The 47,749-nt window shown below is 72.2% G+C and carries 42 protein-coding genes; 13 read left to right on the forward strand and 29 right to left on the reverse strand.

The window, feature by feature from the left end; genetic code table 11:
* Positions 1 to 118: 118 nt before the first annotated feature.
* From ABZ312_RS37695 to ABZ312_RS37715, 5 genes are all read right to left on the reverse strand, one after another.
* Entirely contained in the window at positions 119 to 1,768 is a 1,650-nt protein-coding gene (locus tag ABZ312_RS37695) for a glycoside hydrolase family 13 protein (RefSeq protein ID WP_500321936.1), read from the reverse strand.
* A 98-nt stretch (positions 1,769 to 1,866) separates the two neighbouring features.
* On the reverse strand, positions 1,867 to 2,748 hold the full coding sequence (locus ABZ312_RS37700; protein ID WP_500357442.1) for a carbohydrate ABC transporter permease: 882 nt from the start codon (positions 2,746 to 2,748) through the stop codon (positions 1,867 to 1,869).
* 15 nt (positions 2,749 to 2,763) lie between these two features.
* Positions 2,764 to 3,738 (reverse strand): carbohydrate ABC transporter permease, encoded by a 975-nt coding sequence (locus ABZ312_RS37705; RefSeq protein ID WP_500321938.1) that lies wholly within the window; start codon positions 3,736 to 3,738, stop codon positions 2,764 to 2,766.
* 37 nt (positions 3,739 to 3,775) lie between these two features.
* Complete coding sequence (locus tag ABZ312_RS37710; RefSeq protein ID WP_500439658.1) at positions 3,776 to 5,188, reverse strand: ABC transporter substrate-binding protein; 1,413 nt, start codon at positions 5,186 to 5,188, stop codon at positions 3,776 to 3,778.
* Between the two features lie 249 nt (positions 5,189 to 5,437).
* Positions 5,438 to 6,445: a LacI family DNA-binding transcriptional regulator gene (locus tag ABZ312_RS37715; protein WP_354796787.1), complete on the reverse strand. Its 1,008-nt coding sequence runs from the start codon at positions 6,443 to 6,445 to the stop codon at positions 5,438 to 5,440.
* Between the two features lie 339 nt (positions 6,446 to 6,784).
* Between ABZ312_RS37715 and ABZ312_RS37720 the strand changes: the two genes are divergently transcribed.
* The 3 genes from ABZ312_RS37720 (at position 6,785) to ABZ312_RS37730 (ending at position 8,904) form a co-directional block, all read left to right on the forward strand.
* Positions 6,785 to 7,459: a DUF6082 family protein gene (locus ABZ312_RS37720; RefSeq protein WP_500439659.1), complete on the forward strand. Its 675-nt coding sequence runs from the start codon at positions 6,785 to 6,787 to the stop codon at positions 7,457 to 7,459.
* Between the two features lie 143 nt (positions 7,460 to 7,602).
* Positions 7,603 to 7,839: a hypothetical protein gene (locus ABZ312_RS37725; protein WP_500321942.1), complete on the forward strand. Its 237-nt coding sequence runs from the start codon at positions 7,603 to 7,605 to the stop codon at positions 7,837 to 7,839.
* Positions 7,840 to 7,998: 159 nt separating this feature from the next.
* The gene (locus tag ABZ312_RS37730; RefSeq protein WP_500321943.1) at positions 7,999 to 8,904 is read left to right on the forward strand and encodes a ferredoxin family protein; all 906 of its coding nucleotides are present in this window, start codon (positions 7,999 to 8,001) and stop codon (positions 8,902 to 8,904) included.
* Here the strand turns inward: ABZ312_RS37730 and ABZ312_RS37735 are convergent.
* The 3 genes from ABZ312_RS37735 to ABZ312_RS37745 are packed head-to-tail and all read right to left on the reverse strand — an operon-like array spanning position 8,871 to position 11,640.
* On the reverse strand, positions 8,871 to 9,908 hold the full coding sequence (locus ABZ312_RS37735; protein WP_500321945.1) for an ABC transporter substrate-binding protein: 1,038 nt from the start codon (positions 9,906 to 9,908) through the stop codon (positions 8,871 to 8,873). The two genes, ABZ312_RS37730 and ABZ312_RS37735, sit on opposite strands and share 34 nt — an antisense overlap.
* 48 nt (positions 9,909 to 9,956) lie before the next feature.
* Positions 9,957 to 10,835 carry an ABC transporter permease gene (locus ABZ312_RS37740; RefSeq protein ID WP_500321947.1) on the reverse strand — a complete coding sequence of 293 codons (879 nt, stop codon included), beginning with the start codon at positions 10,833 to 10,835 and terminating at the stop codon, positions 9,957 to 9,959.
* The gene (locus ABZ312_RS37745) at positions 10,825 to 11,640 is read right to left on the reverse strand and encodes an ABC transporter ATP-binding protein (protein WP_499514476.1); all 816 of its coding nucleotides are present in this window, start codon (positions 11,638 to 11,640) and stop codon (positions 10,825 to 10,827) included. The genes ABZ312_RS37740 and ABZ312_RS37745 overlap by 11 nt, the downstream gene beginning before the upstream one ends.
* A gap of 231 nt (positions 11,641 to 11,871) precedes the next feature.
* Between ABZ312_RS37745 and ABZ312_RS37750 the strand changes: the two genes are divergently transcribed.
* Positions 11,872 to 13,500 (forward strand): ATP-binding protein, encoded by a 1,629-nt coding sequence (locus ABZ312_RS37750; RefSeq protein WP_500321948.1) that lies wholly within the window; start codon positions 11,872 to 11,874, stop codon positions 13,498 to 13,500.
* Entirely contained in the window at positions 13,497 to 14,189 is a 693-nt protein-coding gene (locus tag ABZ312_RS37755) for a response regulator (RefSeq protein ID WP_500321949.1), read from the forward strand. The genes ABZ312_RS37750 and ABZ312_RS37755 overlap by 4 nt, the downstream gene beginning before the upstream one ends.
* 6 nt (positions 14,190 to 14,195) lie before the next feature.
* Here ABZ312_RS37755 and ABZ312_RS37760 read toward each other — a convergent pair whose 3' ends face one another.
* The 7 genes from ABZ312_RS37760 to ABZ312_RS37790 form a co-directional block, all read right to left on the reverse strand.
* Complete coding sequence (locus ABZ312_RS37760) at positions 14,196 to 14,945, reverse strand: IclR family transcriptional regulator (protein ID WP_500439660.1); 750 nt, start codon at positions 14,943 to 14,945, stop codon at positions 14,196 to 14,198.
* A 17-nt stretch (positions 14,946 to 14,962) separates the two neighbouring features.
* Positions 14,963 to 16,600 (reverse strand): thiamine pyrophosphate-binding protein, encoded by a 1,638-nt coding sequence (locus ABZ312_RS37765; RefSeq protein ID WP_500439661.1) that lies wholly within the window; start codon positions 16,598 to 16,600, stop codon positions 14,963 to 14,965.
* A 14-nt stretch (positions 16,601 to 16,614) separates the two neighbouring features.
* Positions 16,615 to 16,851 carry an SDR family oxidoreductase gene (locus ABZ312_RS37770; protein WP_500439670.1) on the reverse strand — a complete coding sequence of 79 codons (237 nt, stop codon included), beginning with the start codon at positions 16,849 to 16,851 and terminating at the stop codon, positions 16,615 to 16,617.
* A gap of 118 nt (positions 16,852 to 16,969) precedes the next feature.
* Positions 16,970 to 17,191, reverse strand: coding sequence for a hypothetical protein (locus ABZ312_RS37775; protein WP_500439662.1), 222 nt, complete (start codon positions 17,189 to 17,191; stop codon positions 16,970 to 16,972).
* Positions 17,192 to 17,424: 233 nt separating this feature from the next.
* Positions 17,425 to 19,032, reverse strand: coding sequence for a monocarboxylic acid transporter (locus ABZ312_RS37780; RefSeq protein WP_500439663.1), 1,608 nt, complete (start codon positions 19,030 to 19,032; stop codon positions 17,425 to 17,427).
* The gene (locus tag ABZ312_RS37785) at positions 19,029 to 19,478 is read right to left on the reverse strand and encodes a DUF485 domain-containing protein (protein WP_499514470.1); all 450 of its coding nucleotides are present in this window, start codon (positions 19,476 to 19,478) and stop codon (positions 19,029 to 19,031) included. The genes ABZ312_RS37780 and ABZ312_RS37785 overlap by 4 nt, the downstream gene beginning before the upstream one ends.
* Before the next feature lie 189 nt (positions 19,479 to 19,667).
* Positions 19,668 to 21,797, reverse strand: a complete 2,130-nt coding sequence (locus ABZ312_RS37790) for a DNA gyrase/topoisomerase IV subunit B (protein WP_500321961.1) — start codon at positions 21,795 to 21,797, stop codon at positions 19,668 to 19,670.
* Between the two features lie 423 nt (positions 21,798 to 22,220).
* Between ABZ312_RS37790 and ABZ312_RS37795 the strand changes: the two genes are divergently transcribed.
* On the forward strand, positions 22,221 to 22,451 hold the full coding sequence (locus tag ABZ312_RS37795) for a DUF7455 domain-containing protein (protein ID WP_499514468.1): 231 nt from the start codon (positions 22,221 to 22,223) through the stop codon (positions 22,449 to 22,451).
* Between the two features lie 77 nt (positions 22,452 to 22,528).
* On the opposite strand, the gene ABZ312_RS37800 is transcribed toward ABZ312_RS37795, so the two are convergent.
* From ABZ312_RS37800 to ABZ312_RS37825, 6 genes are all read right to left on the reverse strand, one after another.
* On the reverse strand, positions 22,529 to 23,389 hold the full coding sequence (locus tag ABZ312_RS37800; RefSeq protein WP_500357427.1) for a S1 family serine peptidase: 861 nt from the start codon (positions 23,387 to 23,389) through the stop codon (positions 22,529 to 22,531).
* Between the two features lie 143 nt (positions 23,390 to 23,532).
* Positions 23,533 to 25,098 (reverse strand): RNA polymerase sigma factor, encoded by a 1,566-nt coding sequence (locus ABZ312_RS37805; protein WP_499514466.1) that lies wholly within the window; start codon positions 25,096 to 25,098, stop codon positions 23,533 to 23,535.
* Between the two features lie 322 nt (positions 25,099 to 25,420).
* A complete protein-coding gene (locus tag ABZ312_RS37810) occupies positions 25,421 to 26,329 on the reverse strand; it encodes a FadR/GntR family transcriptional regulator (RefSeq protein ID WP_500439664.1) in 909 nt (302 codons plus the stop codon).
* Positions 26,330 to 26,421: 92 nt separating this feature from the next.
* Complete coding sequence (locus ABZ312_RS37815) at positions 26,422 to 28,056, reverse strand: ATP-binding cassette domain-containing protein (RefSeq protein WP_500439665.1); 1,635 nt, start codon at positions 28,054 to 28,056, stop codon at positions 26,422 to 26,424.
* 29 nt (positions 28,057 to 28,085) lie between these two features.
* Positions 28,086 to 28,802, reverse strand: coding sequence for an NUDIX hydrolase (locus ABZ312_RS37820; protein ID WP_499514463.1), 717 nt, complete (start codon positions 28,800 to 28,802; stop codon positions 28,086 to 28,088).
* A gap of 120 nt (positions 28,803 to 28,922) precedes the next feature.
* On the reverse strand, positions 28,923 to 30,902 hold the full coding sequence (locus tag ABZ312_RS37825; RefSeq protein ID WP_500439666.1) for a glycogen debranching N-terminal domain-containing protein: 1,980 nt from the start codon (positions 30,900 to 30,902) through the stop codon (positions 28,923 to 28,925).
* Positions 30,903 to 31,034: 132 nt separating this feature from the next.
* Here ABZ312_RS37825 and ABZ312_RS37830 point away from each other — a divergent pair, with 132 nt between their 5' ends.
* Complete coding sequence (locus ABZ312_RS37830; protein ID WP_500357422.1) at positions 31,035 to 32,345, forward strand: alpha/beta fold hydrolase; 1,311 nt, start codon at positions 31,035 to 31,037, stop codon at positions 32,343 to 32,345.
* Here the strand turns inward: ABZ312_RS37830 and ABZ312_RS37835 are convergent.
* A complete protein-coding gene (locus tag ABZ312_RS37835) occupies positions 32,257 to 33,498 on the reverse strand; it encodes a DUF4192 domain-containing protein (RefSeq protein WP_500357420.1) in 1,242 nt (413 codons plus the stop codon). The two genes, ABZ312_RS37830 and ABZ312_RS37835, sit on opposite strands and share 89 nt — an antisense overlap.
* A 154-nt stretch (positions 33,499 to 33,652) precedes the next feature.
* Between ABZ312_RS37835 and ABZ312_RS37840 the strand changes: the two genes are divergently transcribed.
* Positions 33,653 to 35,812 carry a RecQ family ATP-dependent DNA helicase gene (locus ABZ312_RS37840; RefSeq protein ID WP_500321970.1) on the forward strand — a complete coding sequence of 720 codons (2,160 nt, stop codon included), beginning with the start codon at positions 33,653 to 33,655 and terminating at the stop codon, positions 35,810 to 35,812.
* A 197-nt stretch (positions 35,813 to 36,009) separates the two neighbouring features.
* Complete coding sequence (locus tag ABZ312_RS37845) at positions 36,010 to 36,606, forward strand: hypothetical protein (protein WP_500321971.1); 597 nt, start codon at positions 36,010 to 36,012, stop codon at positions 36,604 to 36,606.
* Here the strand turns inward: ABZ312_RS37845 and ABZ312_RS37850 are convergent, their stop codons facing one another.
* The 3 genes from ABZ312_RS37850 to ABZ312_RS37860 form a co-directional block, all read right to left on the reverse strand.
* A complete protein-coding gene (locus ABZ312_RS37850) occupies positions 36,607 to 37,245 on the reverse strand; it encodes a hypothetical protein (RefSeq protein ID WP_500439667.1) in 639 nt (212 codons plus the stop codon).
* 59 nt (positions 37,246 to 37,304) lie between these two features.
* Entirely contained in the window at positions 37,305 to 38,000 is a 696-nt protein-coding gene (gene rnhB, locus ABZ312_RS37855; protein WP_499514456.1) for a ribonuclease HII, read from the reverse strand.
* A 94-nt stretch (positions 38,001 to 38,094) separates the two neighbouring features.
* Positions 38,095 to 38,688 carry a TetR/AcrR family transcriptional regulator gene (locus ABZ312_RS37860; protein WP_499514455.1) on the reverse strand — a complete coding sequence of 198 codons (594 nt, stop codon included), beginning with the start codon at positions 38,686 to 38,688 and terminating at the stop codon, positions 38,095 to 38,097.
* 110 nt (positions 38,689 to 38,798) lie between these two features.
* On the opposite strand from ABZ312_RS37860, the gene ABZ312_RS37865 reads away from it, so the two are divergent.
* Entirely contained in the window at positions 38,799 to 40,346 is a 1,548-nt protein-coding gene (locus tag ABZ312_RS37865; protein WP_500321975.1) for an MFS transporter, read from the forward strand.
* Positions 40,347 to 40,405: 59 nt separating this feature from the next.
* On the opposite strand, the gene ABZ312_RS37870 is transcribed toward ABZ312_RS37865, so the two are convergent.
* From ABZ312_RS37870 to ABZ312_RS37880, 3 genes are all read right to left on the reverse strand, one after another.
* Positions 40,406 to 42,043: a DUF4153 domain-containing protein gene (locus ABZ312_RS37870; protein WP_500439668.1), complete on the reverse strand. Its 1,638-nt coding sequence runs from the start codon at positions 42,041 to 42,043 to the stop codon at positions 40,406 to 40,408.
* Between the two features lie 214 nt (positions 42,044 to 42,257).
* Entirely contained in the window at positions 42,258 to 43,160 is a 903-nt protein-coding gene (locus ABZ312_RS37875) for an ADP-ribosylglycohydrolase family protein (protein ID WP_500321977.1), read from the reverse strand.
* Positions 43,161 to 43,215: 55 nt separating this feature from the next.
* On the reverse strand, positions 43,216 to 43,881 hold the full coding sequence (locus ABZ312_RS37880) for a phosphoglycerate mutase family protein (protein WP_499514451.1): 666 nt from the start codon (positions 43,879 to 43,881) through the stop codon (positions 43,216 to 43,218).
* 210 nt (positions 43,882 to 44,091) lie between these two features.
* On the opposite strand from ABZ312_RS37880, the gene ABZ312_RS37885 reads away from it, so the two are divergent.
* Positions 44,092 to 44,883 carry a VOC family protein gene (locus ABZ312_RS37885; RefSeq protein ID WP_500439669.1) on the forward strand — a complete coding sequence of 264 codons (792 nt, stop codon included), beginning with the start codon at positions 44,092 to 44,094 and terminating at the stop codon, positions 44,881 to 44,883.
* Positions 44,884 to 44,922: 39 nt separating this feature from the next.
* On the opposite strand, the gene ABZ312_RS37890 is transcribed toward ABZ312_RS37885, so the two are convergent.
* Positions 44,923 to 45,531 (reverse strand): YdbC family protein, encoded by a 609-nt coding sequence (locus ABZ312_RS37890; RefSeq protein ID WP_500321980.1) that lies wholly within the window; start codon positions 45,529 to 45,531, stop codon positions 44,923 to 44,925.
* An 84-nt stretch (positions 45,532 to 45,615) separates the two neighbouring features.
* On the opposite strand from ABZ312_RS37890, the gene ABZ312_RS37895 reads away from it, so the two are divergent.
* Positions 45,616 to 46,020 (forward strand): VOC family protein, encoded by a 405-nt coding sequence (locus ABZ312_RS37895; RefSeq protein WP_500321981.1) that lies wholly within the window; start codon positions 45,616 to 45,618, stop codon positions 46,018 to 46,020.
* Positions 46,021 to 46,110: 90 nt separating this feature from the next.
* Positions 46,111 to 47,577, forward strand: coding sequence for an MFS transporter (locus ABZ312_RS37900; protein ID WP_500321982.1), 1,467 nt, complete (start codon positions 46,111 to 46,113; stop codon positions 47,575 to 47,577).
* The last annotated feature ends 172 nt before the right edge of the window (positions 47,578 to 47,749 follow it).

Genomic DNA, 47,749 nt, shown 5'->3' on the forward strand with positions numbered 1-47,749 from the left:
CCCCGAGCTGTGGGGCCACTTCACCGCGGCGGTCGACACCACGCGGGTGCGCGCGCTGGTCCTCGGCCCCTGGTGGGACGACGAGTACTCCGAACCGCGCCCCTCGGCGTACGCGGTGTCAGGACGCGTACGCCTGCGCCCCGCCGGGTCCGGCCGGGTCGTCCAGGCGCAGCCACACGCAGGTGTCCCGGGGCAGCCGGCCGTCCTCGGCGAGCGGTCCGCTGGCCAGCAGGAGCTGCCGGTGCGCGGGGAGCGCGGCGGGGTCCGCGGACAGGTTGACCACGCAGGCGAACCCGCCCGCACGGCGGAAGGCGAGCACGTCGCCGGGACCGTCGAGCCAGTCCATCGGGCCCTCGCCGAGGCCGGGTTCCGCGCGGCGGAGCTCCAGCGCCGTCCGGTACAGGCTCAGCAGGGAACCGGGGTCCGTCTCCTGCACCTCGGCGGTGTAGCGCGCCCAGTCCGCCGGCTGCGGCAGCCAGGGGTGCTCGCCCCCGAAGCCGTACGGCGGCGCGTCCCCCGACCAGGGCAGCGGCACCCGGCAGCCGTCACGGCCCGGGTCGGTGCCGCCGGAGCGGAAGTACATCGGGTCCTGCAGCAGTTCGGCCGGGATGTCCTCGACCTCGGGCAGCCCCAGTTCCTCACCCTGGTACAGGTAGACCGAGCCGGGCAGGGCCAGGGTCAGCAGGGCGGCGGCGCGGGCGCGCCGGGTGCCGAGCTCCAGGTCCGTGGGGATGCCGTGGGCCTTGGTCTTGAAGTCGAAGCCCGTGTCGGCGCGGCCGTACCGGGTGACCGTACGCGTCACGTCGTGGTTGGCCAGCACCCAGGTCGCGGGGGCACCGACCGGAGCGTGCGCGGCGAGCGTCGCGTCGACGGAGGCGCGCAGCCGGCCGGCGTCCCACGGGCAGGCGAGGAAGTCGAAGTTGAAGGCGGTGTGCAGCTCGTCGGGACGCAGGTAGCGGGCGAAGCGCTCGGTGTCCGGCAGCCACACCTCGCCGATCAGCACGCCGTCGTAGGGGTCGGCGACGCTGCGCCAGGAACGGTAGATGTCGTGCAACTCGTCGCGGTCGATGTAGGGGTGCGGGTCGGTGCCCTCCACGAAGTCGGGCAGGTCCGGGTCCTTGGCGACCATGGCCGCCGAGTCGATGCGCACCCCGGCCACGCCGCGCTCGAACCAGAAGCGCAGGACGTCCTCGTGCTCCCTTCGCACCGCGGGGTGGGCCCAGTTGAGGTCGGGCTGCTCCGGGGCGAACAGGTGCAGGTACCAGTCGCCGTCCGGGAGCCGGGTCCAGGCTGAGCCGCCGAACTGCGAACGCCAGCCGTTGGGCGGCAGCTCGCCGTCCTCGCCACGGCCGGTGCGGAAGTGGAACAGCTTGCGCTCGGCGCTGCCGGGCCCGGCCTCGAGGGCCGCCTGGAACCAGACGTGCTGGTCGGAGATGTGGTTGGGGACGATGTCGATGATGGTGCGGATGCCCAGGGCGCGTGCCTCGGCGATCAGCTTCTCGGCGTCTGCCAGGGTCCCGAAGGCCGGGTCGATGGCCCGGTAGTCGGCGACGTCGTAGCCGCCGTCGGCCATCGGCGAGGGGTACCAGGGGTTGAACCAGAGCGCGTCCACACCCAGCGCGGCCAGGTACGGCAGTCTGGACCGCACCCCGGCGAGGTCGCCGGTGCCGTCCCCGTCTCCGTCGGCGAAGCTGCGTGCGTACACCTGGTAGATGGCGGCGCCGCGCCACCACGCGTCGGTGGCCTCGGCCGGGTGGGTGTCTGCCACGTGACTGGTCCTTTCGGGCAGCTGGGACCGCGCCGCCCGCCCTGTGGCGGGCGGCGTGGTGCTGGACGGGTGCGGCCGGAGGCCGTCGGGGCCGGGCCTCAGCCCTTGAGGCCGCCGGCGGTGAGGCCGCTCATGATGTTGCGCTGGAAGATCAGGAAGATCAGCAGGGTGGGCACCGAGGCCATCGCGATGGCCGCGACCAGCCAGTTCTCCGGCACCCCGCTGGCGAGCGAGTAGATGCCGACGTTGAGCGTCTGCTTCGTCGGGTCGGGCAGGGTGAGCATCGGCCAGAGGAAGTCCTTCCAGACCCCGACGATCGCGAAGATGGAGACCACTCCGAGGATCGGGCGGGAGATCGGCAGGACGATCGACCACAGGGTGCGCAGCTGGGAGGCCCCGTCGATGGCGGAGGCGTCCAGCAGTTCCTGCGGCACCGAGTCGAAGAACCGCTTCAGCAGGAAGATGTTGAAGGCGTTGGTGACCGACGGCAGCCAGATCACCCAGGGCGAGTTGAGCAGGTTGCGCTGGAAGATCGGCACGTCCAGCACGGTCAGGTACTGCGGTACGACCAGGACGGTGGCCGGGATCATCAGCGTGGCGAGCATCATCCCGAGGATCACGTTGCCCAGCACCGGACGGAGCTTGGACAGCGAGTAGGCGGCCGCCACGTCGAACACGAGCTGGAAGGCGAGTGCCCCGAAGGCGTACCAGAGGGTGTTGAGCAGCAGGTGGGACAGGTCCATCACGTCCCAGGCGCTCTTGTAGTTCTCGGGGTGCAGGGCCTGCGGGAAGGCGGTGGGCGGGATCTGCGCGAACTCCTGGGTGGACTTCAGGCCGTTGGAGGCCATCCAGTACAGCGGGCCGAGGAAGACCAGCGTGAAGGCGACCAGTACCAGGGCGAGGACGGTCCGGTAGACGATCCTGCCGCGGCGGCTGGCCAGCTGCGTCGGTGATATCAGCGTTCGGGTGCTGCTGCTCATCGGTGGTTCCCCGCCCTACTCGTCCGTGGCGCGGCTGAGCCGCACGTACCCGGCGGAGAAGACCGCCAGCAGTACGAGCAGGACCAGGCCGAGCGCCGCGGCGCTGCCGTAGTTGTTGAAACTGAAGGCGTACTGGTAGATCAGGTAGACGACGGTGGTGGTGGAGCCCTCCGGGCCGGCGCCGCCGGTCAGCAGGAACGGCTCGGTGAAGACCTGCATCGTGGCGATGATCTGCATGAGCAGCATCAGCGACAGGATCAGCCGGGTCTGCGGGATCGTCACGTGCCAGATCTTGCGCAGGAGCCCGGCGCCGTCGAGCTCGGCGGCCTCGTAGAGCTCGCCGGGGATGCCCTGGAGCGCGGCCAGGTAGATCAGGGTGGCGCCGCCCATGTTCATCCACGTGGAGGCGATGACCACCGACAGCATCGAGGTGCTGGTGGACTGCAGCCACTGCTGCTGGGGCAGGTGCAGCACCTCGAAGATGCGGTTGAACAGGCCGTACTCGGGGTTGTAGAAGTTCTTGAAGAGCAGCACCGAGGCCACCGGCGGCAGCATCACCGGCAGGTACACCAGCAGTCTCAGGTAGCCCCGCGCGTGCCGTAGTTCGTTGAGCAGCAGGGCGATGACGAACGGCACCGCGAAGCCGAGCAGCAGCGCCAGGGCGGTGAAGAGCAGGGTGTTGCGCCAGGCCTGCCAGAACGCGGGGTCGTGGAAGACGTAGTTCAGGTTCGACCAGCCGGCCCAGGTGGTGGCCCCGTCCTCGGTCTTCTGGAAGGCCAGCAGGACCTCCCTGACCATCGGGTACCAGGAGAAGAACCCGAAGCAGAGCACGGCGCCGATCAGGAAGCCGTGCGCGGTGAGGTTGCGGCGCAGGGCGCGGCCGGCCCGCCCCGGACGGCGGCCGTCCGGGGCGGGGCGGCGCACCGTACGGCGCGACCGGCTCTTCGCGGGAGTGCTGGTGGGCAGGGTGGGGGCGCTGGGGGCCGACATCGTCGCTCCTGGGTGCCGGGTGCCGAGGGGGCCTGGGCTACTGGTTGGCGAGGACCTGGTTGACCTGGGTCTCCGCGGTGGACAGCAGCTTGGCGGGGTCCGCATTCTTGTTGGTGAGGACACCGGACATCACGTTGTCCAGGACCTTGTAGATCTCCTGGGCCTTCGGCGGCTCGGCCTTGCCGGGGATCGGGTTGTCCATGAAGGCGCGGAAGTTCTCCACCGGCATCGTGGCGCTCTCGGTCTTCAGCTGGTCGTCCTTGGTCTTGCTGGCACCGATGAAGAAGGCCGGCTGGGGCAGACCGACGGGCAGGCCGTCCGCCTTGGAGCGCGCGTACTCGAACTGGCCCTTGCCGACGCTGAGCGTCTTGAAGTTCAGCCAAGCGATGGCGGCCTTGATCTTGTCGGGCGAGCTGCCCTTCTTGATCATGTAGTCGTTGCCGCCGAAGAGGGTGGCCTTGCCGCCGGGGATCGGGCCCATGCCGAAGTTGGCGTAGTCGGCGCCGAGCTGCTGGACCATGTACGTGATGTCGTCCGGCGCGGCCAGGAACATGCCGAGCTTGTCGGTGGCCATCTGCTTCTGCAGGTCGCCCCACTTGAGCAGCTGCGTCTGGCCCATGCTGTTGTCGGTCCAGCGCATGTCGTGCAGGTTCTGCACCACCTGCTTGCCGAGGTCGGTGTTGAACCCCGCCTTGGTGCCGTCCGCGGAGACGACGTCGCCGCCCAGGCCGTACATCGTGGCCGTGAAGTGCCAGCCGCCGGTGTTCTGGGCGCTGTAGTCGCCGTACCCGGCGATGCCCTTGCCGAGGCCGGCGATCGCCTTGGCCGCGGTGCGCACGTCCTCCCAGGTGGTGGGCGGCTTGTTGGGGTCGAGGCCGGCCTGCTGGAAGAGCTTGCGGTTGATCAGCAGGCCCATGGTGTAGTTGCTGGTGGGCAGGCCGTAGAGCTTGCCGTCCTTCTTCAGGACGTTCAGCACGTTGGGGTCGATGTCGTTCAGGGCCGGGACGGTCTTGTCGGTGACGTACGCGGAGATGTCCGCGGCGCCGTCGTTGTCGAGCACCTGCTGCAGGTCGGTGAAGTACGTGTAGAACACGTCCGGCTGGGACTTGGCCTTCAGCGCGGCCGTGAAGCGGGCCGGCTCCTCGCACTGGCCGGGCGTCGACTTACCGTCGATCGTCACGTTCGGGTACTTCTTGTTGAAGGCGGCGACGTCCTCCTTCCACTCCTTGAGCTCCGCCTTCTTCGCGGCCGGCGGCATGCAGTCGATGGTCAGCGTGACCTTGGCCTTCGGGTCCAGCGGGGCGGTGGGGTCGGACGAACCGCCGCCCGCGTCGTTGTCGTTGTCCGCACTGCTGCTGGTGCCGCAGGCGGTGAGGACGGCCAGGGCCATCACGGAGACGAGCGTGGCCGCGGAGGCACGGCGAGCGGGGCGGAACCAGGAGCTTCTCATCGGTGGTCCCCTTCGGGCATGAGCGTGGAAGCCCCCGACCACACGCAGCGGGGGCGTCGCACACTCAAGCACCACAAACAGGTGTCCGCAAGATCTCGCGCAGATTTCGCAAAAGATTGACGGCCTTGCGCAGCTCGGCAACGAAGCACGCGAACACCGGGAACGGAGCGGGAACCCCGAGGCCGCAAACGCGGACCGGGCGGTTCCGACGACGTCGGAACCGCCCGGTCCGCGGGGGCGCGCGGCCGCTCAGCCGCGCACGGGCCCCGTCGTCCCGCGGACGACCAGCTCGGGCTCGTACAGCAGCTCGTCGGAGGCCACCTGCTTGCCCGCGATCTTCAGTGCGAGCAGCTCGACGGCGGTGCGGCCCATCGCCTCGATGGGCTGCCGCACCGTGGTCAGCGGCGGGTCGGTGCAGGTCATGAACGCCGAGTCGTCGTAACCGACCACGGAGACGTCGCCGGGCACGGACAGCCCCAGCCGGCGCGCCGCCCGCACCGCGCCCAGCGCCATCGGGTCGTTGGCGCAGATGATCCCGGTGACCCCGCGCTCCCAGAGCTTGGCGGCCGCGGCCTGGCCGCCCTCCAGCGTGAACATCGCCCGCCCGACGTGCTCGTCGGGCAGCGACCCGCCGCCCGCGGCGGCCGCGGCCCGCGCCGCGGTCAGCTTGCGCCGCGACGGCATGTGGTCGGTGGGCCCGAGCAGCAGGCCGATCCGCTCGTGGCCCAGCGAGGACAGGTGCCGCCAGGCCTGCTCCACGGCGACCGCGTCGTCGCACGACACCCGCGGGAAACCGAGGTCCTCTATCGCGGCGTTGATCAGCACCACCGGCAGGTTCCGCTCGGCCAGCAGGCGGTAGTGGTCGTGCGGCGCGTCCGCCTGCGCGTACAGACCGCCGGCGAAGACCACGCCGGAGACGTGCTGCTGCAGCAGGAGCGAGACGTAGTCCGCCTCCGACACCCCGCCCGCGGTCTGCGTGCACAGCACCGGCGTCAGGCCCTGCTGGGCGAGGGCCGCCCCCACGATGTCGGCGAAGGCCGGGAAGATCGGGTTCTGCAGCTCCGGCAGCACCAGCCCGACCAGCCGGGCCCGGTTCCCCCGCAACTGCGTCGGCCGCTCGTACCCCAGCACGTCCAGCGCCGTGAGCACCGCCTGCCGGGTGCCCTCCGACACCCCCGGCTTCCCGTTCAGCACACGGCTGACGGTGGCCTCACTGACCCCGACCTTCTTCGCTACTTCGGCAAGCCGTCGCGTCATGAGCGCAAGCATACGACATGGCGTGCAAGTGGTTTGCGCTCATGCGCAAGACCGTTGGGACGCCCGGCACCCGGGGGTGCCGCCGTGGCAGGAGGGACCGAAGCGTCGCCTCACCCTCAACCTGGGCCAATACAGCGCCCACCTGTCCTGAATAGCGCGCTTCACGACCGTTCCCTGTGGGTAACACTCATTTCGACGGCGGGTGCCGGACCCGTACGTCCCTGCGTGCTTCTCACCTCTCCGAGGCAGTCGATCAGAGCCGCTCGTACCTGCCCGGAGCTTCGCTTCTTCGGGCTGCCGCCGCCATGACGGGCGGGCGTGCGCCGATCGGGGGGTCACATGGCGCGTTCCAGAGAGGTGGGCGGAATCGCCGCCCTGCTGGTCATCGGGGTCACCGCCGTCCTGGTGCTCACGGCCGCCGTCGCCGTGGCCCTGGGCAAGCTCATGGTGACTCTCGCCTCCCCTTCGGGCCCCGGCCAGGACTCCGCCGCCACCTTCATGGCCGCCAACGCCGCGTTCTCCGGACTGGCGCTGGCGGCGGTGCTCGTGACCTTCGGTGTGCAGCAGCGGAAGGCCCACCTCCAGCGACGGGAACTGGCAGCCCAGCGGAAGGAGTTGAGTGGCACGCACAACCAGCTCTACCGCACCGCCGAGGCGGAGCTGCGCACCTTGCACGTCGAACTCCTCAAGATCGGCATTGAGCACCCGGAGTTGGCTTCCGTGTGGCCGGAGTTAGAGACCGTTCCCGCCGATCAGGCCCGAGAACTGTTGTACGCCAACATGATCTTCACCCATCACCTCTTTGTGTTGCGCCTGGGCAGCCTGTCCGCGATCGAGTTCCAACAGGTGCTGCGCGACCTGGTGAAGAGCCGCCGGTTCCGCGAGTACTGGACGTGGTCCCGACCGTTCCGTCAGGCACGCCTAGACCCCACCGGCGACGAAGCGCGGCTCGGGGCGATGGTGGACGCGTTCATCAGAGAACTGGAAGCCAATGGCGGAGGTCGGTACCCCTGATCGGCTGAATTTCTGTCACGGCTACACCAAAACTGCACCCTGGAAGCACTCGATCCACTAGAGAGAAAGGATCTTCGAAGCCTCATGGGAGGGAAGGGGCCATTCACGGAACGGCGCGACCTCCCGGAACGGGATGGATCAGCGTGGAGATCGTGCGCAGAATCGGGGCCTCACCTCGCGAACGCGGAAGCACCGCCGCCGCGACATGCCCCGATATCTTCGAGTTGTCCGATGGCAACTTTGCAGTCATCGGCACCGATGCCACAGCTGACCTGGACGGCAAACTTCCGGGCGACGCGGCCCGGGCGGACTACGAGCGGATCGTAGTGATCACTCGCGACACGCTCCTTCGCGCCAAACAGGACATCCCGGACCTCTAATCCGCCGCTCGCGAACTGTCGGCCTCCCCCGCGAACTGCTCGGAGGGGGAGGCCGCACCATGCCGTGTCGGGCCATCCCGAGCCCCTTCGACGAGCACCCGACGTAATACGGGAGGGGCGGGAGAGCCGGGGGTGGTGCGGAAGGTTAGGCTTACCTTCATGAGCACCTGCACCTCCGCGTCCAGCTCGCTGGCGGAGCCCGTCGCCGCGACGGCGGCCACCGCGCGGACCTGGCTGCTGCTGGAGCAGCCGGGGCCGTGGGGTCCCAAGGCGCTGACCGGGAGCCATCTGGATCCGCGGGTGGGCAGGGCGCTGGAGCGGGCCGCGGCCGGTACCGGGGTACGGGTCGGGCTGATCCGGCGGCCCGGGCGGCACGCGGACCGGCATGACGTGCGGCGGCGCACGGCGTACGTGGCGCACACCGTGCCGGGTGGCTCCTGGGTGCGGGACGCGGTCGTGGAGGACCCGGCCGCACTGCTGGGCCTGGACTTCGAGGCGCTGGGCCGCGGCGACCACCGCGGCTTCGGGATGCCGTACGAGGGCGACCCGCTCGCCCTCGTCTGCACCAACGGCAAGCGCGACCGCTGCTGCGCCCTCAACGGCCGGCCGCTCGCCGCAGAGCTGGCCGCCTCGGGGCTCGGTGAGGTCTGGGAGGTGACCCACCTGGGCGGGCACCGGTTCTCGCCGACGATGCTGGTGCTGCCGTACGGCTACGCCTACGGCCGGGTCGACGCCGCGCTGGCCCGGCAGGTGCTGGCGGCCGCCCGCGAGGGCGGCATGGTGCTGGAGGGCTGCCGCGGACGCTCCGCGTGGGAGCGTCCGGGCCAGGCCGCCGAACTGGCCGTGCGGCGGCTGACCGGCGAGCTGAACGCCGAGGCGCTGACCGTGGACGGCGAACACGGTACCCGCGTGCGGCACCGCGACGGCCGGGCCTGGGACGTCGCGGTGACGCCGGTCGCGGCGGAGCCGCCCCGGCCCGAGAGCTGCGGGGCGGCCCTGGGGGCGCCGCTGCGGATGGAGATCAGCGGCATTCAGCCGGCGCTCTTGACGAACTCCGTGGTGTAGGTCTTGCCCAGGTCCACCTGGGCGTTCTGCAGGTTGGGGTTGAAGGCCTTGAGGACCCGTTCCACCGTCTCGGGTCCGCCTTCGGGCATCACGCCGTCCTTGGTGAACATCGGCAGCGTGCTCTCGATCGCCTTGACGTAGAGCTCCTGCCCGCCGCCCTGCGCGTAGTCGGCGGGCATCTTCGCGGCGATCTCCGCGGCGCTGTGCGTCGACATCCAGCGGAGCGTCTTCACGAAGGCGTTGGCGAGCTTCTGCACCGTCTCCTTGTGGCTGTTGACCCATTCCGTCTGCATGTAGAGGCTGGAGGACGGGTAGAGCCCGCCGAGCGCCTGCCGCGAGCCCTCCGGCGTGCGCATGTCGATGAGCACCTTGCCGAGCCCCTTGTCCAGGATCGTGGCCACGGTCGGGTCCGTGGTCATGCCGCCCTGGATCGATCCCTGCTCCATCGCGGAGATGAAGGTCTGCCCGGCGCCGACCGCGACCGGGGTGAACTCGCTGGTCTTCACGCCGTTGCTGACGGCCAGGTACTTGGTGAGGAAGTCCGTGGACGAGCCGATGCCGGTCACGCCCAGCTTCCTGCCCTTGAAGTCCTCAGGGCCCGTGAGGTCGCCGGCCGCCGCGTTGGAGACGATCTCCACCTCGCCGGGCGCCTGCGAGAACTGCACCACGGACTCCACCTGCTTGCCCTTCACCTGCAGGTCGAGCGTGTGGTCGTAGAAGCCGACGGTGCCCTGCACGTCGCCGGAGACGAGCGCGGTCTCGGCCTGTACGCCGGCCGGCTCGGTGAGCAGTTCGACGTCCAGTCCCTCGGCCTTGAAGTAGCCGAGCCGCTCGGTGAGCATCGCGGGCAGGTAGATGACCTTGTCCAGGCCACCGACCATGATCTTGACCTTGTCGCCCTTGCCGCCGGAAGCGGAGGCGGAGTCGCCGCCGCACGCGGTGAGCGTGGTGAGGGCGACGGCGGAGGCGGCGACGGCGGCCGCGGCCCTGAGGGTTGCGCGCATCTGGTTCACGTCCTTGTGAAGGGGGGTGGGCGGGAGGCGGTGGCGGGGTCAGCGGGCGGAGCCGGCCTCGCCCGGCTTCCAGCGGAAGAGCCGCTTCTCCAGGAAGGTCAGCAGGCCCTCGGCGAGCAGCGCGACGACCGCCAGGATCGCCATCGCGGCGTACACGCCGGCCGAGTTGAAGGTGCCCTGCGAGGCGGCGACCAGCAGGCCCAGGCCCTTGGTGGCGCCGATGTACTCGCCGACGATGGCGCCGATGAGGGCGAAGCCGAAGCTCACGTGGAGGCTGGTGAAGATCCACGAGGTGGCCGAGGGGATGACGACCTGGAAGGTGACCTGACGGTCGCGGGCGCCCAGGATGCGGGAGTTGGCGACCAGGTTGCGGTCGACCTCGCGGGCGCCCTGGAAGGCGTTGAAGAACACCGGGAAGAAGACCAGGACGACGGCGGAGGCCACCTTGGAGGCCGGGCCGAGTCCGAACCAGATCAGGAAGATCGGCGCGAGCACGATCCGCGGCAGCGCGTTGAGCACCTTGATGTACGGGCCGAGGACGTCGGCGAGGAAATGGATCCGCCCGAGGGCGATGCCGAGCACCACGCCCGCGACGACGCCGATGACCCAGCCGAGCAGGGCCTCGTAGAGCGTGTACCAGATCTGCTCCCACAGGGTGCCCTGCGCGGTACCGTCCACGGCCCAGGTGCGGATCTGCTCCCAGATCCTGGAGGGCATCGAGAAGTGGAAGGGGTCGACGGCCCCGGCCCTGGCCAGCCACTCCCACAGCCCGAGGACGGCGACCAGGAGCAGCACGCGGCTGCCGTGGACGAGGTAACTCCGGTTGCGGGCGGCACGGGCGCGCGAGCGCGCGCGGTCGGTGCCCGCGGGGTCCACGGTGGCGGCGGCCGAGGGGGCCGCCACGGTCTCAGGCGACATCGGCCGCACCCCTCTCGCGGGTGATGCGGACCTCTTCGCCGAGCGAGGCCCAGATCTCCCGGTAGATCTCGATGAACCGCGGCTCCAGCCGCACGGACTCGACCTGGCGCGGGCGCGGCAGGTCGATCTCGAAGACCTCCTTGACCGTGGCCGGCCCGGCGGTCATGACGACGACCTTGTCGGCGAGCGCGATGGACTCCTCCAGGTCGTGGGTGACGAAGACGACCGAGGCGCCCGTGCCGGACCACAGCTCCAGCAGCTCGTCGGACATCAGCGCGCGGGTCTGCACATCGAGCGCGGAGAAGGGCTCGTCCATGAGCAGGATCTCGGGGTCGTTGACGAAGGTGGCGGCGAGCGCGACGCGCTTGCGCTGGCCGCCGGACAGCTGGTGCGGGTAGCGGTCCTCGAAGGCGGACAGGCCGACGCGGGCGAGCCACTCACGGGCCCGCTCCCTCGCCTCGGCCTTGGGCACGCCGCGGAAGCGGGGGCCGGCCATGACGTTGGACAGCACGGTCCGCCAGGGGAAGACGGCGTCCTGCTGGAAGACGTAGCCGACCTTGTCGCCGATGCCGCGCACCGGCTCGCCGGCGACCAGCACCTCGCCCTCGGTGGGCTCCTCCAGCCCGCTGACCAGGGTCAGGGTCGTGGACTTGCCGCAGCCGGTCGGGCCCACGACGGCCACGAACTCCCCGCGGCCGATGGTCAGGTCCAGGTCGCGGACGGCGGTGTGGAGGGCCCCGGACGGGGTCCGGAACGCTTTGCTCGCTCCCCGCAGTTCGATGGCGGGGCCGGTCTGTGTGCTCATGCGCCGGGACGGTAGGCGTGGTCCCGGCCACGGCGGCACCCTTGCGGTCACAACTGCGCCTTGTGCCCACAACCCCCTGTTCTGCTCGTTTTGCTCGCGCTACAACAACGAAAGGGCCACGGGGGCTGGGCAGCGGGCCCCGGCCGCGTTTACGTTGCGTTCACAGCCGGGCGAACGGACGGGCGAATTCCGCAAGGGCGCGGAAGACCGGGAAGGACAGGGGTGACGTAGATGCGCATCCGCTGGCCCCGCCGCGTCTTCGCCCAGGTGCTGCTCGTCCAGGTGGTCCTCACCACCGGCGTCATCACCCTGGCCACCGGGCTGTTCCTCGCCCCGCTCAGCTCCCAGCTGGACCAGCAGGCGATGCGGCAGGCGCTGTCGATCGCCCAGACCACCGCCGCGACCCCGGGGCTCGCCCACGACCTGGTCACCACGCGCCCGAGCGTCACCGGTCCGGTGCAGGAGGAGGCCGAGCGGATCCGCCGTGCCACCGGTGCCCTGTACATCGTGGTCATGGACACCCGCGGTGTGCGCTGGTCGCACACGGACGTCGCCCAGATCGGCCGGCACGTCTCCACCGACCCCAGCGTGGCCCTGTCGGGGCGCGAGATCATGCAGATCGACCGGGGCACCCTCGGGCGTTCCGCGCGCGCCAAGGTGCCGCTGCACGGGGCCGGCGGGAGGATCGTGGGCGCCGTGTCGGTGGGCATCGGGTACGACAGCGTGCGGGAGCGGCTGCTGGCCACGGTGCCGGTGCTGCTGCTGTACGCGGGAGCGGCGCTCGCGGTCGGCGTACTCGCGGCGCTGCTGGTGTCGCGGCGGCTGCAGCGCAGGACGCATGGGCTCGCCTTCGCCGACATCTCCGCGCTGCTCGACGAGCGCGAGGCGATGCTGCACGGCATCCGTGAGGGCGTCATCGCCCTGGACGCCCGGGGACGGGTGCGGCTGCTCAACGACGAGGCGCAACGGCTGCTCGGCCTCGGTCCGGACGCAGCCGGCCGCGCCCTGGACGAGGTGCTGCCCGCCGGGCGGACGACCGACGTGCTGGCCGGCCGGGTCGCGGGCACCGACCTGCTCACCGTCAGCGGGGCGCGGGTGCTGGTCGCCAACCGGATGCCGACCGGGGACGGCGGGGCGGTGGCCACCCTGCGGGACCGCACCGAACTGGAGCGGCTGGGGCGGGAGCTGGACAGCACGCACGGCCTGCTGGACGCGCTGCGCGCCCAGGACCACGAGCACGCCAACCGCCTGCACACCCTGCTCGGGCTGCTCGAACTCGGCCTGTACGACGAGGCGGTGGACTTCGTCGGCGAGGTCGCCGACGCCCAGCGGGCCTCCGCGGAGCAGGTCGCGGAACGGGTCAGGGACCCGCTGGTGTCCGCCCTGCTGGTCGGCAAGTCGGCGATCGCCGCGGAGCGGGGCGTGGCCCTGTCGGTCTCCCCCGTCACCCTGCTCCCGGACCGGGTCGTGGACCCGCGGGACCTGGTCACCGTGCTCGGCAACCTCATCGACAACGCCCTGGACGCGGCGGGTTCGCTGGTCGAGGTGGAGCTGCGCGCCGAGGGCACGACGGTCGTGCTGCGGGTGTCCGACGACGGCCCCGGCGTACCGCCCGAGGCCCGTGAGCAGATCTTCGCCGAGGGCTGGACGACGAAGCGGTCCCCGGCCCACCGCGGCCGCGGGCTCGGCCTCGCGCTCGTGCGGCGGCTCGCCGAACGGTACGGCGGCATGGCCCGGGTGACCGCCCGCGCGGGCGGCGGCGCGGTCTTCACCGTCGTCCTGCCGGAGGCGCTGGCCGGCGCGGAACTCACCTCGGCCGCGTCCGCGGCCTCCGGGGCGTCCGCGGGGGAAGCACGATGATCGACGTCATGGTCGTGGACGACGACTTCCGCGTCGCCGAGATCAACGCGGCCTACGTCGCCAGGGTCCCCGGTTTCCGGGTGACTGCCCGCGCCCACACCGCTGCCCAGGCGCTGGCGACGCTGGAGCGCATGCACGTCGACCTCGTCCTGCTCGACCACTACCTGCCGGACGAGACCGGCCTCACCCTGGTGCGGCGCATGCGGCAGCTCGGCCACAGCGCGGACGTGATCATGGTGACGGCCGCCCGTGACGTGGCGACCGTGCAGGCGGCGATGCGCTTCGGCGCGCTGCAGTACCTGGTCAAGCCGTTCAGCTTCGCCGGGCTGCGGGCCAAGCTGGACGCCTACGCGGCGCTGCGCCGCACGCTCGACGGAGTCGGCGGGCGCGGCGAGGCCGGCCAGGAGCAGGTGGACCGCATCTTCGGCGCGCTGCGCACGGCCGGTGCGGCACCGGCGGACCTGCCCAAGGGGCACTCGGCACCCACCGCCGACCTGGTGCGCAAGGTCCTCACCGAGGCCGCGCAGCCGCTGTCCGCCCACGAGGTCGCGGCACGCGCGGGCATCAGCCGCTCCACCGCGCAGCGCTACCTGAAGTTCCTGGAGCGCGAGGGCCGGATCAGCCTCACCCTCAAGTACGGCGACACCGGCCGCCCCGAGCACCGGTACGCGTGGTCGCGCACCGGCTGACCCGGTTCACCGGCGGGCGAGTTCACGGCTCAGCGCCCGCGCCGCCGCGCACACCACGGGCGCGACGCGGTCCGGCCGCAGCCCCCGCGTGGCGCCGGTGACGGAGACGGCGGCGACGGGGAAGGGACGCGGGCCCAGCCGCGGCCCGTGGACGGGGGCGGCGACGGCGGAGACGCCGACCTCGGCCTCCTCCCGGTTCACGGCGCAGCCGCGGGTCCGGGTGCGGACGAGGTCCTGCTGGAGCAGCCGCGGCACGACGATGGTCCGCGGGGTGCGACGGCGCAGCCCGCCGCCGAGCACCGCGGCCAGGCCGGGCGGGGTCCCGTAGCCGAGCAGCGCCTTGCCGGTGGCGGTGCAGTAGGCCGGGTGGCGGCCGCCGACCCGGGAGATGATCCGCAGGGAGCGGCGGCCGGTGAGCTTCTCCAGGAAGACGGCGTCGGCGCCGTCGACGACGGCGAGGAGCACGTTCTCGTGGGTGGCCTCGTAGAGCTCCTCCCTGAACGGCCGCGCCGCCTCGCGCAGCCGCCGGTGCGGCACCCGCTGGCCCAGTTCGAAGAGGGCGAGGCCGAGCCGGTAGCCGTCCGTCCCGCGCTCCACGAGCCCGACGGCGGTCAGTTCGGCGAGGAGTCGGTGCACGGTCGACTTGGGCAGGCCGGTGCGGGCGGCGAGTTCGCCGAGCGCGATCCCGTCCTCCCCCGCGGCGAAGGCGCCGAGCAGCGCGGTCCCGCGGGCCAGCATCGACCGGCTCTCCGTCACGGTCGCACCCTCGGCTCTCATGAGTGCCCCCGCAAGGGCACCTCGACCAGCAGCGGGCCGTCGAGCCCGCCCACCGCCGCGACCGTCCGCGCCAGTTCCTCCGTCCCGTCCGCACGGACCGCGGGGATGCCGAAGAAGCGTGCGGCCAGCCGCCAGTCGAGCTCGCCCAGGTCGAGGCCGGGGTGCGGGACGGAGGGGCTGCCACCACGGGTGTCGAGGGTGTCCTTCAGGGTGCGGTACTCGCCGTTGGCCATCACGACGAACAGGACCGGCACCCGGTGGTGCGCCGCGCTCCACAGCCCCTGCAGCCCGAACATCGCGCAGCCGTCCCCCAGCACGGCCACCACCGGGCGTCCGGGCGCGCCGAGCCGGTGGCCGACGGCCGCGCCGATGCCCCAGCCGAGGCCCCCGCCGACCGTGTGGACGAAGCCGCCCGGCCGGTCCCGGCGCAGCACACCGCGCAGGTGCACCCCGACGGTGATCGATTCCTCGACGAGCACCGCCTCCTCCGGCAGTGCGGTGGCCAGGGCGTGCGCGGCGGCGAGCGGATCGACCGGGGCACGGCGCCCCGCGGACCGGGCCCGCAGGTCGAGCCGGTCCCGCGCCTCGGCGTGGCGGGCGCCCGCCTCCCGTATCCGCTCGCGGGCGGTGTCCTCGGGGACCAGGCGGGCCAGGTGGCCGGCGAGCGCGGCCAGTGAGGAGTCCAGCGGCCCGGTGAGGCCGAGGGCGACGGGGAAGTTGCGGCCCGGTTCGGCGGGGTCGGCGTCGATCTGCACGACCGTCAGGTGCGCGGGGACGGGCGGGCCGGGACTGTAGTGGTGCGGGGTGAAGGCCCGGCAGCCGGCGATGAGCAGCGCGTCGTGGCCCTTCAACCGCTCATGGATGCGGGCGTTGACGGGCGGCAGCGGTCCGGCGTAGAGCGGGTGGGAGCCGGGGAAGTCCAGGTGGTCGTTCATCGGCTGGTGGTAGGTGACCGCGCCGAGCGCCTCGGCGACCCGTACCAGCGCCCCGACCGCCCCGTCCCTGCCGACCCCGTCACCGGCGACGACCGCGGGCCGTCCGGCGGCGGCCAGCAGGGCCGCCGCCCGGTCGAGCCCGCCGGCCGGGCCGGGCGGCGCGAGGGGGGAGCGTGCGGGGACCTCCACGGGTGCGGCGTCCTCGAGGACGTCCATCGGCACAGAGACGAACACCGGGCCCTGAGGCGGCTGCCGGGCCAGCGCGAAGGCGCGGCGCAGCACGAGCGGCAGGTCCTCGGGGCGGTGCACCTCCTCGGCCCGTTTGGCCGCTCCGGAGGCGAGGGCGACCAGGTCCCCGGCGAGCATGGGGTCCTGGAGCAGGTGGCGCCGGTCCTGCTGGCCCGCCATGACGACCAGCGGGGTGCGGGAGCGCCGGGCGTTGAGCATCCCGATCAGGCCGTTGGCGGTGCCGGCGGCGATGTGCAGGCTGGCGAAGGCGGGACGGCGGGTGGCCCGGGCGTAGCCGTCGGCCATGGCGACGACCGAGCCCTCCTGGACGCCGAGGACGTACTCGGGCGAAGGGCCGGGCCCGGACAGCGCCTCGAGGAAGGGGAGTTCGGTGGTGCCCGGGTTGCCGAAGACCCGGTCCACCCCCTCGTCGGCGAGGATCTCCAGCAGGGCCCGCAGGGCGGTCGTCATGGCGGGTACGCCTCTCATACGCTCATGCCGTCGTCGACCGCGACGGTGGCTCCGGTGGTGAAGCTCGCGTCGTCGCCCGCGAGGTGGAGCACGGTGCGGGCGATCTCCTCGGGTGCCGCGTGCCGGCCGCGGGGGATCATCGCGTCGAACGCCCTGGCCGCGTGCTCGGAAGGCTGCCCGGTGGCGGCGGTCTCGATGCGCCGCGTGAACGGGGTGTCGGTGGGGCCCGGGTGGATGGTGTTGACGCGGATGCCGCGGGCGGCGCACTCACTGCCGCGACGCGCATCAGCCCGGCCTGGGCGTGCTTGGCCGCCGCGTAGCCGCTGATGCCGGGGTCGGTGGTGAGTCCGGCGACGCTGGAGTTGATCATCACGGAGGCGAGGGTGACGATGAACGTCGGCAGCCCCGCCCCACGTACGTCGCCACGAGGGCGTTGCCCGCCCCGGGCAGCGCCGACAGCACCAGCACCGCTGCGGCCGCCGCCCAGGGGGACCAGCCGTCGCGGATGTGGACCGCGCCGACGGTCACGCCGAGCGCGTACACCCCTCCGGCCGGCAGGTCGACCTCGCGCAGGGCGATGGTGAAGACCATCCCGCCGCCATCAGCCCCACGTAGCAGGCGTTGTGGGCGGTCCCGGCCAGGTTGGACCGCGTCAGGAACTCGGGCTCGGCGATGCCCACGACGAGCACCAGCAGGACCAGTACCGCTGCCACGCCGGTCTCGTCGCGCAGCAGCCGACGCACACGGCTCGATGGCATGGCCGCACAGCGTGGAGGCGCCGCGGGCCTGCGGCAATCAGAGCGTTCCGCCAGGCGGAAGGGGTGTCAGACCGCTCCGGCCCCGGTGAGCGAACGGACCTCGACCTCGGCGAACTTGTCCTCGTCGGCGCGCTCGCGGGACAGGACCGTGCCCAGCCAGCCCGCCGCGAAGCCCAGCGGGATGGACACCAGGCCCGGGTTCTCCAGCGGGAAGTACTGGAAGTCCACGCCGGGGAAGAGCGACTGCGGGCTGCCCGACACCACCGGGGACAGCACCACCAGCATGACCGCCGGGAGGAGACCCCCGTAGATCGCCCACACCGTGCCGCGGGTCGTGAACCTCCGCCAGAACAGCGTGTACATCAGCGCGGGCAGGTTGGCGGACGCGGCCACCGCGAACGCGAGCCCCACCAGGAAGGCCACGTTCTGGCCCTGCGCGAACAGGCTCAGCGCGATGGCCACCCCGCCGATGCAGACGGCGGCCACCCGGGCCACCCGCACGTCCTGGTTCTCCCGCCGCCTGCCGTCCGGTGCGGTCCCTCGACGGCGCAGCGTCGCGTGGAGGTCGTGGGCGACCGAGGCGGACGAGGCGAGCGTGATACCGGCGACGACGGCCAGGATCGTGGCGAAGGCGACCGCCCCGACGACCGCGAAGAGGACCGTTCCACCGGTGGAGCCCGCTCCCCCGCCCAGGTCGAGGGCGAGCAGCGGCACCGCCGTGTTCCCTGCGGCGTTGGACGCGCGCACGGTGTTCGAGCCGACCAGCGCCGCCGCGCCGAAGCCCAGCACGATCGTCATCAGGTAGAAGCCGCCGATGAGACCGATCGCCCAGACCACCGAACGCCGCGCCGAGCGTGCCGTGGGCACGGTGTAGAAGCGCGAAAGGATGTGCGGCAGCCCGGCGGTGCCCAGGACGAGGGCGAGGCCGAGGCTGATGAAGTCCAGCCGGTCGGTCCAGCTCTGCCCGTACAGCCTGCCGGGGGCCAGGAACTCCCGGCCCTGGCCGCTGCCGTCGGCGGCCGAGCGCAGCAGCGCTCCGAGGTCGCCGTGGAAGCGCACGAGGACCAGGACCGTGAGGGTGATCGTGCCGCCCATGAGGAGCACGGTCTTGACGATCTGGATCCAGGTCGTGGCGCGCATGCCGCCGAAGGCGACGTAGAAGACCATCAGCGCGCCGACGCCGATGACGGTCCAGGTGCGGGCGGCCGATCCCTGACCGCCGAGCAGGAGGGAGACCAGGCTCCCGGCGCCGACCATCTGCGCGACCAGGTAGAGCACGGAGACGGTGACCGCGGAGGTGCCCGCGGCGATCCGGACCGGGCGCTGGCGCATACGGGCGGTGAGGACGTCGGCGAGGGTGTAGCGGCCGCAGTTGCGGACCAGTTCGGCGACGAGCAGCAGCACGAACAGCCAGGCGACGAGGAAGCCGACGGAGTAGAGCATGCCGTCGTAGCCGAAGAGCGCGATAAGCCCCGAGATGCCGAGGAAGGAGGCGGCGGACATGTAGTCGCCGGCGATGGCGAATCCGTTCTCCAGCGGGGAGAAGAGACGGCCTCCGGCGAAGAACTCCACGGACGAGCTGCGCCGTCGGCCGGCCCAGGCGGTGATCGCCAGGGTGACGGAGACGAAGACGGTGAAGAGGACCAGCGCCAGGCCCTGGTGGTTGCCGGTCACCGCATCCGCTCCTGGGTGTCCCAGCGCAGGTCGAGGGCGGCCCGGTCCCGGCGCAGCCGAGCGTGCCGGGCGTAGGCCCAGGTCAGGAGGAAGGTCGTGGCGAACTGGGCGAGGCCCAGGACCATGGCCACGTTGAACTCGCCGACCAGCGGCCGGGCCATCAGTCGCGGCGCGGTCGTCGCCAGGACGAGGTAGAGCAGGTACCAGGCGAGGAAGGCGGCGGCCGCCGGGAAGACGAACCGCCGGTACCGGGAACGCACCTCCTGGAAGGGGCCGCTGGCCTGCACCTCGCGGTACACCCGGGCGTGCGCGTCGGCCGGGCGGGCCTGCGTCGGGAGGGAGACCGGCGGTGGCTCGGGGCCCTCCCACTCCCCCGCGGCCAGGACGTCGTACCAGGGGTCGTCCACCCACAGCCCTCCGGTTTCCGCCCGGTCGTGCTCTTTCACGAACTCTCCTCGCCTCACGGGCCGATCGGCCGTGCGCCCAAGCATGGACATTGCGGGAAGATCCGGGAGCCTCCAAGCAGAAACCTTCACCTCATCGGGTGATGGTCCCCCACTCCTGGGGGTGGGGAGGCTTCGGCGCCCTCCACGGGTGGGTGACCGCGGAGGGCGCCGGCACGGGGAACCGGTCCGTCAGGCGTCGATCCGCGAACGGTCGAGCGTGGCGGCGGAGTTGGCGATGAACTCGCGGCGCGGCGCGACCTCGTTGCCCATCAGCAGGTCGAAGGCGAGCTCCGCGCCCTCCAGGTCGCTGATGTTGATCCGGCGCAGGGTGCGGTGGCGCGGGTCCATCGTGGTCTCGGCCAGCTGGTCGGCGTCCATCTCGCCGAGACCCTTGTAGCGCTGGATGGAGTCCTTGTAGCGGATGCCCTTGCGCTCGAACTCCAGCAGCGTCTCGCGCAGCTCCCGGTCGGAGTAGGTGTAGACGTACTTGTCCTGCCCCTTGCGGGGGTTGGTCAGCTCGACCCGGTGCAGGGGCGGCACGGCCGCGAAGACCCGGCCGGCCTCGACCATCGGCCGCATGTAGCGCTGGAAGAGCGTCAGCAGCAGACAGCGGATGTGACTGCCGTCGACGTCGGCGTCCGTCATCATGATGATCTTGCCGTAGCGGGCCTGGTCGATGTCGAAGGTGCGGCCCGAGCCTGCCCCTATGACCTGGATGATGGCGCCGCACTCGGCGTTCTTCAGCATGTCCGTGACCGAGGACTTCTGGACGTTGAGGATCTTGCCCCGGATCGGGAGCAGCGCCTGGAACTCGGAGTTGCGCGCGAGCTTGGCCGTGCCCAGGGCCGAGTCACCCTCGACGATGAAGAGTTCGCTGCGGTCCACGTCGTCGCTGCGGCAGTCGGCCAGCTTGGCCGGCAGCGACGAGGACTCCAGCGCGGTCTTCCGGCGCTGCGCGTCCTTGTGCTGCCGGGCGGCGATCCGGGTGCGGGCCGCGGCGACGGCCTTCTCCAGGACGGCGCGGGCCTGCTGCTTGTCGTCCCGCTTGGTGGAGGTGAGGAACGCCTTGAGCTCGCGGGACACGACGTTGGCCACGATGCGGTTGGCCGCCGAGGTGCCCAGCACCTCCTTGGTCTGGCCCTCGAACTGCGGCTCGGCGAGCCGGACCGTGACGACCGCCGTCATGCCCTCCAGGGCGTCGTCCTTGACGATGTCGTCCTCGGCGACGCGCAGCAGCTTGGTGGCGCGCAGGACCTCGTTGAACGTCCTGGTGACGGCGCCCTCGAAGCCGCGCACATGGGTGCCGCCCTTGGGCGTGGCGATGATGTTCACGAAGGAGCGCAGCGTGCTGTCGTAGCCGGTGCCCCAGCGCAGGGCGACGTCGACGCCGAGCTCGCGGGTGACCTCGGTCGGGGTCATGTGGCCGAGCTCGTCGAGGACCGGGACGGTCTCCTTGAAGGTGCCGCTGCCGGTCAGCCGCAGCACGTCGCAGATCGGCTTGTCCGGGGTGAGGTACTCGGCGAACTCGCTGATGCCGCCGTCGAAGTGGAAGGTGTCCTCGACCGGCTTCCCGTCCTCCGAGCCGTTGTCGGGGCGCTCGTCGCGGACGACGATCGTGAGCCCGGGGACCAGGAACGCGGTCTGGCGGGCGCGCTGGTGGAGCGTGTCCAGGGAGAGCTTGGCGTCCTTGAGGAAGATCTGACGGTCCGCCCAGTAGCGGACGCGGGTGCCGGTGCGGGCCCGCGGCACCTTCTTGACCTTGTCCAGCCCGTTGCCCGGCTCGAAGGCCGCCTCGGGGCCGCCCTTGGCGAAGCTGCCGGGGACGCCGCGGCGGAAGCTGATCGCGTGCGTGTGGCCGCCGCGGTCGACCTCGACGTCCAGCCGGGCGGAGAGCGCGTTGACGACGGAGGCGCCGACACCGTGCAGACCGCCGGAGGCCGCGTAGGAGCCGCCGCCGAACTTGCCGCCGGCGTGCAGCTTGGTCATGACGACCTCGACGCCGGACAGACCGGTCTTGGGCTCGACGTCGACGGGGATGCCGCGGCCGTTGTCCCGCACCTCGACGGAGGCGTCGCCGTGGAGGACGACCTCGATGTGGTCGCAGTGGCCGCCCAGGGCCTCGTCCACCGAGTTGTCGATGATCTCCCACAGGCAGTGCATGAGGCCGCGGCTGTCGGTGGAACCGATGTACATGCCGGGGCGCTTGCGGACCGCTTCGAGGCCCTCGAGCACGAGCAGGTGTCGCGCGGTGTAGTTGGAGCCGTCACGATCTGCACCGGTCAGCAACGCGGTGGACGGCACGGATGTTTCGGCGGTCACGCGAACGTCTCCTCATGAAGTTCTTCAGCCGTATCGGTGAGAGGGTACCGAGGTCACGCACGGCCGTTTCGCCGCGACCCGGTACGGGCATCATGCTAGCCCCTTTTCGAAGACATGTTCGATCCCTCGTTCGAGTGATACACATGTCACGTTCCCCTGGAGGCATGAACCATTTAGGCTCGGGGCACGTCCTCCTCAACAACCGGCTTCCGGGCCGGGGGGACACAACCGAACAATCTGACCAGTTCTGCCAGAACGACCCGAAGCCGACAGATAAGACGCCAGAGGATCTTTCGCCGCCAATCGGTAGCATCCGGCCGCTACAACGACCGTTTCCAAGGAAAAGACCTGAGCGGGAACACTTTGGGCCTGGTTGGATGTTGACCCTGGTACGACAGCTCGTCGAGCTAGAGAAGAGGCGACGTGACTACAGTTCTGACCCCCGCGAGCCCGCTGACGGCGGCGGACCGCTGCGACCGTTGCGGCGCCCAGGCCTACCTGCGCGTCGTACTCATCAGTGGCGGCGAGCTGCTCTTCTGCGCGCACCACGGGCGTAAGTTCGAGCCCGAATTGAAGAAGATCGCTACGGAGATACAGGACGAGACCGGTCGGCTCACCGCCACCCCGGCCGTCGCGGCCGAAGACGAACGCTGACGCGTAGCACTGCGACGAGCTCTCACGACGGGCGGCCCCCCTTCCGGGAGGCCGCCCGTCGGCTTGTCCGCCGCACGTCACGAAGAGTGCTGGCCGACCAGTCCCGCCACCGCCGAGACCCGGGTGTACACACCGGGATGCCCCGCCTGGGCGCATCCCGCGCCCCAGGACACCAGCCCTATCAGCCGCCCCTCCGCCACCAGCGGACCGCCGCTGTCCCCCTGGCACGAGTCGTGCCCGCCGGCCAGGTCGCCGGCGCAGACCATGTCGCTCCTCTGGTACTTGCCTTCCGTACTGCCCGGATACGCCTGCTCACAGACCGAGTCGGCGAGCACCGAGACGTTCGCCGCCATCAGGACGTTCGAGTAGGTCCCCAGACCCGCCGTGTCCCCCCAGCCGAAGACCTGTGCCGGCGTGCCCGCCTCGTAGGAGTTCACGTCCCCCGGTGCCGCCATGCGTATCGCGCTTCCCACGGGGAACGGCTCCGCGGTCGTGACGACCGCCACGTCGCCGCTGTTGGTCGTGGGGTCGTACGCGGGGTTGACCCAGACGTTGCGGACCGCCACTTCCCGGCCGCCGGAACCGGCGAGGTCCGTCCGCCCCGCGATGATGCGCAGGTCGGGCACCTGGTCCCAGTCCCCGCCCAGTGCGGTCGGACTGAAGCAGTGCGCCGCGCTGACCACGGTGTTCGGCCCGACGAGCGCTCCGCCGCAGAACTGCCCCGAGCGAGCCGTACCGTAGCGGGACCGGCTCGACAGGACCACCGCCCACGGGTGCTGCTCCGTGGTGACCGGCGTGCCACCTATGACACCGTTGTCGGCGCCCGGGGCGCCGGGGGCGTACTCCACCGCCGCGGCGGTGGCGGAAGCCGGTAGCGACAGCGCGAGCGCGGACCCGGCTATGAGCCCGCCGATCAGCGTGCTGATCGAGGAACGCATGCATTCTCCTCACCCTCCGGAATGCCCAGAACACCCACAGTGACGTGACGGGACGGGAGCCGCATCCGGAGAACTGTCCGGAAAATCCGACGGGCCCGCGGCCGCCGTGGCGGTCGCGGGCCCGTTCCGGGCGTCCTGCCGGATCAGTCCAGGTAGTCGCGGAGCACCTGGGAACGCGAGGGATGACGCAGCTTGGACATGGTCTTGGACTCGATCTGGCGGATGCGCTCACGGGTGACCCCGTACACCTTGCCGATCTCGTCCAGCGTCTTCGGCTGGCCGTCGGTGAGGCCGAAGCGCATGGAGACCACGCCCGCCTCGCGCTCACTGAGCGTGTCGAGCACCGAGTGCAGCTGCTCCTGCAGCAGCGTGAAGCTGACCGCGTCGGCCGGCACGACGGCCTCGGAGTCCTCGATGAGGTCACCGAACTCGCTGTCGCCGTCCTCGCCGAGCGGGGTGTGCAGCGAGATGGGCTCGCGGCCGTACTTCTGGACCTCGATGACCTTCTCCGGGGTCATGTCGAGTTCCTTGGCCAGCTCCTCCGGGGTGGGCTCGCGGCCCAGGTCCTGGAGCATCTGGCGCTGGACGCGGGCCAGCTTGTTGATGACCTCGACCATGTGCACCGGGATGCGGATGGTGCGGGCCTGGTCGGCCATCGCGCGGGTGATCGCCTGGCGGATCCACCAGGTCGCGTACGTCGAGAACTTGAAGCCCTTGGTGTAGTCGAACTTCTCGACCGCACGGATCAGACCGAGGTTGCCCTCCTGGATCAGGTCCAGGAAGAGCATGCCGCGGCCGGTGTAGCGCTTGGCCAGCGAGACCACCAGGCGGAGGTTGGCCTCCAGGAGGTGGTTCTTGGCCCAGCGGCCGTCCTCGGCGATGATCTCCAGCTCGCGCTTGAGCTTGGGGGCGAGCTTGTCGGCCTGGGCCAGCTTGTCCTCGGCGAACAGACCGGCCTCGATGCGCTTGGCGAGCTCCACCTCCTGCTCGGCGTTGAGCAGCGGGACCTTGCCGATCTGCTTGAGGTAGTCCTTCACCGGGTCGGCGGTGGCGCCGGCCGCGGCGACCTGCTGCGCGGGCGCGTCGTCCTCGTCCTCGTCGGACAGCACGAAGCTCTCCGCCTCGGCCTCGGCCGGGACGTCCTCGTCCTTGCCGGGGGCGGCGTCCTCGATGAGCTCCTCGCCCTCGACGAGCTCGTCGTCCTTCTTGGTCTTGGTCGCGGTGGTCTTCTTCGCCGCGGTCTTCTTGGCGGTCGCGGTGGTCTTCTTCGCCGCAGTCTTCTTGGCGACGGCCTTCTTCGCGGATGCCACGGCATCGTCCTCCGGCTCCGCCACGGGCTCCGCCGCCATGGTGGGGGCGGGGGCCGCGGTGGTCTTGGCAGCGACGGTCTTCTTGACCGGGGCGGCCTTGGTGGCGACGGTCTTGGTGGCAGTACGCTTCGCCGGGCTCTTGGCTGCGACGCTCTTACGGGTGCGCTTGGGCGCCTCGGCGGCACTCACCATCAGCGTCACACCCTCCTCGTCGAGGACCTGGTTGAGGCTGCGCAGAACGTTCTTCCACTGGGTTGCCGGGATCTGGTCCGCTTCGAAGGCTCGGCGCACGTCGTCGCCGGCGATCTGACCCTGAGCCTTACCCCGCTCGATGAGCGCCATCAGAGACTCGGACTCGGCGATCTCCGGCGGGAGCGTACGGGATGTGCTGGCCGACACGAACAACCTCTCGGAACGATGGAAAACGACTACGGTGGGAACCGCTCAGCAACTCAGCGTCATGTTCGTCGCGGATATTCCTCGCACGGCCGCCACCTCTAAGCTCATCGCGCTGCCGCCGAGAGCGTTACGCCCGGCCGTACGTGGGCCGGGTCACACCCCGGATCGGCACCAACCCGTCGATAGCGGGACACTCCCGTGCACGCCACGACCATGCCCGGTTGGATGCGGGCGTCAAACATGGCGGACGGCTCCGCCGCCGGGCCCGGAGGGCGTGGGCCGGCGGCGGAAGTCGGTGCCGTCTCGTCCTGCGCGGGAGCGGTCAGTGCTCCCGGGGGGCGGGGACGACGTGGTCCGTCGAGCCGCCGGCACCCGGGTCGGGGTGGGCGGCGAGCAGCTGGCGCATGGCGGTCTCCGCCTCGGCACCGTCGGAGGCGGCCAGCGCCTCGACGACCCGCGTGTGCAGGGCCACCGAGTGTTCACCGGGGCGCTCGCAGCCGGTGACGGGGCCGCCGGAGACCTGCAGGGCGGAGGAGACGATGCCGGAGAGGTGCTCCAGCATCCGGTTGCCCGCGACCTGCAGCAGCAGGGCGTGGAACTCGGCGTCCGCCCGGGAGAAGGTGAGGCCGTCACCCTGTCCCACGGCGTGGGACATGATGTCGGTCATGTCGACGAGGCGCTGCTGGACGTCCTCCCGGCCGTGACCCGCCGCGAGGCGCGCGGCGAGGGGCTCGATCGTCCAGCGCAGTTCGAACAGCTCCCGACGCTGGTCTTCGCGCTGCGGGCCGAAGGCCCGCCACTCGATGATGTCGGGGTCGAGCAGGTTCCAGTCGCTGACCGGGCGGACCCGGGTGCCGACGTTGGGCCGGGCGCTGACGAGGCCCTTGGCCTCCAGCACCCGCAGCGACTCGCGGACGACGGTACGGGAGACCTCGAAGCGCTGGCCGATCTCCTCGGGGACGAGCGGGCGGTCGGCCCCGAGATCGCCGGAGACGATCATCTGGCCGAGTTGCTGGACGAGTTGGCCGTGCAGCCCGCGGCCACGGCTCCCGGCGGCGCGGCGGCCGACCCGGCCCATGTCGGTGTCACCGCCGTCCCAGGAGGGTGCGGGGCCGGGGCGGTCGAGGCCGACGGGGGCGTCGGCGTACGGATAGCGGTCGATGTCCCCGCCGCCGAGACTCGGGTCGGCGGGGCGGGCCGCGGTCATCATGGTGTGCGCAAGGGTACTCACGCATCATTTGTCGGCGATGGCGCGGGAGGCCTTGAGGGCTTTCCTGAAAAGCACACGAAAGGGTGAGCACTCATCACCTGATAATTGACGCTTTATCGGAAGGAAATGGGGTTTCTCCGGCGCAAGACCATTGCCGCATAGGCACACAAGAGAGCGAAGAGCGACAAACCGAAGGAATAGCGCACCGGTTGGGTCGCCATGCGGATCACGTCGATCGCCGGGGCGGACGCCGCCCGCTTCACCACCGGCGCCACCAGCAGCGGAACCGCGAGGACACCGGCCAGCCCGAGCGCGGTGGTGCGGAACACCCCGGCCGCCAGCACCCCGGCCCAGCAGCAGGCGAGCACGAGGGCGACCGAGGCCGCCGTGGTGGAGGCCAGCGCGAACGGCGCGGGCAGTCCGCCCGCCCCGAACTCCAGGCGCATCACGACCAGGCCGAGCCCCGCCCCCAGGAGTGCGATCAGCGCCGCCGCGGAACCGTTGACGACGAGCTTGGCGAGCAGCAGACGGAGTTGACGGGGCACGGGCGCGTGCGCGGGCGCCAGCGCGGGATAGCGGAACTCCTGGCCGTAGGCGAGCGCGCCGAGGAGCCCGCCGCCCAATGCGGCGGGCGGCAGGGGCAGGGAGTGCGACCAGCCGGTCAGCAGGCGCAGGGAGAAGGCGTCGTGCCCGGTGCGCAGCAGCGCCAGGGTGGCCAGTCCCGAGGCGAGGACGGAGACCAGCGCGACGAGCCAGGGGCCGCGGACGCCGGTCAGGCGGCGCAGTTCGTAGCGGACCGGCCGGGCGGGACCGGCGGGCGGCACCGCGGCGCGCGCGGCCGCCAGGGGCACGGCAGGCCGGTCGCGATCGTCGTGCGGACCCTCCGGAACACCGGTGTCGGCGACCTCGTCCGCGAGGCGGTGCAGCAGGATGCCGTTGCGGAAGGCGGTTTCGCCGACCTGGGCGGTGGTCGCGCCGTGCACGCGGATGCGGCTGCCGCTCTCGTGGGTGATCTCGGTCCCGTCGTCGGTCAGCAGCAGGCCCAGGCGTTCGGCCTGGGGCGAGTGGACGGCCACGTACGGGCGCAGCCGGCGGCGGCCGAACTCGTGGGCGGACTGGTCGGCGACGAGCCGGCCCTTGTCGAGGGTGACGACGCGGTCGCCGAGCCGGCCCGCCGCCTTGGGGTCGGCGCAGGTGACCACGACGGCGCCGCCGCGCGCCGCGTACGCCTTGAGCAGGCCGTACAACCACGCGGTGTCGTGCGGGGAGAGCCCTTGGGCGGGATCGTCCAGGAGCAGCGCGGGAGGGTCTCCGAGGAGCGCCGCGGCCACGCCCAGGCGGCGGTCCATCCCGAGGGAGAAGGTCGACAGACGGCGTCCGGCCGTTTCGCGCAGGCCCACGATCTCCAGGACCTGGTCGGCGCGTTCGGCTGGGGCCCCGGCCGCGGCTGCGAGCATGCGCAGGTGGCCGCGCGCGGTCCGGGAGGGGTGGCCGGGGACCTCGCCGAGCAGCACGCCCACCGCGTTGGCCGGATGGGTGTGGCGGTGCAAGGGGCGCCCGCCGAACAGCGTGATGCCGCGGCCCGGTTCGAGTTCGAGCATCAACCGCAGGACGGTGGACTTGCCGGCGCCGCCGTCGCCGAGCAGGACGGTGATCTCGCCGGGACGGGCGTCGAAGCTGAGGTCGTCGACGGCGGGGGGCTCTTCGCCCCGGGACGCGCTGGTCAATCCGATGGCCTGGATCACCATTGCACCATAACGCGCAAATGGCCCGGAATTTACACCTCTGGTCGCAACATAGGCGGATTGAGGATGGTTGCACCACCCGCGCGGAACAACTGCGCGGGGCGGCCGCCCTGACGGGTCGTGGTGCCGCCGCTGGGGACCAGGAAGCCGACCGTCCCCGTCACCTTGCGGTGGAAGTTGCGCGGGTCGAGGGCGACGCCCCACACCGCCTCGTAGACCCGGCGCAGCTCGCCGACGGTGAACTCGGGCGGGCAGAAGGCGGTGGCCAGAGCCGAGTACTCCAGCTTGGAGCGGGCGCGCTCCACGCCGTCGGCCAGGATGCGCGTGTGGTCGAAGGCGAGGGCACCCTCCTCGCCGTTGCGCAGCAGTTCCTCGACCGGGGCCCACCGGGCGCTGCGGGCGTCGCCGCCGGCGCGTGGCGCGGGCAGGTCCGGGGCGAGCACGAGGTGGGCGACGCTCACCACGCGCATGCGCGGGTCGCGCTTGGGATCGCCGTAGGTGGCCAGCTGCTCGAGGTGGACCCCGCTGCCCGCGCGCAGTCCGGTCTCCTCCTCCAGTTCGCGGGCGGCCGCCCCGGACAGGTCCTCGTCGCCGCGTACGAAGCCGCCGGGCAGCGCCCACCGGCCCTGGTAGGGCGGTTCACCGCGGCGGACCGCGAGGGCGCACAGGGCGTGGCTGCGCACTGTGAGCACGACGAGATCGACAGTGACGGCGAAGGGCGGGAAAGCTGACGGGTCGTAGGGCGCCATGCCCGCGATCATAGTCGTCTGCCTGACGATAAACAGCAGGTTGGCGGGATGACGCGAGCTGCTTTCGGCCTGTTGTTCGACGTCACGGCGCCGGTCCGGCGTCCGGTGCCGCCGACGGGTTCAGGCACCGAGCTGAAGTCCCGGAGCCGCCTCCTCGATCACGGCCGTACCGGACGCGCCGATCCGCAGCGCGAAGGGCTCCTCGGCCACCCGCAACCCGGCGAGGCCGAGGTCGCCGAGCGGGGAGGTGACCAGAGGGCGTACGGCCACCATGCGTTCGGGGGCGTCGGGGCGGATCCCGGCGAGGGCCATCAGCATGTGGACGGCCCCGGCCGCGGCCACCGCGGCGGGCCGCGAGGCCGTCGGGTGCGGGGCGGGACGGCGGGAGCCGTCACGCTGCTCCCCCGCGTACATCTCGGGCAGCCGGTGGCCGAAGTCACCGGCTGCGTCCAGCACGCCCAGGAGGAGCGCCGAGGCCTCTCGCTCGTGGCCCGCGGCCGCCAGCCCCGCGACCGCGACGGCCGTCTCGTGGACGCGTACCGCTCCGCCGCGGTGGCCGAAGGGGTTGTAGCCGGGGGCCTTGGCGGACAGTGTGCGCAGCCCCCATCCCGAGTCGAGCTCCGGGGCCGCCAGGAGGCGGGCGAGCTGCTCCGTCTGCACCTTGTCCAGCAGACCGGGGGCGAGCTCGCAGCCTCCCAGCAGACCGGTGTCGAGCAGATGGGCGGCTGCCGAGCCCAGGTGGGGCACGGGTCTGCCGTCAGGGGTGAGCGCGGCGGCCGGGCTCCCGCCGGCCAGGTCGTCAAGCCAGAAGTCCTCCCGGAACCTCCGGCGCAGCGCCTCGGCCCGCTCCCGCCATTCCTCCGCGCCCGGGCGTCCGTGGGCCTGGAGCAGATCGGCGCCGTGCAGCATGGCCCGGTGGGCGTGCGCCTGCACGTCGCAGCGCAGCGGGCCGCCCGGCGCGGGGTCGGGGACGTATCCGCCCTCACCCGCGACGGACCGCAGCCACCACAGACTGCGCTCGGCGGCCGGCAGCAGCTGTTCGGTGTCCCGCTCCGGAAGTCCCCACCGTCGTGCCTCGGCGAGCAGCGTGACGAAGAGCAGCCCCGCCTCCACTCCGGAACAGGTGGGCGGCAGATGCGGACCGGCATGGCGCAACGGCCCCGGCACGCCGCCGGTCTCCGGGTCCTGACGGCGGGCGAACGCCCGCAGGGTGCCGGCCGCCAGGCGGGTGCCGAGCGGCAGCAGCATGCGGGCCGCCCACAGGGCGTCGGCCGGGGCGGGACCGAGCCGCCACGGGGCGCCCGCCGCCACATGGACGTCCAGCGGGTGCTCCGGGTCGCGCAGCAGCAGCGCCCGCAGGTCGTCGAGGGCGGCGCGCAGCAGTGTCTCCGCCCTGCCGCCGGCGCCGCGGATCTCCGGGGCCGACCAGGGCACGGGGACCGCCGGGGCGGATCCGCCGTTCACGCCGGCCGCCGCGGGCTCCAGCGTCACGCGCAGCTCGATCGTGCGGGACGCCCCGGCGGGCAGCGCCAGTTCCCAGCACAGCAGCCCGGCGGAGGCCATGGCGCTCTCGGGTGCCGGCACGGCGGTCACCCGGGCCCGCAGGCCCTCCGCCGACCACAGCAGCCCTGCGTCGCAGACGCTGGGCTGCAGCTCGGGCCCGGAGGATCCGGCCGCGATCGCCGCCAGCTCGGCGAGGTCGGTCGCCAGGGCCACCTCGAACGGGATGCGCAGGGCACGGGAACCGGTGTTGTGGACCGTGATGCGCTCGGTGCCCCCGGCCGTGCGGAGCCTCTCGATGGTGAGGGCCGGGTCGGGTGCGGTATCGCCGGGAACGCGGGCGACGGAGGTGAACCGCGCCCGACCCGCCGTGACAAGCCCGCCCTGTACGGGGACCGGTGGCGCCCCTGCGATGCGCAGCTCACAGCGGGCCAGGACCCGGCGGCCGCCCTGGTAGAAGCCGGCGAGGCCGCTTCCGTCCAGTTGTCCGTGCTCCGGCGAGACCGCGAGGGCCGGGGCCGCGACGCACATCACGGCGTCGTGCACCGGCTGCGGCCCCCGGTCCTGCCGGGGCGGCCGGTTGACCGGCTGCGGGCTCATGCCACCTCCTCGTCGAATCGGTCGCTCGGGCGCTGCCGCCACTACCCACGAGAACGGCCGTGTGGGCACTCGGGTCACGCGCCGTCTACCGTTCCTGATCGGGAAGCCGTCCGTATCACCGGAAAGAGAGCCATGGCCGTCTACCGTCAGCCGGGAACCGTCATCACCGACCACACCTTCCAGGTGCCGCTCGACCACGCGGACCCCGGCGGTGAACGGATCGAGGTGTACGCACGGGAGGTCGTGGCCGCCGGGAAGGAACGAGATCCGCTGCCCTGGCTGCTGTTCCTGCAGGGCGGGCCGGGCGGCCGGTCGCCGCGGCCGCTGGGCCGCGACGGCTGGCTCACCCGGGCGCTGGACGACTACCGGGTGCTGCTGATCGACCAACGGGGCACCGGCCGTTCCGCCCCGGCGAACCGGCAGACCCTGCCGCTGCGCGGGGACGCCTCGGCACAGGCCCGTTATCTGGAGCACTTCCGGGCCGACTCGATCGTCCGCGACTGCGAGCTGATCCGCCGTGAGCTGCTCGGCGAGGACGGCCAGTGGAGCCTGCTCGGCCAGAGTTACGGCGGCTTCTGCACGCTCACCTACCTGTCCTTCGCCCCCGAGGGCGTCCGCGAGGCCTTCGTGACCGGCGGGCTGGCCGGCCTGCGCAGCACGGCCGAGGACGTCTACCGGGCCGCCTACCCCCGTGTGGAGCGGAAGGCAGCAGCGCACTACGCGCGTTACCCGGAGGACGTCGAGACGGTCCGCGCGATCGTGCGGCACCTGCGCGAGCGCGAGGTCAGGCTCCCGGGCGGCGGACTGCTGACCGCGGAGGCCTTCCAGACCACCGGGATGCTGCTCGGCACGGGCACCGGCTCGCACACGCTGCACTACCTGCTCGAGGACGCCTTCGTGACCGGAGGGTCCGGCCTCCAGCTCTCCGACTCCTTCCTCGCCGAGGTCCAGGGCCATCTGTCGTTCGCGGGCAATCCGCTCTACGCGGTGCTGCACGAGTCGATCTACGGCCAGCGTTCGGTCTCGCCGCGGGCCACCGGCTGGGCCGCCGAATCGGTCCGCGCCGAGTTCCCCCAGTTCGACGTCGACAAGCCGCTGGCGGACGACGCGCCGGTGCTGCTGACCGGCGAGATGATCTACCCCTGGATGTTCGCCACGGACCCGGCACTGGCGCCGCTGCGCGAGACGGCGCACCACCTGGCGCAGCACGAGGAGTGGCCCGACCTGTACGACCCGGATCAGCTGGCGCGGAACGAGGTGCCGGTGGCGGCGGCCGTCTACCACGACGACATGTACGTGGACACGGCCGACTCGCTCGCCACCGCACGCTCGGTCCGCGGCCTGCGCACCTGGGTCACCGACGAGTACGAGCACGACGGGCTCCGGGTGAGCGGCGGCCGGGTCCTCGACCGGCTGATCCGCCTGGCCCACGGCGAGCTGTGAGGAGCGCTGCACGGCGGGCCCGTCCGATGCTCTGCCGCCGCAGGTAACGGCGGAGCGGCTCCGGAGAGAGGCCGTTGTTGACCGCGGCGTGGAGCAGCCGGGCGAAGGTGTAGTCGGGGGCAAGGTGCAGGGCGCGGCCGAAGGCCACGCGCGCCGCCGCCTCGTCCCCGGCGGACCAGGCCACCCAGCCGGCGAGGGTCAGGGGCGCGGCGGCGTGCTCGTGGTACGGCTCGACGCAGCGCCGGGCGAGCGCCCGCCACAGGCGCACCGCGGGGTCGGTGTGCGGCGGGTCCATCCACTCGGCGGCCTCGTCGCGGGTGGTGCGGTCCTGCAGGCCGAGGATCATCGTGGCGGCCTCGTCGTCGTCCAGCAGAGCGTCGTCACCGCGGTCGGCCTCCGGTCCGTCCCCCACCGGGGTGGCGGCCCGGAAGCGCTCGAGCGCCTCCCGCAGCAGCCGCAGGGTGGTGCGCCGCACCTCTTCGGAGTCGTCGCGCTCCAGCATGCGGGGGACGAGTGCGGCGGCCGCCGCGTCCAGGGCGTCCCCGCGGGCCGCGGAGGCCGGTGCGCCGGGCGGCGGCGGGGTGAGGCGCTCCTCCATCTCCTTGAGGGAGCCGTTGATCCGCAGGCCCGCGTAAGCGGCCGCCGCGGCCATCACGGAATCGCCGGACCGCGTGATCCCGATGCCCTCACGCGGGAACCGCTCCGTGTCCGGGCAGCAGTACGACCACCAGCGGCCGGCGGAGACGCACAGCGCCTCGACGACGGGGATGTCGAGCGTGCCGCAGGCGATCCTCAGCCGCTGCGCCAGTGGACGCAGCCGTTCCATGACCTGGTGGGGGTCCTCGCCGGGAGCGGGCTCCTGGACGAGGAAGAGCACGATCGCGTCCGGCCGCGCGCCGCGCTGCTCGCTGCCGTTCACGAGGCACTCGGCCAACTGCTGGGCGGCGCCGGGCCACTCGGCGGCGTCCCGTGGGATGCCGAGCCGGGCCCGGCCGCCGAAACGGCCGTGCTCGCCGTGCAGGGCGATCATCAGAATGCTGTCGTCGGGGTGGAAACCGCACAGGTAGGGGAGCGCGGCGGCGAGTTCGGCCGGGCTGCGCAGCGTGACCTTCGGGTCGTCCGAGGGACGGGGGGATTCGGTGTGCTGAGTCATGATCCGAAGGTCCCGTACGCCGTGGATCTCCGCCAGACCCCTCCAAAACCTGTGGATAACTCGCGCATATCATCACGATTATCCGGGGCGGGTTGTCCACAGGCCGCCTCCCCACGGTTGGCGCGGTGTCGGTGCCATCAGGTTGCATGGGGGCATGACCACCGCACTGCGCACCGCCGCCGACACGATCCTCAGCCGGCTCGTCGGGGACCCGACGGGCACCGCCCGCCTGCGCGAGGACCAGTGGCGTGCCGTCGAGGCGCTGGTCGCGCACGGCCGCCGCGCCCTGGTGGTCCAGCGCACGGGCTGGGGCAAGTCGGCCGTGTACTTCGTGGCCACCGCGCTGCTCCGCGAGCGGGGCAGCGGTCCCACGGTGATCGTCTCCCCGCTGCTGGCGCTGATGCGGAACCAGATCGAGGCCGCCGACCGGGCCGGGATCCGCGCCCGCACGATCAACTCGGCCAACCCCGAGGAATGGGACACGGTGCAGGCCGAGGTCGCCTCGGGGGAGATCGACGTCCTGCTGGTGAGCCCGGAGCGGCTCAACAACCCCGATTTCCGGGACCAGGTGCTGCCCAAGCTGGCCTCCACCACCGGCCTGCTCGTGGTCGACGAGGCCCACTGCATCTCCGACTGGGGCCATGACTTCCGGCCCGACTACCGCCGGCTGCGGACGATGCTCGCCGATCTCACTCCGGGCGTTCCGGTGCTGGCCACGACGGCCACCGCCAACGCACGCGTGACGGCCGACGTCGCCGAGCAGTTGGGGACCGGCGACCACGAGGGTGCTCTCGTGCTGCGCGGGCCGCTGGACCGCGAGAGCCTGTCGCTCGGGGTGCTGCGCATGCCCGACGCCGCCCACCGGCTCGCCTGGCTCGCCGACCACATCGGCGACCTCCCGGGCTCGGGCATCGTCTACACCCTGACCGTGGCGGCCGCGGAGGAGGTCACCGCCTTCCTCCGGCAGCGCGGTCACCGGGTCGCCGCCTACTCGGGGCGCACCGAGGACGCCGACCGCCGGGCCGCAGAGTCCGCGCTGCTGAACAACGAGGTCAAGGCGCTGATCGCCACCTCGGCGCTCGGCATGGGCTTCGACAAGCCGGACCTGGGCTTCGTGGTGCACCTGGGCTCGCCCTCCTCCCCCATCGCCTACTACCAGCAGGTGGGACGCGCCGGACGCGGTGTGGACCACGCGGAGGTGCTGCTGCTCCCCGGGCCGGAGGACGAGGCGATCTGGCGCTACTTCGCCTCGCTCGCCTTCCCCCGTGAGGAACAGGTGCGGCGCACCCTGGAGACGCTGGCCGCCTCCGGGGGCCCGATGTCGGTGCCCGCGCTCGAGACCCGGGTGGACCTGCGCCGCAACCGGCTGGAGACCATGCTCAAGGTCCTCGACGTGGACGGCGCGGTGCACCGGGTGCGCGGCGGCTGGACGGCCACGGGCCTGCCCTGGACGTACGACACCGAGCGGTACGCGTGGGTCGACCGGCAGCGCAAGACCGAACAGCAGGCGATGCGTGAGTACGCCACGACCTCGGTGTGCCGCATGGAGTACCTGCGCCGTCAGCTCGACGACGAGGAGGCCGCCCCCTGCGGCCGCTGCGACAACTGCGCCGGGCCCCGGTTCACCGCGGAGGTCTCCCGCGAGGCCCTGGAGGCGGCACGGGCCGCCCTCGGGCGCCCGGGGGTCGAGGTCGAGCCCCGCCGGATGTGGCCGACAGGTCTGCCCGCGATCGGCATCGACCTCAAGGGGAAGATCCCGCCGGGCGAACAGGCCGCGCCCGGACGGGCACTGGGACGGCTCTCCGACATCGGCTGGGGCAACCGGCTCCGCCCGCTGTTCGCCGAGAACGCGACGGACGGCCCCGTTCCGGACGACGTGGCGCAGGCCGTGGTGCAGGTGCTCGCGGACTGGGCGAAGGGCCCGGGCGGCTGGGCGAGCGGTGAGCCCGACGCCCCTCAGCGGCCGGTCGGCGTCGTCACCGTCGCCTCGCACACCCGGCCGCAGCTCATCGCGTCGCTCGGTGCGCGCATCGCCGAGATCGGCCGCATGCCGCTGCTCGGGGAGGTGGCGCACAGTGGTGACCTGGAGCCCTCGCGGGTGCCGCGCAGCAACAGCGCACAGCGACTGCGGGCGCTGCACGGGGCGTTCACCGTTCCACCCGCCCTCTCCGAGGCCCTCGCCGCGGCCGCGGGACCGGTTCTGCTGGTCGACGACTTCACCGATACGGGGTGGACCGTGGCCGTCGCCGCGCGGTTGCTGCGCCGATCCGGTGTTACGGCGGTGTTTCCGCTGGTCCTGGCCTTGCAGGGCTGACCGGTAGTCACCATGTGAGACGGAGACGGGATCTAAGCGGCGGAGGGTCAGATAACAGACAGGTCGACAAAATGACCGTTGCCGCCTGCGTGTGCGACAGGAACAATTGAGTCTGGATCCCCGCATCGGCTCTTGGAGCCCCACGACCGGCATGCCCTCGCACGCCCGGTCGCGGACGCATACCCGAAGGGAGGACCGTGGCCATCGGCTTCGCTCCGGAAACCGCTTCCGTGAATTCCTCCCGCCGTGCCGGACGCCATCGCACCCTGGAGCCGGCCGAATGGACGGCCGCGGGCATCCCCCTGCTGATCAACCCCCGCGAAGTGGTCACGGACCTCCACACACGCCACCTCCCGGCCCCGGGAACCGCTGTGGTCGCGGTCTACTCCCCGGACGAACGGCTGACGGCCAGCGCGTCCTTCGCGCAGCGCCCCGGCGTCACCGACGGCTGGGAACGGCGCAACGCGATCCTCGTCCACCTGCGCCGGATCACCGCGGACGACCTGCGGCGGCGCAGGCCCGTGCGCACCGCGGTCCTGCTCGTCTGCCGCGACGGCGGAGCGGGGTGGACCGAGGTGGACGGTGCGTGGATGTGGGGACTGCGCGACGCCTGCTCGCTGTACGGGCTGCGCCCCGGTTCGTACATCACCCTGACCGAAGACGGCTGGCGGGTGCAGGGCGAGGACCGTTCGGGTCGTTCCCCGAACGCGACCTCCTGGTCGGCCACGAGCCGCGGCGCAGTGAGCCTGCGTCCCAGTGGGACGCCGCCCCTGCGCCGCGCGGCGGCGCGCTGATCAGGCGTTGACGCCGAGCAGCGCGTTGATCCGCTGCGGGTCGCCGCAGACGACCAGCAGGGTTCCGGCCCGCGCCATCGCGGAGGGCAGGACACGCGCCACGGTCTCGTCGGAGCCGCCGTTGACGGCCACGACCACCACGGGCCGGCCCTTGGCGCGGTCGGCGTCGTGAGCGGCGTAGAACACGTCGTCGCCGGCGTCGTGCTGGGCCCAGTAGGACGTCTCGCCGAAGCTCAGCTCGTGGGCGGCCCAGGGGTGCTGCTCGCCGGTGGTGAGCACCAGGACCTCACCCGGAGCGCGCCCGCTGTCCAGCAGCAGGTCGACGGCCTCGTCGGCGGCGTCGAGGGCGCCGTCCACCGAAGCGGGGATGAGCTGGATCTGCGCCGACGGGCCGGACGGGACGGAGGTCACGACCTCGGCGTCCCGCGGCGAACGCTGCTGCGGGGGTACGACGGGTCCGCGGGCCGGACCGGGACGGCCGGGCCGGGCGTTGGCCGCCGGGGCGCCACGCGGCGGCGCGGGGCGGGGGCCGGGGCCCGGTACGGGGCGGGGGGTCGGCGCGGGCCGGCCGGCGGCCGGGGCTACGCGGGGACCCGGGACACTCTCGTGAATCTGAGGCTCCTCGGGGGTGAGAGGCATGTGGTGATGTCTATCAAATGCACCGGAACAACGCAGCGGCGGGTAGGTCACAACTCGGCTCAGAAGTCGAACCCGAGTTGCTCACCCGTCTCCCCCGCCTCCACGGTCTCCCGGACCTTCTTCAAGTGCTGCCAACGCGGCAGCGTATCCAGATATGCCCAGGACAGCCGATGGAGGGGGGTGGGCCCCAGCTCCTCCAGTGCCGCCCGGTGCACCGGCGAAGGGTACCCGGCATTGTCCTCGAAGCCGAACGGAGCATAGTCCACGCCCAGTTCCGCCATCATCGCGTCCCGCCGCACCTTGGCGATCACGGACGCGGCCGCCACGGCCACGCACGAGCGGTCGCCCTTGATGACCGTGCGCACCCGCCAGGGACCCCCGAGGTAGTCGTGCTTGCCGTCGAGTATCACCGCGTCCGGACGCACGGGCAGGGCGTCCAGGGCGCGCGTGGCGGCGAGCCGCAGCGCGGCGGTCATCCCCAGTGCGTCGATCTCCTCCGGGGAGGCGTCGCCGAGCGCGAAGGAGTTCACCCATCCGGTGAGCGCACCGGCGAGCGCGGTACGGCGCTTGACGGTGAGCAGCTTGGAGTCGGTGAGGCCGTCGGGGGGCCGTCGCAGCCCGGTGACGGCCGCGCACACGGTGACGGGACCGGCCCAGGCGCCCCGTCCGACCTCGTCGACGCCCGCGATGACCTTGGCGCCGAGGGTCGCGCGCAGCGAGCGCTCGACGGTGTGGGTGGGGGGTTCGTGGACCATGGCAAGGCTTAGCCTACGCTCCCGCGTTGGACCGGCCGGGAGCAGGTCTCGGGAGCACGGCCGCAGGCCGCGAGCGTCCGGCCCGGCGACCGCGTCAGGGGCGCAGCAGGGGCAGCATCACCTGGTCGACGACCTCGATCAGGTCCTCCTCGGTGATCTCCCGGCCGCCGATCTTCGATCGGTACATCATCAGCGCGGGCACCACGTCGGCGACGATGTCACCGGTGGCGTCGGGCCTCACCTCCCCGCGCTCGATGCCGCGCCGGACCACGTCCAGGATGCGGTGCTTGGTGGGTTCGACGACCCCTTCCATGATCAGCCGTACGAAGCAGTGGGCGGCTTCCTGGTCGCACTCGTCGATCACCGAGCGCAGGGCGAGCCCGCCGCGCGAGTACATCGCCTCGCGCATCCGCAGCACGAGGAAGACCAGGTCCTCCCGCAGGCCGCCCAGGTCCGGGACGTCGGGGACCTCGGGGAAGGCCGTCTGCAGGGCGTCGGCGACGAGGGCCTGCTTGGACGGCCAGCGGCGGTAGACGGCCGCCTTGCCGGTCTGGGCGCCGGCTGCGACGCCCTCCATGGTCAGCCCTCGCCAGCCCACCGTGCTGAGCTGCTCCAGAGCGGCTCCGAGGATCGCCCGCTCCAGAACGGGCCCGCGACGGCGGGTCCCCGCTCCCTGCGACATGGTCATGCCACCTTCTCATTCACTCTCTAGTGAACGCTTGCGTTCACTACCACCATCACCCTAGTGTCGTACACAGTGAACGCGACCGTTCACTAAGTCACCGACTGGGGGACCTCGTGACGACTGGGCAACTCACCTCACCACGAAAGCCCGGAGCCGCGCGACGCGACGGCAGGCCGGGCATCGCACTCGCGGTGATCGCGGCCTGCCAGCTCATGGTCGTGCTGGACGCCACCATTGTGAACATCGCGCTCCCGCACATCCAGGACGCGCTCTCCTTCTCCACCACCGACCTGTCCTGGGTGCTCAACGCCTACACGCTCACCTTCGGCGGCCTGCTGCTCCTCGGCGGGCGCGCGGGCGACATCCTCGGACGGCGCAGGGTGTTCGTCTTCGGCATCCTGCTGTTCTCCCTCGCCTCCCTCCTCGGAGGCTTCGCCCAGGAGCCGTGGCAGCTGCTCGCCGCACGCTCCCTTCAAGGCGTCGGCGGCGCGATAGCCTCGCCGACCTCGCTCGCCCTCATCACCACCAACTTCCCCGAGGGCCCGGAGCGCAACCGGGCCTTCGGCGTGTTCGCCGCGGTCTCCGCGGGCGGCGGCGCCGTGGGCCTGCTGGCCGGCGGCATGCTCACCGACTGGCTCGACTGGCGCTGGGTGTTCTTCGTCAACGTGCCGATCGGCCTGCTGATCGCCTTCCTGGCACCGCGCTTCATCAGCGAGTCGCAGCGGCACCCCGGGCGGTTCGACGTCGCCGGAGCCGTTACCTCGACGCTCGGCATGGCCTCGCTGGTCTACGGCTTCATCCGCGCCGCCCACTCGGGCTGGCGGGACACCCTGACCGTGTCCTCGTTCGCGGCCGCCGTCGTGCTGCTCGGCGCCTTCGTGGTCATCGAACGGCGGGCCCGGGAACCGATCACCCCGCTGCGGATGTTCGCCGACCGCAACCGCTCCGGCACCTACCTGATGATGCTGAGCCTGGCCGCGGCCATGTTCGGGATGTTCTTCTTCATCGTCATCTTCGTGCAGAACGTGCTCGGCTACAGCCCCATCGCGGCGGGCTTCGCCTTCCTCCCGGTCACCGCGGCGATCGTCACCGGGGCAGGGCTGTCCACCCGCTTCCTGCCGGTGCTCGGGCCGAAGCCGTTCCTCGTGGCCGGCTCGGCGCTGACCGGTTCCGGGATGGCGTGGCTGACCCTGATCGACCCCGGCAGCAGCTACGTGGGCGGGGTGCTCGGCCCCATGCTGCTCTTCGGCTTCGGCATGGGCCTGAACTTCGTCACGCTGACCCTGACGGCCGTCTCCGGCGTCGCCCAGCACGAGGCGGGGGCCGCCTCCGGGCTCCTGAACGCCATGCAGCAGGTGGGCGGTTCGCTCGGGCTGTCCATCCTGGTGACGGTGTTCGGCACCGCGAGCCGCGACAAGGCCACCGTTCTCGTCCCGGACTTCCTGGCGCACGCCACCCGGGAGCAGCAGGCCGCCTTCCAGCGGACGCACGAACTGCCGCCGCCGTGGGGCCACGAGGTCCTCGCGCACGGCATCTCGACCGCGTTCTACGCGGCCGTGGGGCTCGTCGCGCTCGCCCTGGTCACGGCGTTGTTCGTGATCCGGGTCCGCAAGAGCGACCTGGAGGCGCTCAGCGGCAGCGCGGGCATGCCCGCGGCCTGACGCCGGCGCCGCCGCCCGGCCCGAGGGGAGGCCGGGGCGGCGGCACACGGCGTTCCACCTCACGGGAAGACCGGGTCGCCCCACTCGTCGTAGAAGCCCGGCAGCCCCGCCGCGTCGCACGGCCGGCCGCCGGTCTGCGCCGGCCGCCCGTCGAGCAGCGACCGCGCCCGGACCTCACCCAGACTGGTGGTGAACCAGGCCTCGGTGCCGTCCTCGTAGAGGTGCTCGACGATCTTCTCCAGGGCGCAGGAGCGCTGCGGCTCCGGCAGCCGGTCCAGCTCCGGGACGGCGTCCGCGGAGAGGTGCCGCAGGTACTCCAGGTCGATCTTGCCGGTGCTCTCGTAGCGGCTCACCTGCTGGTCGGCGATGAGGGCGTCGGGCGACACCAGCCCGAAGGCGAGGACGGACGCTGCGGCGCTCACCGCCACGGCGCGCGGCAGCCAGCGCGCGCCGAACACCCCGGCCGCCATGACCAGGACGATCAGCAGCCCGAGCCACAGCTCCACCCCCGCCACCGAGATCCGCAGCCGGGTCAGCCCGTACGCGTCGACGTACAGGTCCATGCGACGCAGCGCGGAGGCGACCACGACCAGGGTCAGCACGCAGATCGTGCCGAGGACGGAGCGCACGAGCACGCGGTCGCGGTCGGTGCCGCGCGGCGCCCAGCGCTGCGCGAGGGCGATGACGACCACGGTGAGCAGGGTGACGACGAGCAGTTGCCAAAAGCCCTGCCGGGCGTACTGCGCGTAGGTCAGGCCGGTCTTGGCCAACACCTTCTCGTAGCCGCCGAACAGCACCGCCAGCTGGACGGCGTTGAAGGCCGCGAACAGTGCGGCGAGGACGACCAAGGGCAGTGCCCACTCGGCGCGCCGGCGCGCGCGTCCCGGGTTCACCTCGATCCGGTCCCAGCGGCGCGGCGCCGCGGCGGTCCATGCCGCGCTGAGGGCGAACAGCGTCCCGACGAGGAGGAGCAGGACGCGCAGGGGGAGGTCGGTGACGGTCACATCGGGCATGAGGTCGCCCAGCAGGTCGGCGAACGCCGCGTCGGCCCCCGCGAAGAGCGCGCCGAATACGACGAGGAGCACGACGGTCACGCCGACGGTCTTCAGCATCGGCAGCAGCCGGCTCCGGTCGTGGGCGGACCGCTCGCGCAGCCCGCGCAGCGCCCAGCCGATCGCGGGCGCCGGAGCGAACCACAGCCCGGCGCCGCCGAGCAGGACGCCCGGCCAGCGGCGGCCGCCGTGCAGGGCCAGCGAGCCCAGGAAGGCGGCGGCGACGACGGCCAGGAACGACGGCCACCAGGCGTCCCGCAGTGCCGGAATGAGCAGAAGCATCAGGCCTGCCACCGCCCACAGGGCCGACCAGGGCCGCAGCCGCCGTCCGTGGTCGAGGGCGGCGACCGCGGCCGCGGCCGCGGCGGGCACGCTGACCAGCAACAGGTTGATCCCCAGGCCGCCGCGCAGCAGGGTCGCGGCCAGCACACCGGTGAGCAGCGCCGTCCACAGCACGGCGGGACGTGCGGCGCGTGGGGTCCGCGACCGGCTCGCGATCACCCACGCGGGCGGCGGGGGCGGTGGCGGGGGCGTCCAGGGACGCGGGTACGGCGGCGCCGGATGGACGGGTGGACCTTGCTTCTGCAGCGGTGCCTGCGCGGGTGCCTGCGCCGTCGGCGCGGCGTCGGACGGCGTGTCGGACATGAGAACCCCTCCCCGCCGGTCGCACGGCGCCCGGGGGCTGCGCGCGGGACCGGTGCTCGACTGCGCGTCCGGCGAAGATCGGCCGGACGGCGTGGCCGACAGGCTAGGCGCGCCGACGAGCTGCGCAAGCGCGGTACGGGCCCGGGGGCGCAGTCTGTGACAGGGCCGTGACAATGCAGAGGGTTGGGAGGCCCGCAGGCGGCCGGGGCGCGGCTCAGCCGGCGGGCAGCCATTCCGGCAGGGGCTCGCACCGCTCCTGCCACTCCCGCGGGGGCTCGCCACCGGCGCCGGCGGCGATGATCCCGCCGACGATGGCGCAGGTGGTGTCCACGTCGCCGCCCGCGCGGGCGGTGGTCCAGAAGGCGCCCTCGTAGTCGCCCAGGCCCCGGGCGGCGGACCACAGGGCGAAGGGGACGGTGTCGTGCGCACTGGTGCGGCGGCCGTTGCCGAGCACGGCCGCGACGGTGGCCACGTCGTCGTAGTCGAGCATGTCGACGGCGCGGCGCAGCCCGGCGTGCACGGCGCTGCGCGGCAGCAGCGCCACGACGCGGGTGATGAGGTCCACGGGGTCGCCGGGGCCGGCCGGGTCCGCGGCGAGCGAGGCGGCGGCCGCGACGGCCATCGCGCCGACGACGGCCTCGCGGTGCTGGTGGGTGGTGTACGCCGACAGTTCGGCCTGCTCGGCGGCCTTCTCCGGCTCGCCCGCGTACCAGGCGCCCAGGGGCGCCACGCGCATGGCGGCGCCGTTGCCCCAGGAACCCTGGCCGTTGAACATCTCGGCGGCGAGCGTGCGCCAGTCGGCGCCTTCCTGCCGGATCAGCCGCAGCATCCGGTTCACGCCGGGGCCGTAGCCGCGGTCGAAGTCGTGGTGCGCCGCGAAGGAGGCGGCCAGGGTGTCCTGGTCGACGGCGCCGTGCGAGTCCAGGACCGCGACGACCGAGCACGCCATCTCGGTGTCGTCCGTCCACTGCCAGGTTCCCGGCGGCAGCCTGCGGCCCTGCAGCGCCGGGTAGTGCGCCGGCACGAAGAACTGGGAGCCGAGGGCGTCGCCCAGGGCGAGACCGCGCAGGCTGGACAGCGCGCGGCGGCGTGGGAGGTCACGGGGGTCAGCGGTCATGGCGGGAGAACTCTGACATCCGGTGCCACCCGGGTCAATCGTCCTGTGCGCAATCTCACCCGTGATATCGCGCCAGGTCGGAGTCGGTGGTCCGCCAGCGGGCGAAGGGCCGGTCGAGCCGGTACCGGCCGTCGGGCTCGGCCAGCAGCATCCGCGTCTCGCCGTTGTCGGGGTTCGACAGGCACTCGAACTCGTCGACGGTCCAGTGGAACCACCGCATGCAGAACAGCCGCATGGTGAGCCCGTGCGTGACGAGCAGGACGTTCGGCGGGAACTCCGGCTTGTCGAAGGCGCGGTAGAGCGTCTCCAGGAAGGACCCGACCCGGTCGTAGACGTCCGCCCCGGACTCGCCCTGGGCGAAGCGGTAGAAGAAGTGGCCGTAGGCGTCCCTGGCCTTGCGCTGCCGCTGCACGTCCTCGGCGTCCTGGTAGTTCCCCCAGTCCTGCTCGCGCAGCCGGGGCTCCTCCTTGGCGCGGGTACGGCACGGCTCGAGGCCGAGCAGGTGGAAGGTCTGATGCGTCCGGCGGTATGGCGAGACGAAGGCCTGCACCCGCTCCTCGCCGAACAGCTCCCGAAGCTCCCGGCCCGCCGCGCGGGCCTGCTCCTCGCCTCTCGTGGTGAGGGTCAGCGCGTGGTCGGGCACCCGCTCGTAGATCGTGTCGTCGGCATTGCCCTGGGACTCTCCGTGCCTGATGAGCACTATGCGACGCGGTCGGGCCATGGCCTCACTGTAATTCGTACGCGCGCGCAAGGTCGCGGCGGTCCCCGGCGCGGGCCGTGGGCAGCCCCCGCCGCAGGCCTGCCGCGGTCCCCGGGCGACGGTCGCCGGCTCCGTCCACAGGCCGGGCGTCCCGCCCCCGATTGTCAGTGGCGTACCTCAGACTCAGCATGAAGAGGGGGGCGCGTACGCGCGCCACGGTTGGAGGCCGTCATGAAGACCACGTCGTTCGTTCCCGGCACACCCTGCTGGACCGATCTGAGCAGTCCCGACATCGAGGCCTCCCGTGCGTTCTACGGCGGCCTGTTCGGCTGGGACTCCCAGGCGGGCCCTCCGGAGGCCGGGGGGTACACCTTCTTCAGCCTGCGCGGCGAGCACGTGGCGGCCGTCGGTCCCGTGATGGCCGAGGGCGACCGGCCGCGGTGGATCACCTACATGGCCACGAGCGACGTGACCGACACGGCCAAGGCGGTCGAGGCGGCCGGCGGCTCGGTGTGCGTACCGCCGATGGCGGTCTTCGACCAGGGCAGCTTCGCGCAGTTCACGGACCCGCACGGGGCGGAGTTCGCCGCGTGGCAGCCGGGCCGGTTCAGCGGCGCGGGCCTGCTCGACGAGCCGGGCGCGCTGTGCTGGGTCGAGCTCAACACCCGGGACGTGGAGGGCTCCCGGGCCTTCTACCGCAACGTCTTCGGCTGGACGGGCGAGACCCACCCGTTCGCCGGGGACAGCTCGTACACCGAGCTCGAAGTGGAGGGAACCGACCGGAAGTTCGGCGGCATCCTGCTCATGAACGACGCCTGGCCGCAGGAGATACCCCAGCACTGGATGCACTACTTCTCCGTCACCGACACCGACGCGGCCGCCGCGCGGGCCACCGAGCTCGGGGGCAGCGTCTCCGTGCCGCCGTTCGACCTCGAGCACGTCGGGCGGGTCGCCGTGCTCGACGACCCGCACGGCGCGTACTTCTCGGTGATCACCCGCCCCGCGCAGGGCGGGAAGGGCTGACCGCGGCGGCTCCCGGGGCGGTCCCCGGTCGCCGTGCCGTCATATCGACCAGGCCTGTTCCAGGTCGACGACGTCACCGGCGACGGTGAGCACGTCGGCGTCGAGATCGGCGCGTTCGGACAGTCGCAGGATGGATCCGTCCCGGTACTTGGCGTGCTCGGACGCCGAGTCCCACATGGACAGCACCAGGAAGTCGGACGCGGGTCCCTGCGCGAAGACCCCGCGCAGCATCCCCGGGGAGCCGGCCATGGCCGGGTTCCAGACCTTCTCCTGCATCAGCACGAAGTGCTCGACGCGGTCAGGCCGCACCTTGCAGTGCGCCAGCCGCAGCAGGTCGCTGTCGGCGAATCGGGGGCGGAAGCCGACCTTGACGTCCAGACGGTGCTCGAAGAGCTTGACGCCGAGGCTCTCGTAGGTGCCGGCCTGGGCGGCCGCGAGGCGGTCGTGCGCGCCGGCCATGAAGGCGTCGTAGTACTCGCGGTCCTCCCAGAACGCGAAGAGGTGCGCGACGCCCGGCTGGCTGCGGCTCCAGCCACCGCCCTGCCCCCGGAACCCCGGCTCCCCCATGAGCCCGTTGGCCCATTTCCGCTGCCCGCGCTCGAATCCGGCGCGATCGACGATTCCGCAGCGAATCCACTTCACCAGCACCGCGCCATCCTATGGCCCGCCGGTGGACCTTCCGCCCCATCGAAGGACCAACTCCCCTGAACGGGAGAGGAATACGATCACGCCATGGACGCCCTGTACCCGCGCCTCCTCGTCGAGGACTTCGGCACCGCCGCCCGCTTCTGGACCGCAGCCCTGCGCGACCTGCTCGGCATAGAGCCCGTCAAGGTGACCCCGCAGGCCGGATACGCCAACTGGGACCTGGGCGGCGAGGCCGCCCTCACCCTCTTCTCCCGCGCCGCGCTCGCCCGCACGATCGGCACCGAGGCGCTGCCCGCGCACGCCCCCGCACAGGACGCGGCCATGCTCGTCCTGCGGGTGGACGACGTCGAGGCGGCCGCGGGGAAGCTGACCGCGCACGGTGCGAGCGTCGTCACCGGACCCCGGGACCGGCCCGAGTGGGGCCCGGGGCTGCGGACCGCGCATCTGCGCACACCGGACGGCAGCCTCGTGGAGCTCCAGTCGTACTGACCGGGCCTCAGAAGGCCCGAAACAAATAGTCTTCAACAAAACCATCTGCTAGCGTCTTACCTGGGTCCCCGACAACCAGGAGACGACGCCATGCCCTTACGCGCACAGCTCTCGCCCGCGGCGGCGACCACGGGAGCCACCCCCGACCACCGATCCCGCGGACTGGCCCTCGCGGTCCTGTGCGCCGGGATGCTGATGATCATCCTGGACGGCAGCATCGTCACCGTGGCACTGCCCGCCATCCAGCGTGACCTGCACTTCTCCTCCGCCGACCTGACCTGGACCGTCAACGGCTACATGATCGCCTTCGGCGGGCTGCTCCTGCTGTCCGGCCGGCTCGGCGACCTCCTCGGACGCAAGCGGATGTTCATCGCCGGGCTGGCCGTCTTCACCGGGGCCTCCCTCCTGTGCGGCCTCGCCACCGGGCAGGCCGTGCTCATCGGCGCCCGCTTCCTCCAGGGCGTCGGCGGCGCGATGACCTCAGCCGTCAGCCTCGGCCTGCTCGTCACACTCTTCCCCGAACCCCGTGAACGCGGCCGGGCCATCGGCGCGTTCAGCTTCGTCGGCGCCGCCGGGGCGTCGATCGGCCAGGTGCTCGGCGGTGTGCTCACCCAGGCCGCCGGCTGGCACTGGATCTTCTTCATCAACCTGCCCATCGGGCTGGCGGCCGCGCTGTTGGCGGTGCGCGTACTGGAGCCCGACCCGGCACGTCCCCCCGCCCGGGGCGCCGACGCCCTCGGCGCACTCCTGGTCACGACGGGACTGATGACCGGCGTCTACACGATCGTCCAGACCGGCGGTCACGGCTGGGCCTCCGCACGCACCCTCGGCCTCGCCGCCTTGGCCGTGGCGCTCCTGGGAACCTTCGTGGTCCGCCAGGCGACGGCCGCGTCCCCGCTGCTGCCGCTGCGCATGTTCCGCTCGCGCGAGGTCTCGGGGGCCAACCTCGTCCAAGTGCTGATGATCTCCGCCCTCTTCGGCTTCCAGATCCTCATGGCGCTCTACCTGCAGAACGTCAAGGGGTACGGTGCCGCCGCCACGGGGCTTGCCATGCTGCCCGCCGCGCTGTCCATCGGCACCGTCTCGCTGCTGCTCTCCGCCCGGCTGAGCGCACGCTTCGGCGAGCGCCGCGTCCTGCTCACCGGGCTCGCCCTGCTCGTGGTGGCACTCGGTCTGCTCACCCGGCTGCCGGTCCACGCCGGTTACGCCGCCGACCTGCTGCCCACGATGCTGCTGGCGGCCGGCTTCGGCCTCGCCGTCTCCGCGCTGACGGTGCTCGGCATGTCCGGCGCGGGGCCGGCGGACGCGGGGGTCGCCTCGGGCCTGTTCAACACCACCCAGCAGGTGGGCGGTGCCCTCGGCGTCGCCGTCCTGTCCACCCTCGCCGGCTCCCGGACGCACGCCCTCGTCGCCGACGGGCACGACACCGCGTCCGCCCTCACCGCGGGCTTCCGCCTCGCCTTCGGCACCGGCGCGGCCCTGCTGGCCGCGGCGTTCGTGCTCGCGCTGGTGATACTGCGGCCGCGGCGCGAACGGGACGTCCCTCCGCCGGCCTGACGGCGAGCGGCCCGCAGCCGCTCCTGCCCACGACGGCGGCATCCGGAGCCGCCACGATCACGGGCCGCCGCCCCGTCCCAGGGCGGCGGCCCCGCTGAGAGGGCCGGGACGCCCGGACAGGGCGGCGGCCAACCCCACGTACGAAAAAAACAGAAAGAACTAGAGGAGCGTA

The sequence above is a fragment of the Streptomyces sp. NPDC006207 genome, from assembly GCF_040613835.1.
Lineage (GTDB): Bacteria > Actinomycetota > Actinomycetes > Streptomycetales > Streptomycetaceae > Actinacidiphila.

What these genes read in the sequence shown, in the direction of transcription:
- ABZ312_RS37705 (WP_500321938.1), bottom strand. Translation starts at nt 3,738, where the DNA reads ATGTCGGCCCCCAGCGCCCCCACCCTGCCCACCAGCACTCCCGCGAAG.
- ABZ312_RS37830 (WP_500357422.1), top strand. Translation starts at nt 31,035, where the DNA reads ATGGCCGTCTACCGTCAGCCGGGAACCGTCATCACCGACCACACCTTC.
- ABZ312_RS37700 (WP_500357442.1), bottom strand. Translation starts at nt 2,748, where the DNA reads ATGAGCAGCAGCACCCGAACGCTGATATCACCGACGCAGCTGGCCAGC.
- ABZ312_RS37775 (WP_500439662.1), bottom strand. Translation starts at nt 17,191, where the DNA reads ATGGTCTTCACCATCGCCCTGCGCGAGGTCGACCTGCCGGCCGGAGGG.
- rnhB (WP_499514456.1), bottom strand. Translation starts at nt 38,000, where the DNA reads ATGGTCCACGAACCCCCCACCCACACCGTCGAGCGCTCGCTGCGCGCG.
- ABZ312_RS37825 (WP_500439666.1), bottom strand. Translation starts at nt 30,902, where the DNA reads ATGAGCCCGCAGCCGGTCAACCGGCCGCCCCGGCAGGACCGGGGGCCG.
- ABZ312_RS37730 (WP_500321943.1), top strand. Translation starts at nt 7,999, where the DNA reads ATGAGCACCTGCACCTCCGCGTCCAGCTCGCTGGCGGAGCCCGTCGCC.
- ABZ312_RS37740 (WP_500321947.1), bottom strand. Translation starts at nt 10,835, where the DNA reads ATGTCGCCTGAGACCGTGGCGGCCCCCTCGGCCGCCGCCACCGTGGAC.
- ABZ312_RS37840 (WP_500321970.1), top strand. Translation starts at nt 33,653, where the DNA reads ATGACCACCGCACTGCGCACCGCCGCCGACACGATCCTCAGCCGGCTC.
- ABZ312_RS37715 (WP_354796787.1), bottom strand. Translation starts at nt 6,445, where the DNA reads ATGACGCGACGGCTTGCCGAAGTAGCGAAGAAGGTCGGGGTCAGTGAG.
- ABZ312_RS37820 (WP_499514463.1), bottom strand. Translation starts at nt 28,802, where the DNA reads ATGGCGCCCTACGACCCGTCAGCTTTCCCGCCCTTCGCCGTCACTGTC.
- ABZ312_RS37835 (WP_500357420.1), bottom strand. Translation starts at nt 33,498, where the DNA reads ATGACTCAGCACACCGAATCCCCCCGTCCCTCGGACGACCCGAAGGTC.
- ABZ312_RS37720 (WP_500439659.1), top strand. Translation starts at nt 6,785, where the DNA reads ATGGCGCGTTCCAGAGAGGTGGGCGGAATCGCCGCCCTGCTGGTCATC.
- ABZ312_RS37755 (WP_500321949.1), top strand. Translation starts at nt 13,497, where the DNA reads ATGATCGACGTCATGGTCGTGGACGACGACTTCCGCGTCGCCGAGATC.
- ABZ312_RS37875 (WP_500321977.1), bottom strand. Translation starts at nt 43,160, where the DNA reads ATGACCGCTGACCCCCGTGACCTCCCACGCCGCCGCGCGCTGTCCAGC.
- ABZ312_RS37815 (WP_500439665.1), bottom strand. Translation starts at nt 28,056, where the DNA reads ATGGTGATCCAGGCCATCGGATTGACCAGCGCGTCCCGGGGCGAAGAG.
- ABZ312_RS37900 (WP_500321982.1), top strand. Translation starts at nt 46,111, where the DNA reads ATGCCCTTACGCGCACAGCTCTCGCCCGCGGCGGCGACCACGGGAGCC.
- ABZ312_RS37870 (WP_500439668.1), bottom strand. Translation starts at nt 42,043, where the DNA reads ATGTCCGACACGCCGTCCGACGCCGCGCCGACGGCGCAGGCACCCGCG.
- ABZ312_RS37885 (WP_500439669.1), top strand. Translation starts at nt 44,092, where the DNA reads ATGAAGACCACGTCGTTCGTTCCCGGCACACCCTGCTGGACCGATCTG.
- ABZ312_RS37765 (WP_500439661.1), bottom strand. Translation starts at nt 16,600, where the DNA reads ATGACGACCGCCCTGCGGGCCCTGCTGGAGATCCTCGCCGACGAGGGG.
- ABZ312_RS37850 (WP_500439667.1), bottom strand. Translation starts at nt 37,245, where the DNA reads ATGCCTCTCACCCCCGAGGAGCCTCAGATTCACGAGAGTGTCCCGGGT.
- ABZ312_RS37895 (WP_500321981.1), top strand. Translation starts at nt 45,616, where the DNA reads ATGGACGCCCTGTACCCGCGCCTCCTCGTCGAGGACTTCGGCACCGCC.
- ABZ312_RS37860 (WP_499514455.1), bottom strand. Translation starts at nt 38,688, where the DNA reads ATGACCATGTCGCAGGGAGCGGGGACCCGCCGTCGCGGGCCCGTTCTG.
- ABZ312_RS37800 (WP_500357427.1), bottom strand. Translation starts at nt 23,389, where the DNA reads ATGCGTTCCTCGATCAGCACGCTGATCGGCGGGCTCATAGCCGGGTCC.
- ABZ312_RS37735 (WP_500321945.1), bottom strand. Translation starts at nt 9,908, where the DNA reads ATGCGCGCAACCCTCAGGGCCGCGGCCGCCGTCGCCGCCTCCGCCGTC.
- ABZ312_RS37745 (WP_499514476.1), bottom strand. Translation starts at nt 11,640, where the DNA reads ATGAGCACACAGACCGGCCCCGCCATCGAACTGCGGGGAGCGAGCAAA.
- ABZ312_RS37750 (WP_500321948.1), top strand. Translation starts at nt 11,872, where the DNA reads ATGCGCATCCGCTGGCCCCGCCGCGTCTTCGCCCAGGTGCTGCTCGTC.
- ABZ312_RS37710 (WP_500439658.1), bottom strand. Translation starts at nt 5,188, where the DNA reads ATGAGAAGCTCCTGGTTCCGCCCCGCTCGCCGTGCCTCCGCGGCCACG.
- ABZ312_RS37880 (WP_499514451.1), bottom strand. Translation starts at nt 43,881, where the DNA reads ATGGCCCGACCGCGTCGCATAGTGCTCATCAGGCACGGAGAGTCCCAG.